Source organism: Butyrivibrio sp. AE2032 (genome assembly GCF_000702965.1).
In genome coordinates, this window is record NZ_JNLF01000003.1 from 1 (window position 1) to 57,671 (window position 57,671).

Sequence of the window (57,671 nt, forward strand, 5' to 3'; positions counted from 1 at the left end):
ATTCTTATCAACAGTGGCTACCTGTGAGTATTTCTGCTTCTCTTTATCCTTGCCAAGTTCGTACTGAGGTCTGTTAAACTGTCCGTTATCTTTTCTGGTGACGGTGCTTACGCCCTTTTCCTCCTTGACCGTGTAGGTTGCGTCGGCTTTATCAGGAGCTGCCTGGGATGCCCACTGGGTCTTGTATTTCTTACTGCCATCCCACATAGGCTTGTTGATGTCTTCCTTGTCAATCCTCTTTGTATGCGGTTTTCCGTCTTTTCCCGGAACCTGATCATAGATCTTTCCGCCGGCATTCTGATCGATAGTGGCAACCTTTGAATACTTCTGCTTTTCTTTATCAGTCTTAATATCATACTGAGGCTTGTTGAAATCTGAGGTATCCTTTCGTTTCATGGCAGGCTTACCTTCAATTTCCCCCATCTCGTAGGTAGCATTCGCTTTATCAGGAGCAGCTTCTTTTGCATACTTAGGCTTCGCTTCATGGCCGTCCCACATAGGCTTGTTCACCGGAGTGGTCATGCTGGCCTTCATCTTCATGCTGCCATTGTTGTCCCACTCATACTGATAGGTGCTGGCTGATGTGTCATCATTAGGATTCCTTGCAGCATATTTATATTTAAGTCTGCCCTTGGAATCCTTCTCTGCCGTCCACTCATCAAGCTCTGAGGTTGACTGGAAGGGATTGGTGATGGCTATAAGCTCTCTGTAGGCTATTGTGGTGGTTTCAGTAAGAAGTCCGCTTCTCTCAGCGTTCAATTCTCCGTACTCCTTACTCATTACCGTACAGCCTGTGAAGGTGTAGATTCTGGCAGGTCCTGCCGGTGGTCCGGATGTAAAGCCCTGAATTGATTTATGTCTGAATACATACAAAATAAGCGGAAGTATAAGCTCTGTTCCATTTGCCAAAGGATCAAGGAATCTCTCTGTTCCCACATACCTTTCAATCTGGAAGGTAAAGGGCTTGGAAATAGGCTTACGCTTTAAGTGGATATAGTCGTTTACTCCGCCTTCTCTTATATACTCGTATTCATTTTCCTTGGTAAATGCTCTTACCGACTTAAGTGGCAGGAAGTATACAGCCTCAACCTCCAGAACGAAGTTAAAGGCCGGCGCCGGATTATAAATAGCGTCAAAGTCAGTATTTCCAAGTACTAGAGATTCGCCACTATCAAAGGCGCCACCGGCGTCCTTAAATTCAACTGAACCATTTTTCGTTGTAATATACTTTCTAGCCATCTACTTGCCTTTCTTAGAAGCCTTTTAACTACCTGCTTGGCTTCATGTCCAAAATGCTCTTTTCCTTCTTTTTGTCAGAGGGATTAAGGCTCTTGTTAATGGAGGATATCTCACTGCACCACCTTCGCCTTGTGGCATGGTCCATATTTAGGACTTCATCCTGAGGCCAGTGGAAGTAGTAGGAAATAAAGCTCATCTCCCTGTAGAGATCATCCTTGGGATAAAGCCTTAGCCCTCCTGTGTAAAATTTAGAGGCACCTCGAAGGTTCTTCCGCAATCGGGACATATGCACTGCATTACAGGAGCTTCAACATCATTTATCCTCTGATACATATCCTGAAGGAAGGCCAGGTCAGCTGTGAAGAGCTGCTCTATTGTGGTTGCTGTAACAGATTCAAGACCTTCAAGCTCTGTTACTACCTTGCTCAGGATAACTATTGTCAGATAAGAGGGATTTGATAAAACTCTGGGGTCCCTGGTAGCTGATATCTCATCTCCGGCAGTTGCAAGTCTCATTCTGCCTCTTCTGTGTAATTCCCCCTGTGAATCCATATAGCCCTTAGGTAATGTGAACTCATAAATTGTTTCCATACACGCCTCCTAAATGTTCATTTTTCTTTATTAGCTTTATTGGTCACAGGAGCCGCAGCTCCTGTGACCGTAAAGCTAGTAAAGTGCAGAAATTTGCACTCTGCTGCAAATTTCGTGCCAAAGTGACACGAGAGGGACAACCCATTTGCGTAGCAAATTCTCATGTTGTCCCGGCACCAAATTAAAGCCGCAGGGTTTAATTTGGAATAACAAGCTCCTCGTATGCAATCTCTACTGTTTCAATTGCGATATCACTGTTCTTAGCGTCCAGATCAGGAGCTGTATACTTGGTTACCCATGCGTTTGTCAGTGTCCACTGTCTTGCTCCAACAGAGGATGTAACTGCTGCATTAGGCGCACCGGAGTTGATGTCGATGAGCTCGATTGTTACGTTCTGACGAGGGATCTGTCCACGCATCTCGCTGACACACTCCATTACCCATGTCTTGAATGGGCTTGATACAATGTAACCCATCTTCAGAGTAACGTTTCCGTGCTTTACAAGTCCGGGAACCTTTACAGGTGCAAGGGATCCTGAATTGCCCTGACGGAATTCAATAACATCAACTGTAGACTCGATGCCTGTAACCTCTGAGAATGCTGCCGTTCCTGCGATAGAATCAACTGTCACCAGGAAGTTCATTTTGGTTAAGGGGTATGATGACCCTTTACCGTTATCATATGCTCCAGTAGCCATATTCTATGACTCCTTTCTTTTAGTTTAGTCCCGTATTATTCCTCTCCTCCGCCGCCGGCTTCAGAAGTATGCTGAGTTACTCTGAAGATTACGAATTCAGCAGGACGGGATGGTGCTATACCGATATTACAGATAAGTCTGCCGTTCATGATGTCGTCCCTTGTCATTGTGGAAGGTCCGATCTCTACGAAGTAGCTGTCAGCTGCAGATTCGCCTGCCAGCATACCGTTTCTCCAAAGTCCATCAAGGAAGTTAGATATTGTAAGATTAACTCTCTGCCACAATGTAGGATCGTTAGGCTCAAATACAACCCAGTTGGTATTTGCCTTGATACTCTCCTCAACGAAGATGAAGAGTCTTCTAACGTTGACATACTTGAATGCGGAGTTGCTGGAAGCGGTTCTTGCGCCCCAGATCCTGATACCCTGTCCCGGAAGGGTCCTGATAAGGTTGATTCCTTCAGGGTTAAGGATATCCTGCTCATCCTTGGTATAGTTAACTGAAAGACCTGTACAGAATACAACTTCGTTAGCAGGTGCCTTATGAACACCTCTGTCGATATCTGTTCTTGAATATACGCCCATTACAGCGCCTGAAGGCGGGATGTAATCTGACTTATTGGAAGATCTGTCGAATACCTGGATCCATGGATGATACATAGCACAGTATGTAGAATCAACCATCTGTCTGTATCCGATAAGATCAGCTGTCTTGTACATCTCTCTAGGCATATCCAGAACTGCGAAGCGGCTTCTAAGTCTCTCGCAGTGGCCTACAAGACCAACTACTACTTCAGGCATTGTGATGCCGGGAATTGCCAGCATGCTGACAACGTTGTTCTCAACAAATGCCTCAAGACCTGTACGCTTGCCAGGGCCGTTGTCCTCACCAAGGTATGTGGAAGGATCAACCTTAGCAACTGATCCGTCTGATCCACCATCAAGGAAGAACACACCATCTGTTACGTCCTCTCCGATGATGTCTGCAACAGGATTTCCCGGAGTCTTCTGAGGATTGAAGTCAACCTTGATGATATCGCTGCTTGCAAGTCTTGATCCGATGAATCTTGGAGACTGTGTATTAACAGAAAGCTCTGAGTAGTTCTCAACATCATCGCCATAGCGAACTGACATATCCATTGTTACAAGATATACAACTGCCTTTGGAACGATGTCTGTATCTACTGCTGAATCTGGAAGATCATCTGCAAAAGAAATCTCTCTGTCAAAGATTGTCTTGATTGTTGTAAAGGTTCCTTCGAACTCTACAAGATCGCCCTCTCTGAAGCCTTCTGTACTCTTTGCAATGAATCCGGCATCTGTCTTCTCAATAAGCTGAAGTTTTCTCTTCTTATTGGTTGAAAGCATTACCTGGATCTTATTTCCCCATGCTCCGGGGCTTGATGCGGTTACGTTAATGAGGCCCTTCTTGGCTGAAGCAGGCTTTGCGTCTCTGGGAGCAACACGCATTACATAGCATCTTGTTCCGCCGTTATCAAAGAACTGCTCTACGCTGTTAGCCAGGAACCTGTACTCGCCGTAGCCAAACTCTGAAAGGAAGCCGCCAAACTGCTGCTTAAAGCTCTTCATGCTGGTTACGAGAAGTGGTGCTCCTTCAATGGGGCCTTTCTCCGCAAGTCCGATAAAGCCAGCTGTACTTGTACCAACGCCTTCGATACTTCGTGGAGAATTATCATATTCTTCAACGTATACGCCTGGTGATAAATACTCTGCCATATACTTTCTACCTCACTTTTTCATTATTTTTAAGCCGTTACCTTGACCTGACCCGGGAACGTGACTGAGATGCTGCCTGCATAGGCACACATCATCTTACAATCACTGGCAAGACAGGGTTTTCCGCCGATCAGAATCTTTGGCTTTGTTGGAATCCAGCATCCGGCGGGTACCGGAGTACAAGGCTGGGGGGTCAACACTCCCAGTGCAGCTGCCGTAGCAGAAGCAACAGCGGGATTAGCCAGAGACATACACATTCCAAAGGGGCCAACATTTGCAAATCCTTGCGCGTCCTGTATGGTTCCACAGGGTTTCCCGGATGCAAGTACTGTAGCCTGACTAGTTACTTTAAGGGGAGCCGGTGCCGTTCCCATCGTGCACAGGCACGTTCCCGTCGCCGTCACTAGTTCGCTCATCCTGTTCTTCCTCCTTTCTGGTCAAAGCGTTTGCGGAAACCGCTCCTTCCATCAGATCTGTCTCTCCGGCCAGTTCATGAAGGTCTGCCTTCCTGAAATACTCTTCATCTCCAACCTTGAAATGAATGAGATGGGGAAGATCTGCCTTATCATCTCTGACCTTCAAAACAAACCGTCCATCAGGACCGGCCCTTCCGTAGATGATACGAAAGATCTTGTCGTTTAACTTGTGCTCATTGGCAATGGGCTCCGTCAAACTGACACTTAGTGGTGCTTTCTGATCCTTTACGGTGAAGGAGTCGTAGCGCTCTTCTGCTTCATCCATTAAGGCGTACCTGATAGTATCAAGTACTACACCACCTCCTGCTGTCAGCGGAAGAAGATTGATCTTGTAATCCGTCTTCTTGCTGGCATCACTTTGGAAATAACATACCGGACGATCTAAGTTGATCGCTTCGATATACTCCAGATCCGAAAGGGTTCCGTTAATTTCAAGCACTTCCCCTCCCTGACGATTTTTCTCTGATGGCATCAGGAAAAGATCAATCATGGGAAGTCCGGGATCCAGCTTTTCATACATCACATTCACATCCGTCTGGTCGAATCCGCGAACATTAACCTGCATGAGAAAGTCTTCTCTGCCGATGTTTACGAATACGTAGACCCCTTCGCCTTTCTTCATGGGAGTTGTACTTAACCCATTGATGGCGAAACGGACATCCGGCTCCGAGATTTCTTTTCCATTAGTGGTATCAAGGAGCCTTACAGCCAGTGATAATTTCGCTGTAATCACAGTTGTCACTTAATTCTCTACCCCCTTTCTTCGCCGGTAATACCAAGTTCGAACGTCGCATCTGTTACACGTGGTGTATCAATAGTCTCACCACTTGACAGGTAAACGGGTGCCGCCTTGTAGAACAGGCTAAGCTGATAAGGCTTATTGATCGCCTGCCACACCCTTACCTTCTCCTCCAGACTTATCTTCGCCTGAGACAGTACTATGGGAGGTTCCTGCGTGTCGAGCCAGGTTTGTAGCTGATTGGGAAGGACCGAACTGTTATCGTTTACGATCTGCGCTATCTTCCCGACTATCTTTTGCATATCCGAATCCTTAAGGCCCATCTGGCCGGATCCGTTGATGAAGACCATATAGTACAGAGCATATGGTCTTGGCGGTTTGGTTATCTGTGCCTTACCCTTTTGAATGTACCTGTTGGTGGTAACCTCCACATCCTCTTTGATGTCGTAAAGGTAAAGTCCAACCAGGTAGTCAACATCCTGAGATGATGGTGATGATATCTCGATGTTGTTTGGGGAAGGGATTGGTTCAGGACACATCTTTTCCCTCAGAGTTTTTACGATATATGAACTTACATCCGAAATAATAGGATAATCAGCCATCTAAATAACCCCTTTATTCGTCCTTGAAGAATTCTGTAAGTGTTTCTGTGTACTTATCAACCTTTGTCTGCATCGGTGATGTGAGACAGATTGCATAATCGGTATTGTTGGCGTATTCTGTGATGCACTTGAAGTAATCCTTGGCATCATCCTCACCTATGAAAAGTGTTCCGCTGTAAACAATCTTCTCATCCATCTGTTCTGCATCTGAAGATGGAGTCTGTTTATGCATCTCATCACTTCCGCGCTTAAAGATATATACGTTTGAACCCTTGGTCATGGTACCGGTTGCCTTGGAATCATCATAAAAGTATCTGTAAGCCGTGCAGTCAGATAAGGTATCAAGACTGATAAATTCTTCTGTCTTACTGCCGTCGTACTGCCTGTAGTTGTACTTGTTGTTGGTGTCAACCAGCTTATTTACTACCATCTTTGTAAGTGAATCAGCAGGTGTGATACCGGACCTTGAAAGCTTGGAGAAGGTTGCTCCGGCTATTGCCAGCTCGTCGTCACTCATCTCATCAAGACTCTTTCCAAAAAGAGATTCCAGCTGGGCTAAAAGTGCATCCGCATCCTTCTCTCCGCTTCCATCACCGGAACCATCCCCATCGCCGTTAGCATCATTTATGCCAGCCAGGGTATCTGCTGAAGCTCCACTTTCCTTGGCCTTGTCAGCCAGTGCATCTACTGCATCCTTATCTCCAACCTCTGCAAGAGCTGCTGCAACACCTGCAAGATCGGCATTTGCGTTATCTGCAAGAGCACTCATTGCCTTGTTTACAAGTTTGTCTGCCATATTTCCGGCATCGCCTTTACCGCCGGTCTCCTTGTTGATGTCCTGATCCACTGCAGCAATCTTGGCATCGTAGGCCTTGGCTCCTGCCAGGTCGTTATTATCGAGGCAGGCATCTCTCTTTTTCTGGAGTTCTGCTTTCTTGGCCTTTAAGGCATCCAGCTTGGATCTCAGGTTCGCATCTGAATCTATGATCTTCTGGGCCTCTTCCTTCAGCCATGCCAGATGGGCCTGAACTGAAGATGTGGAATAGGTCTTATAATCATCTCCCGGAATTGTAGTCAGAAGGTTCTCTGTCCAGTCAATTCTCTGGTAGACATACTCAAGAGCATTTTCTGCTTCATCCCTCTGCCTCATGGCTTCTATCAGGAACTGAAGCATTGATCTGTCTGCTTCCTCTACTCCCTTCCGGTCCTCTAAGTAACTGGTCTTTGCTCCTGCTGAAGCAAGTGACCCGTAATCTCCACCGGTTCCTGCTGTTGCTGAAGCTGAGTACTTGTTACTTGCCAGATTAAGGAGACTGCTCTTTAGAAGACTAAGCTCACCGGCCTTATCACTGATATTGTTGTCCCTGATATTGGTGGCATGCTTAAGGTAATCAACAGGACCTCCAAGAGATCCACCAGTGCTCTGGTCTATTACCTGAGATGAATAGTCGTAGATCGCATGTCCTAAAATATCATCTGTATCAACTAATGCCTTTGAAAGGTACTTTGTATAACTATCTGAACAGTTGGAAATCGATGTTCCTATCGCGTCCAGAAGAGCTGAATCTGCATTAAAGGGCTTCTCCTTAGGGGTCTTATCGTACACGTAATCATCGTTATCTGAATTGGCTTCCTCAGCTCTTTTCTGCTCATCGCTGTCGTAATCATCAAGTACTGTCCACCAGCCTGATGAGGAACTTACAATTCCAAGGGAACGAAGGAAACTTAGGATAAATGGATCAGCTGTATTAAAGCCTGTAAAGTCATGCTTTAAGGAGTCCTTAAGTTCCTTGTTGTAAGGAGCTCCAATGGAAGCATTACTCTCACTGCTGGAATCCTTAAATGAACCGTATGGAGTGTAGTAGCTTCCTGAAGTTAAGGTGTACAGAGTATTCAAAAGATTATCATCCAGCTCTGCCAGCCTCTCCATGATCAGGGCTCTTCTGGTGGCATCTACCTTTTCCATAAGGTCGTAAACAAGCTTGGCTTCTTCCTCTTTTCCATCAGCCTTGTATGCTATGTAAATAGTGTTAAGACCCTGGAGCTGCTGATCGCACTTATCTGTCTGGGCATCCCTCAGATTCAGTGAAAAGAAAGTGCTAAGAAGCTGATAGGTGTATACATCGCTTCGAAGGTTTCCTGAATCCTTCGATCCCTTAGCATCCAGATAATCACTCTGTGAAATACTGGTAGCTGACTGGGACTGGGTGTACTGGGTTCTTATGGGTTCCAGTTCAGGCAGACCTGACAGGTCGTATGGGTCCGGTATATCGAAAGGATTCATGGCTGCCATGGTCTTGGCATCCCGGAGGATTCCGTCGGAACCAACGTAGTAGGTAACATACAAAGGATTGATGGTTTCAACATTCTCCGGTCTTCCATCCTCTGAAATACCCTTAACGCCGTTCTCGATATCACCAACGTTGAACCACTGTCCGTCAGAGAGCTCTGACTTATAGTAGACTTCGTTCTGACCTGATTCAGAAGCGGAGTCCTTAGCCTTTTCATAGAGCTGATCCGTAAGGGCATCCTTATGGATAACATAGGTTCCTATGAAAAGAACTGAGTCCTCAACGGAAACCTTAGCTGCAAAATTTTGGTAGGTTATGGCTTTATCCGGGTCAAATATCGCCTCGGAATCAAAGCTCCTTCCAAATACCACAGCCAGCAGCACTGCTACCAGAACTATGGAAACAGCTCTTTTTATTAACTTGTCCGGTAATCTGAAACTGCTTTTCATTCACTATCATCCTCTTTCAAAACAGCACCATTTGCCGTATCAAACCTTGCCTTGTATAAAACTGATTCCCCGGAATCGTAGAACTCTATCTTTAGATCATCCAGAGACTGTTTTACTATTGAGATATACTTGAGGGACTTGTCGATCTCTATGACCTTATCTCCTCCAAGAGCCTTGCCTTCCTGTGTGAGAACTTTGAAGGACTTGATGTCTTCCTTGTCCTCATCCATCTTGAACTTGATCTCCACAAGGCCGGTGGTTTCATTCACTGTAATCTCATAGGTTCCAATCTGGTTTGGATCCCTTCGCTTGATGTCATAACCGGTTGTGATAGTCAGTGGTCCGGATTCTACAGTCGGATCAATGATACAGTCATCTATGAATTCCTCTCCGTTGTAGATTCTTATCTTTGCCTCACTGACGGTGTCGAAGGATAGCATCAGATGCCTTAGCTTCTTGTCTACCGGAAGCCTGTCTCCAACCTGAACGTTGTTGACCCAAAGCTCGTAATCCGATATCTCGATCTCAAAATCATCAGGAATGATTATGGTAAGTTCAAATTCCTGGTTCTGAATAATAGGCTTTAATGTGTACTGCGCATCTGCGGTGTTTTTCTCAACATAGCTCTCACCAACAACTGCTGTCTGCATATCTGCATCTGTTCCAGCTAAAATGGCGCTTATTCCGCCGCAGGTAAGTCTGTCAAAGGTGTAAAGTGTTGTGGTATAGAGCTTCATTGCATCCAGCATGCTGTTTTGAAGTTCTTCAAAGCTGTCCATCTCTGAGTCATATTCATCAAAGGAAAGCTGTCCCAATCTGTTCCTGAGCTCATCCTTTTTCAGATTCGCTTCTGCCTCATCAACATCCTTCTGATATTGTTTATACGAATTACGAACAGAAATGTAATTATTGAAGGCTTCCTCTACACTGCTGTCTATATCTTTTTTTGCTGCAACCTTATCTTTATAGGCACTTGCATAGTCCAGAACGTTCTGGTAAAGAACATATGGATCATCATCTATATATCTGGTACCATCCATGTTTCCCTTGAACCATAATCTTGGGATCTTTATGAAAAGAATTCTCTTCTTTCCATTCCAGTAACTGTCGATCTTATCAAGGAAAGACTTGTAGTCCTTTTTAAATGCTTTCTTGTTGATTGAGTCTCCATTAAGTGCTGTATTAACGTAGGAGGCAATCCTGTTATAATCTCCGCCGTACTTATTTCTCATAAGCTTGGCATTTGTGTTGAGCTCTGCCCTGGCTGATGATTCAGCTGTGCAGGCCTCGTAGTAACCCTCGTCCCTATCCTCCGTGTACTTCATGAGAGCATCTAAGCTGTCTCTGTCAATAGTTGCTTCAACAAAGGGCTTCTGGAAATTATAGCCTGTAGTGACGTCGATCTTAATCATATCCGTCATCTTCTTAAGGTCTGCCTCGAGAGTTCTTCTGTCAGAAGCCACCTTGTTTTTGGTGGATTCAACCTTCTTTTCCAGCTTATCAACATCTGCCTGATTGGCCTGACCAAGATGGAGCTTTGCCTGATTCTTTGCAAGTCCTTCCTCGTAGGTGGTAAGTCTGGATTCATTAAAAGCTATCTGCTTTTGAAGAACTACTATCTCAACGAAGAGATTGTTGACCTTTTCTGATATCTCAAAGGTCTTATCCTGCAGCTTGTGCTCAGCTACACTTATCTCATACTGCAGAGCTACAGGCTTATACTGGAATTCCGAAGCCTCTGAAAAATCAGGAGTTTCCGGAAATTTAAAGCTTAGAAGCGGCGACCATCTGAACTGCTTCATGGATTTTTCTTTAAGATTGATGGCCTTTACTGCTGATTCATAATTAGCTTTTTTGGATTCTACTGCTGTCTCAGCACTGTCATAGGCGTCTGAGTTTTCTATTGCCAGGCTTCTGGCGCCCTTCATGGTAAGGGTCTTTTGGACCGGAAGTGCTCCGGCTGCCTGAGCCTGAGATCCCGGGATTATCGGCATTAAAAGCGAGGCTGTCCAGATTACAGTCATGGTCAGCGCCAAAGCTCTTTTCGCCCGATTCAGTTTCCCGAAAGAATTAAGCACTCTCATCCTCAGCACCTGTTACATAGTAAAACTCAAATGTATTGTCATCCTCTTCCTCACTTACGAAGGAATAGATGATGTCTCCTCTTCTGTAGGAGTGGATGTAAACCACATAATCTCTGCTGTAGCTCTTTACCTCAGCTACATCTGTAAAGGTCTGCTCAAGGTCCATTGAGATATATCCCTTTTTGCTTGGCCTTTTCTCATTGAGCTTATTTATAGCTATAGCTTCCGGAAGGATAACTCCTGAATTACCCTGATATACAGGATCTCCAAAGATCTCTGAAAGTCCTTCCAGTGTGTCTACTGCTTCATTACCGATCTTAAAGGCATCTGTAAGAACATATACGGAATCTACCTTCTCGTCGTCATCAAGGGCGTCCGTATCGCTCTGGGCATGATACAGAGCTCCTATACCATCCATGATGATCACTGATTCGCGATTTGCTGTGTAGAGTTCTGAATGGCCCTTGTAGTGGTCAGCCACCTCAGTAACGCTCTTTCCAAGAAGCTCACTATAAACAATCGAGTCGCTGGCAAAACTTCCAGAATACAGCTCGTTCTCACCGCTGTCATAAAGAACTCCCTGACCGTTCTTCTTGCCCTTGGAGAAATCTCCTATGTACTCCCTTGTGCCATCTTCTCTGTAAAGAGTTCCCTGGCCCTCAAAGAGATTCTCGTGGAAGGTTCCCTTATAGAGGGTGTTTCCCTCAGGGAAGTTCTGCTCTCCATTTCCTTCGTACATGTTCCGATCAAAGGTTCCGGTGTAGACCACATTTCCAGCCGGGTTATAAAGGGTTCCCATTCCTGTTACATACCCTTGTTCAACCTGGCCATCATAGGCAAGATATCCGCTCTTTCCGGTGATCTTAACGTGGCCCTTGGCTGTTCGAAGTCTCAAGGAATTATACTTATAAGTAGGAATTCCTTCCTGTGAAAAGCGCTTGAAGATGGTGGTCTCAGTGGTGATGTACCAGATACTTACAACACCTACGATGATAACGATGGCATACATAAGCCTCTTCGAGATCATCCACCTTCCGACAGTAAAGTAATCCTCTTTACTTCTAGGCTTAACTCCAAGTAGTCCGGCAAAGAAATCACGGATCCTTGCTACTATCTTGGTCTTTATGAAGTTCCAGTTGGTGTAGAGCTTAAACTTGGTAACAAGTCCGGTCATTTTGGACTTGATAGTCTGAATCAGAATACCAAGAAGGCCATTTCCACTACCCATCTATATTTCCTCTCACAAATCAAAGGTGAAGAATCTTGTAGCTGTCATCCTCTACAAACTCATTGAGGAATCTGTCACTTTCAAATACGTACCACTTGATCAGGTTGTCATCAGGTGTATCCTTAAGCAGCTCTGAGAACTTGGTCCTTGCGATGTAGAAGTCCTTCTCATAGAAGGCATCCAAAGCCTCGTTGTACCTCTGCAGAGTCTGGAGTCTTTCACTTCTTGTTCTTGCAGGATATGCGTCAAGTACTTCGTAAAGCTTTACATTCTCACCTGTAACAGCCTGTCCTGCGTAGCCGATGAATCTCAAAGGTCCCTGAACGTTTTCGCTCTCTCTTACCCTGCCTGTGATAATAAGTCCAAGCTTCTTATCTGTTACAAACTTGCTTATGCGCTGGATAAGATCCTGGTCATTGGAGTGAAGATAAGTTGTAGCCTCATCCTCATTTCCCATTACTCCGAAGTCACATTCATCCTGATAAAGAACTGTGGTGATAATGCTCTTATCAGTAGTCTTAATATTTCTGTTGAAGAGATCCGTAAAGAATCTGACTGTATCTTTTTCCTGATCTCCAAAGAGCATCTGGAATCCGGACAGATCCGGAACCTTTCCAACAACGATACACTGGTGATCCTTTTGGAATTCTCCTATGCTTTCGATAACTGTATCCACTCTCTTGAGCTTCTGACCAAAGGCAAGGTCAAGTGAAACAACTGCTACTGTTCCATAGAGATGAGTCTGGACGCTGCCCTCAACCTCCATGATGGAGTTAAGGCCCAGGAGTCTTTCCACATTCTTAGGAGCAAATCTGTAATAAACTTCCAGGGTTCGCAGCTTAATGTACTCTATCTCATCTATTCTCTTGTGGATCTCCGTAATGGAATCCCACATGTCTTTTACATCTCTTCCAAGAGTTACCGGTCTGTTCGGAAGTTCACCTCCAAGGGCTGTGATTGAAAGGGCATCCTCAAGTACTGCAAGGTCTGCCATATGGAATCTCCAAACAATGACAACAAGCGCGCTTGCCAGTGCAAACACTAATACGAACAAAAGAAATACTGCCCTGTTATCAACAAATACCGAACCATCTGTAGTTGTGGAATTGATGATACCAACCAGTGCATATTCCGGAACCGTAACCCCTTCAGTAATGGCAACTGCTCTGTAATCCTGCCCCTCAATTGTCAGGTCCTGGGCTGTGTACTTCTGACCCTTAAAGATCTTGGTAGGGATATTTGTAATATCCTGACCGTAAACATCAGGTCCGCTCTGACGGTTTCTTCCGCTGCTGCTCATGCAGATCAAATTATCTCTAAGTCTATATACGAATACGTCATAGAAAATGTCATTATTTCCTTCACGACGTGCAAATTCGCACATAACGTTCTTTGCTTCCATATATGTTTCAGAATCGTAGAATGACGAATCTGAATAATCAGTGTTTCCACTTAACCCTGCTTCATCAGCAAGTCCAATAAGGGAAATGGATGCAAATCTTGAGTGCTCCGTAGCTCTTGAATTAAAGTAGTGCTCAGCTATTGTAACGACTCCACCAATAGTGATAACAAGTAGCAGTCCCTCAGCAATGAGCAGGTAGTAAAAAGATCTGTCCCTGTTCTCAAATACCCTGATGATCCAGTAAAGAAGGATGAACCAGATAAGAAGGCAGGCAATGTACCAGATAATGTATGTGGAGTACAGTGTAAAGAGCTGTCCCACTGTGAGCTTCATATCTGTAACCAGAGACTTGATATAGGAATCCACCTTGAAAACTCCGGTGGGTTCATCTGCATCGGAACGAAGGTAAAGCTGGCCTTCCTTATAAAGAGCATCTGAGTAGAATCTTCCGTTGCTGGCTGTCTTTGAACGAACCATCTCAGCCTTAACGTTGTCATCATTGGTTGCATCCGGGTCTCTCAGCTCATCATAGGCTATACAGTTAACCTTCACATAGCTTCCATCCTTAGCAAGAAGGGTCATGAAAAGACCAGTTCCCTCTGCTGAAAAGCCTCCAAGTACTTCTTCTTCCTGACTGGCGAACTTATTGGTGGTGGAAAGAAGGTTCAGCTTTGTATCCAGCTTTATGATCCTGTAAGTAGGAACGCTTACTATGGCATCTTCATCATTGCTCTTTGCGTTTTTCACCTCAGCAAAACCTGAGAGAACTGCATATACATTTCCTTCATACACGGATAGTCCGATGATTCTTGTATCCCCAAGGCTCTTGGAGGTAAACATGCGTGACACATTTCCCTTGCTGTTCATCTTAAACAGGATTCCCTGGCCCTTAATATTCTGACCGTAATAGATATCGCTGCCATCTACTACGTACTGAGAATAGCTGGTGCACTCAATATTTATGGATACCCTGTTCATCAGAACAGAAAAAATAAACAGAGAAATGGTAAAACTAAGTATGTATAGAATAATGGTTATTCTTCTTTGTAAACTCATCTGAGCCATCTTCTAAAGCCCCCTGCTCTACTTCTACTGCAACAAACTTTCCGTTCCAATCTGCTTAAAGGTGTTAAATAAGAGTCTGAACCAGGAATTACCTCCAAATAAGAATCTTGATAATATGATACTTAGTGCAAACACTGCCAGTATCAGGCTTATCCAGAAAAGAACACCTATGATTGCGTCTGCATTTCTTTTGATCCACAGCTTGATCAAAAACCATGGTGTGATCTTTTTCTTGGTAACCGCGGCAATTGTGATGTCCCTGTAAAGGTCTGTGAATCTGTGATAACTGCCATTTGCGATCTTCTTATCAAGAAGATAAAAGCTGGTAGCTTTCTGTCCTGACTTTGGTCTAAGGAGCTCTAATAGGATCTTTGCACAGATATCTGTACACTCAGCCTCGCTGATATTTGGATCCAGATCCTTAAGGTCCATTTCATACCCCAAAAAGACCGAACCATCATTAGACAGATTCAGCATTCCCCTGTTAAGGAGCAAATATAAAATTGGATATGGGAGGTCTGACGTTATGCATGAAAGAATTACATTTATGCATATATCTTCACACTGAGAAAGTGTCAGAGACTCCCCCTCATAAAAATCGGCTAAAGGTCTTTCCTTGTGATAAGGGAAAACCAAAACATGCTTGTCGGCTACTGCAAAATCATCAACAAGGCTCTCTTCCCCGCGCCTGTTCGAAAGCTTAAAAAGCTCTAAGACCTTTCGAACCACCTCGTGCTGATGAACTACTATTACCGTGTATAATATTCCCCCTGAAGAAGCCAGGTCTCTGCAGATATAGCAGTCATTGACCTCTCCTATACTTTTGGTAGCAACCGGCAGAAGCTGCATTTTGTCGGATTCGTAGATCATTTACTAATCCTCTCAAAGGTTGATTTCCGGCATCTTAACGATAGGTTCCTTTTCCTGTTCTTCTATGCTTCCTGCATCTTCTGATGTTGCAGTAGACTTAACGATTGCATAAGCATAAGTGCAAACCATAGGCATATCTGAGCAGTAAATACGGATCTCATATACACCTTCCTTGGAAGGAGCTGTGTAAACACCATCCGTGGTGACTTCGCCACTTCCGGGAGCTGTAAGCTCGTAGGTTATGCTGCAGGCATCCATGTTGTTAAACTGCACACCGAAGTAGTAGTTCTCTCTCGGTCTCATAACAACGGTAGGAGTCTTGGCTGTAATTGACTTGCCGTAGTAATCTGCTGCTTCCAGTTCCTCTCCTGAAGGGAACTTGATAGCTACCCATCTGTAGGTAAGTACCAGGAAGTCAACGTCACGAAGAAGTCTTGCTGCTACAACAAAGCTTCCCTTGTCGTTCAAAACTCTAACTGCTGTCTCTGCATCAACCAGCTGCTGTGCCTGTCTTGAGAACAGCTCAGGATTACCGTAAACAGTACTCTTTGCACTTGCTCCAAGGGCCTGGTCCTGTGAAAGATACTCATAGCCGATGGATACATATACATTTCCGGAACCAAGACCATGGGTGATCTCACCTGAATATCTGATATCACCGGTTCTTGCATCTCTTCCAAGAGGGATTTCAAGAACGCCTGTTGCTACATTCTTAAGTTCTGCGTAGGTAGGCTCAACAATTGGAGCTGCATCAGCTCTCACTGCTGCGTCACCCTTCTTATCCTCAATATCAGCTTCCTTGTGGAAGAATTCCATATATTCATTCTTGATGCCATTCTGGCCGGGAAGCTCAATGTAAGGGTTCTTCTTAACTTCTTTTACATTCTCAATAACGTAGGCGCTGTCTGTTCTCATCAGGTCGATGTCGGCAAGCTTAATGGACTGCTCGTTAACTGCCTGTCTCATCTCCAGTGAGAGTTTTCCTGTCTCACGTCTGATAAGTGATGTAGGAGATTCTTCTGATAAGCGCACCTTAAGAGCAAAGCTGCTTTCAACTGAAATAGCCTTGTCATCCTCAAATCCTGAAGCTGATCCACTTCTAAGGATAATATTAGACTCTATTCCGGCCTGATTCTGGACCTTCATCCACAGGTCTTTTTCATAAATTCCATCTGTATCCAGCTGGATATCATCAATTGCGATCTCAATCTGCTGAGAACCGTCAGGAGCTGAGAATCCGGGTATATCAAGGATGCCCTGATAGGAAAGCTTAACGTCTTCAGTTCCGATCTTTCTGATCTCAACCTTAGCCTTTACATTTCTTCCCTTGCAGACAGTTGTAGGCATTACAAGAGTTCCTTCAAAGTTTGCGCCTCTAAAGAGTGTCTCCCTCTGAATGAATTCAGTTTCCAGCTCGAAGCCTTCATCATATTCTTCTTTGTCTACCAGGAACACCTCAAAGCCTTCGCTTATACGGTTAAACTCATATTCCTGGTCGGATTCCTTGTGACTTACGGCATATACAGAATGTATATCCGTCTCCTTGAAACGGACGCAAAGACAGACTTTGTCGCTTGTAAGCTGATCAAAGCCCTCAATTGCAGAAAGCTTTTTAACTAAGGAAGAATCAATTATGATCTCCCTTCCGCTTCCATCAATCGCTACACCACTTTCAATGAGGATTGACAGATCATCCAGATTGACAACTCCACATCCGCACACAATACCAGCTCCATACATGAGTGAATTCATGAAGCGCAACTTGTTGATGTGGTAGCTCTGCTCTGCTTGGAAATCTGCTGTAGTAAGCATTTTCCCTGGATAGTAGCGATTTCTCTCGAATGGATAAACCTGACTGCTGGCCATTTTGATACCCCCTGTAAAGTATGAAAATAAAATATGAAATTATATTTATTCCAATTTTATCAGAATAGCGTCTATAATAAGTATAAGGGTGAATGTGTACCTAGTGGGTGACGTTGTGTAACATTTTATAAAAATTTTATAAAAAGGGTAAAAGTTTTGGAAAAATCGTTTACAGAAAATCTAAAATATTACAGGCAAATGCAGGGAATATCCCAAAGAGAGCTGGCTGAAAGAATGAATGTAGATCGTTCTACCATAGCTCACTGGGAAAACGGAGACAGAACACCTTCCTATTCGGATCTTGGACTTCTTGCGGAAATCTTAGAGACTGAGGTGTCAGCTCTTTTAACCGCTTCTCCGAATACCGGAAGGGATATCATCATAGTGGTTGATGATGAGGAGATAGCGTTAAAGGGTGCAATGTCCGTTCTTCTAACGGTAGCCCCCAACTCAGAGATAAGAGGCTTTAGCAGGATATCTGACGCTATCGCCTTTGTAAAACAGAATGCCGAATCTGTTTCTGTGGCCTTTCTTGACATCGAGATAGGAACCAACAGCGGACTTAAGCTAAGCGAGACCCTACACGAAATAAGTCCCAAAACTAAGCTTATCTTTCTGACCAGTTTCCCGGACTATGCTTTAAGCGCCTGGGACACAGAGGCAGTATCCTTTATTCTTAAGCCACTTAAAGTTGATTCAGCCAAGAAAGTTTTGGAGAAGGTATCAGTACAATGACAATTTTTATGGCAATCTTTGGAATAGCAATATCAGTATGCGGAATAGTTATGGGTATAACAGGGCTGACCTTTTCCCTGTTCATGCACAGAACCTCTGCAAGGTTCAAAAGATTTTTCAAATACTACTATATAGCTCTTATTTTATACGGAGCGTTCGGGCTTACAACCGGGATTCTTTTGGGATTACCGCCTGAGGGCTTAAGGCTCTTTTCCATGGGGGCATTGTTTTTGGAATATCTCCTGTCCTCCGTTACACCTTTGCTGTTTACACTATTTCTTGTGACTCACTTCAAGAACGAAGAAAAATCTGAGCTGTATCTTCCTATATCAATAGGTCTGTGGTCTGCTTATGTGCTTCTGCTTGCAATGGCCCAGTTTACGATACTTTTCTATTCAGTAGACTCAAATAATCACTTTGATAGGGGTGCGCTCTACCCTGCCCTTCTTGTTCCGATCCTGCTCATATCTTTGGTGAACTTCATTGCCGTTATTAATAAGAAAAAGCTCCTTTCCGGAAAAGAGCTATGGATCTTTGCATGCAGCTCTCTGATTCCCATTGCATGCGCAGGGCTTCAGATGATCTATGAGCATATTCCTGTGATCCTTTTGGGAAGCGCACTTTGCGGCTATTTAATGCTGCTCTATCAGATTCAGGATCAGAAAGAGAAATTTGAAAAAGAGACTGAAAAAGTTGCAAGACAGCAGATCTCAATAATGACTTTGCAGATGAGGCCACATTTCATTTTCAATACCCTGACCAGTATCTACTACATCATCGGATCAGATCCTGCCAAAGCCCAGGACACCATCGAGAATTTCACTTCATACCTGAGGCAGAATTTCACTCTTGTTGCCCAGGAGGGTCTCATAGATTTTGATCAGGAGCTCGAGCATACAAAGGCATATCTTGCAGTAGAAAAAGTCAGATATGAGAAGCTCCTGTTTGTGGACTACGACATAACCTGTCATAGCTTTGCTCTTCCACCTCTGACTCTTCAGCCAATAGTGGAAAATGCTGTTAAGCACGGAGTGGATCCTGAGCTTAATCCCATGCATCTTCTCATAAAGACCTTCAAGAATCCGAGAGGTTATTATATTGTTGTTGAGGATAATGGTCCGGGCTACGATGAATCCGCGCCTTCAACTGACCAGAAAGGCCATATTGGCCTTAAGAACGTAAGATACCGCCTAGGGTCCATCTGCAACGGAACACTTACCATTGCCAAAGGTGATCAGGGCGGCACAAAGGCTACTATATTTATTCCGGCTAATATCGATAAGGCAAACTAAAAAAAGACAAACAATTAGGGCAGAAGCTTCATCCACATTACCTGCTTCTGCCCTTATGCCGAGTACTCATCAAATTCTATTACTATTCCGTCCAAGGGACCTACCTCCAATTCTCAGCCTCATCTTTCCATTCACCTTTTGCATTCAGATGCTGTGGTTGCAAGTTGTTGATATTGTCATAACCACTTTGATCATGTACCGGAAGTGCTGTCGTTCTGTTTCGTAATTCTTTCTAACTTCGTAATATTCAGATCTTCGTTATTCGATCTGTATTTCTTTTCTTTCTCTTTCTTTTGAACTTAGAACTTAATTACTTCTTTTAATACTTTTCTTTATAAATCTAAAAATTTAGTATGCTGGTGGTCCGTACCATCCTTTCCCTGAATATTTTAATTACCTATCCCTTTGGAGTGTACCTGCCTTTCTTTCTCCCCGGCTCTGTTTGTTCTATATACCGACTGGAGAAGTAATTGGATATCTTATAAGTATCTCTTGATGTTTTCATTATATTCATGGCCATATAATTTGTCAATACATTTTTAAAAAAATAATTAATTATTTTGATTATAGTGTCATAATTGTATTATTTTCTGTTATTTATTCTAATTGTATATTCATTTCACACAATTACGGCAATTATTTTTCCAGTAAAATAGGGGCTGTCACAGTTAGGACAGCCCCATAATAATTCCCAATTTATTAAATTGTTTCAAAAAATCAATCAAGTGGATACTTATCTGTAAGCTCTTTTATGATGGCGCGAGCTTCGTCGTTCTTCTCACCCTTGTTCTTGATAACGATGGCGATAGCCTCAGCGATCTTGTCCATATCCTCAGTGTTCATGCCTCTTGTAGTAACAGCAGGTGTTCCAAGACGGATTCCACTGGTTACGAATGGAGACTGCTGCTCGTTAGGAATGGTGTTCTTGTTGGCTGTGATGTGAGCATCGTCAAGCCATGCCTCTACTTCTTTTCCTGTAAGACCGAAGTTTGTAAGGTCGATCAGCATCAGGTGGTTGTCTGTTCCGCCGGATACGATCTTGATGCCACGGTTCATAAGTCCTTCGCAAAGAGCCTTTGCATTGTCAACGATGTTCTGGGCATATACCTTGAAGTCAGGAGAAAGAGCTTCCTTAAAGCAGATAGCCTTAGCTGCAACAACGTGCTCCAAAGGGCCACCCTGTATTCCAGGGAATACTGCCTTATTGAACTTGTACTTATCCTGAGCTGCCTGATTCCAGAGGATAAGTCCTCCTCTTGGTCCGCGAAGGGTCTTGTGAGTTGTTGTGGTTACAACATCTGCATATGGGAATGGGCTTGGGTGAAGGCCTGCTGCTACAAGACCTGCGATATGAGCCATATCTACCATAAGAACTGCGCCACATGCATCAGCTGCTTCTCTGAACTTCGCAAAGTCGATGGTTCTGCAGTAAGCAGATGCTCCGGCAATGATGAGCTTAGGCTTATGCTCCTTTGCCAGCTTTAACATATTGTCATAATCAAGGATTCCGTTCTCATCTACACCGTAAGGAACGATGTTGTAGTATGTACCTGAGATGTTGGCTGAACTGCCGTGTGTTAAATGTCCGCCCTGCTCAAGATCCATACCCATGATAGTATCTCCGGGCTGAAGAAGTGCAAACTGTACTGCAAGATTTGCCTGAGCGCCTGAATGTGGCTGAACGTTAGCGTAGTCGCAGTGGAAAAGCTCTTTTGCCCTGTCTCTTGCAATGTTCTCTACCTTGTCTACTACGTAGCAACCGCCGTAATATCTTTTACCCGGAAGGCCCTCTGCATACTTGTTGGTGAGTGGACTTCCCATTGCAGACATAACTGCCTTGCTGGTCCAGTTCTCTGATGCAATGAGCTCGATGTGGTCGTTCTGACGAGCTACCTCTTCCTCAATAAGGGAAGCAATTTCCGGGTCAACTTTCCTGACTTCTTCTAAAGAATACATTTCCCATCCTCCTGATCAACAAACCTTTTTCGCATTTCACAATTTAATGTGTTAAAGCAACATTGGGGTTATAGTATCATACTCTCCTTTAAATTTCTACCCCGTTTTTTACAAATTTTATATGTCATTTGTGCTATACTGTTCCATGTGAACTACAGGCGCTTTGTCGTCTATTATGGGGAGGTTCAGAATGTACTACTGCATCGTTAACCCCTCTGCCCGTTCAGGCAAGGGAAAAGAAATATGGATGAAACTGGAGGAGAAATTCAAGGAGTCAGGTCTTGAATTCAGGGCGGTTTTCACAAAAGGCCCCGGACATGCTACTGAGCTTGCCAGATCCATCACCACAAAAGAAGTAAATAAGGAAGAACTTCCTTTTAAAATTGTTGTGCTGGGTGGCGATGGCACTTTAAATGAAGTAATGAACGGAATCGCCGATTTTGATAATGCACTGGTAGGTTATGTGCCCATCGGATCCTCTAATGATTTTGCCAGAGATCTTTCCTATCCAAAAAAGGTTGATGACATCCTTCACAAGATTATAGAGGGCAAGGAAGTTCGCGCTCTGGACCTTGGGAAGCTTACTTATAATAATATGACAAAGCCTATGTCCAGGCTTCATGATGAAACCATTTCAAATACCAGGATATTTGATGTAAGTTCCGGAATTGGTTTTGACGCAGCTGTCTGCGAAGAGGCCCTTTCTTCAGGCACTAAGAATTTCTTTAATAAGATCGGTCTAGGAAAGCTCACCTACGGTTCTATTGCCATAAGACAGCTTCTTGGAGCAGAAAGAGTTCCCTGCGATATTACAGTAGATGATGGGGAGCCCATTCACTTTAATCGTTTCATCTTCATCGCTGCCATGATCCATCATTTCGAAGGCGGCGGCTTTAAGTTTGCACCTAAAGCCGACCTTACCGATGGTATGTTTGATCTGGTCTATGCAGGAGATATGCCTTCAGCAAGAATGCTCCTTGCTCTCCCCTGCTCCTTTATTGGTCACTACTTCTGGATCAAGGGAATCGGACATCACGTGGCTAAAAAGATCAACATCAAGACCGACGTTCCCATGTGGGTACACACTGATGGTGAAGTTTCCGTCAAGTCAGACGATATTACATGGGAGTGCTTGCAGGGAAAATTAAGACTCATGACCTGACAAATCAGATCCAGCTTATTGTCAGGATCTTTGAAAAACCAGTGACATTAAATATATCCTTAATCTCTGTAGAAGCCCCTTTAATAACCACCGCGTTATCCTTTTTCATTATCTTTTGTGCAGCCAAAAGCACTCGTAGGCCGGCTGATGAGATATACTCCAGCTCACTGAAATCAAAGGTCAGCTTGTTTACTCCGTCTAATGACTTTAAAAGCTTTTCCTCCAGCTCAGGAGCCGCATTTCTGTCAAGGCGTCCCTGGAGAATTACTGTCAGATGATCACCGATATGTTTCTTAGTTATATGCAGCATAATCTACCTCCGTGCGATGCTCTGCCCTTAACAGATTAATTGTATAATTTTAAACGTTAAACCGCAATATACAAACCTAAAGCTCTTTTCTCTATCTCTTCAATCAGATCATTACCAAGTTTTCCAAGAGCATCAAAATCCATGGCACGGATGTAGTGCCGTTCTAGGTCATCGTGTTTTTCTTTTGCACGAAGTAGCATCTGTCTGGATTCTTCATAGAGCTCTTCTATACGAGAGACATTAGCGCGAAGTAGCTGCTCGTATGCTTGTTTCTCCATCCCGTTATAAAAGTCTTCGCATCTGATAGACGAGACATTTTCGTATTTTGAATGGGTCAGAGGATTATATGAGATAATGGCCGTGCTGATCTCTTCAATAAGCAGATGCTCTCTGACCGTGTCTCCAAACAAAAGACATGGAGACATTTTTACATCCATTCCATTTCTGGTGGCTTCTTTTACGACAATACTGATAAAAAGATCTGCAGCTGCGAAGTACGGATCCTCCAATAGGAAGACTTTGGAATAGAGGCCAATGGTATCATACATGGTCATGTAGCCATTTCTTGTCATGGCTGAAAGTTGTCTTATGCTCTCTTTACCCTCTTTGGGTGTTCCGGCAGAAAAGACCTTTTCGCAAAACGCCCTGGCGCTATCTTCAACCTTTTCCTTATCCAGAAAGCGCTTTGCGCAGCTATACACCTCTGCACATAGTTCCCCAAGGGCATTGTTCCTTATCCTGACGTTCTCAGCACAGGACTTGTATAGGTCCGTGGCAGCAATAATCTTCTCCCGGTCCTTCGCCATCACAGATTCATCCCAGAACTGCCCCAGGTTTATTATCTTTTGGCAGGCTCCCGGATATTTAGGCTCAAAAACATGGGGCGCAGTGCCATCCACAATTATTATCTTAGATTCGCAAAGCTGAACTGCATCAAAAGAATCCGGATCTGAAGAACAGTAATACTCTATTACCTTCTCCCTCTTGGAAAAGTGCTCTGCCACCTTTCTCATAAGAGAAGATTTCCCCGTTCCCGGTCCGCCTTTTAGTATATATGTAAAGTATTTAGGGTCATCCACCACCTTACGAAGCGCTGTAGTAAAGCCTGAAGGTGTCATGCCACCTAGAAAGAACTTCTGATTCATCTTTCCCTCTCTGCTATTATTGAAAGCGGTACCTCAAACCAACTGTTCATAGAAGTTAGCAAGTCCGGCTTTCTCAACACGGTTCTGAATTTCTGCAACATCTGTGGTATACAGATTTCTTTCCTTCATCATCTCAAAGAAAGCGCCTCCGGCAAAAGTAAATCTGTCCTTATATTCCTTTTTATTGACGAACTGATTGTGAGAATGTGCTATGATAAGGCCCACTGCCAGGCTCTCAGGCAGGGTAACAAGTTCAAGTCCTTTAGCACATCTGACTGCATTGTGTCCAGCAAGTGCTCCCGTAACAACAGCCTCAGTATGTCCAATAAGGGGTGCTCCCTTTTCGCCTCCGCAAAAGAGATTTCTCGCTCCCTGGGCAAGCATTGTATCATCGCAGGGTGCAACAGCAAGATACCTTATGGAATTACCACGACCTGCTGAGTAAGGATCAATATATTCTGCCTTCTCCATGCCCGGGATCTTCCTTAGTTTCTCCAAAGGATAATAGCTAGTCATGAGCTTTGCGCTGCCAGTATCAAGCAAAATTATATTTTCGCTGTATTCCTTAAGGGCATACTGTTTACATGCCTTCTGCCCCAGCTTGTCGTAGTTAATATCTTCTGATGGAACCTTTACTATAGCAACACCGGTGCTATCTAATTGCTTCCGGATGTCTTCACTTAGTGAACTTTTGTGTATCTTACAGGCACCTGAAAAAACTCCCGGAGTGCCGTCAGCTCTTTTGCCAACAAGGTCCTTAATGCCTGCCTTGGCTGTGATGCTGACTCTTGGGCCAAAGGTGGGACATCTCTGGATGCACATTGAGCAACCATTTCCGTACTTAAGGCAGTTGCCCATTGGACCTGATGAACCTGTGGCATCTACAAATGCATCGCCGTCTATTCTGGTCCCATCATGAAGAGTAACAGACAGAAGCACACCATCTTTGCACTGGGCATCATCCACATGAGACTCTGTCATAAGCTCTATTTCAAAATCCTGGACAACCTTCCTGACACAGGGCTCAATCTTATTTACGTTGTACAGGGAAGCATGTGAATGACCGGGAAACTCCACGTTTGTGTGCTGAGCACATTTATCCATGGCATCAAAAAGCTCCCCTGCTCCTAAGGCTTTCATTTCCTCTAAAGCAGTGTATCTTCCGTTATTCCTGAAAATCCCGCCTGCATTTCCTGCCCCCAGGATCAGATCTGTTTTCTCGATTAGAGTAACCTCTGCCCCGGCTTTTTTCGCGCAAACAGCTGCTGATACTCCGGCCCATCCGGCACCTATAACAACGACTTTGCTCATATCCGCCATGACTCCTTTTTTCTTGATCAAACAAGTATCTTACTGTATTCATATACGTCCATCTGCTCTTTGCACAAATGAACAATTCGCTTTGCATCTGCATTTCTGGTGCAGGCTCCGCAGATTCCTTCACCGCAGCACATATGGGTGTTGTTTATGCAGGAAAGGGCCACTTTTCTCTCGCTGGAAGTTTCTATGTGGCCTATAATTTTTTTCAACAGATAGTCCGAGACTCCCAAATGGATCAGGCCCACATCATCCTTGATTGCATCATCTATGACCCGGCAAAGTTTCGGAGAAATGTTCCCTTCAGGATCCAAAAAGGATATCTCATTGGCATCCAGCTCATACAGATCCTTTGCCACCCGAATAAGATTCCTGCTAAATGATCCTCCGTCGAGATAAATTTCCACCTGGTTGTTATTCTTTTTAAGCTCAAAAATAGCGTGAAGTGACGGGAATAATCCGATTCCACGGCATATGACAAGAGCCTTGCCATCCCGTAGGCGGGATATCGGTCCAAGCCCCTGAATGCCGTTTAGATATGGCCCTCGAAGAAATATGGTATCCCCTGCTTTCAGGTCCCTGAAGCACTTTGTCTTAACTCCCTGAAGCTGTATCATCAGCTCAATGGAATCGTGATATATATCCTCATACAAAACTGATATAGGGACATCATAAAATGTATTTTCATAAACCCTGACAAACACGAAAGAGCCCAGATTTACGAAGTCTTTAACATGTCCGTCGGGAATACTGACCCTTATGAGTTTGGTTACATCATCATAAATCGTCTCATATGTTACGGTACACTTCATGATGTGGTGCTGATCTTTTGCTCTGCCACCATTATTCTTAAGTTCCTGAAGGACGCAAAAACTTACTGTATCCGAGCAGTTACAAAAGTCCTCTCCACTGCACATGGAGCACACAATGCAATGTCCGCTTTCTGCCAGGACACAGGGACAGGTTTCAGATGCATAATTAGAACACTTGGTATAAACCTTCACTATGAGCTTACTCCTTCTTATTTGCAGACTTCCATTTTCATTATACAATTAAAAGAGGTATTGATTAATCGATAATTATGTTTCAATATTAAGGATTACTTTCTTTTGTGACAGGACAAACTCTGTTCTCTTTTCAACCACATCCCTGCAGTAATCCAGGGTCTTTTGCATCTTACCAACCATTTCTTTAAGTCCCTCTCTAACCTCTTCTTCCTCAGTTACAGCGGACAAAACAAATGCTTTAGAGGTGGTCTTCATGGATTTTACAGCATAGAGCTTTTTGTTCTCCCTGAAGTCTTTTTCCGTTACAGACATATCCAAGTCATAAAGAATAACCGGATTTCGACTTGCTACAACATCTATCTCATCAGCGATTCGTAAGAGAGCCGCAAGATACGGAAGACATACTGTATTGCCGTTAGGAAGCTTATAAGCTGCAGGGTATTCTTTTTCATCGTACAGGTCTGTCTTGCGATGTCCTCTGGCAATCTGTTTGATGGCAAAGGCATACTCCGGAGAGGGAAGATCATAAAGCTCGGCATATTTGTCTATATACAAACCGCTTAGCTCATTATGGAAATCTCTTATAAAATCACTCTTTTCCGCCTTCGGATGCTTTTTAAAATATTCATCGGAATCAAGTTGGTCCTTAAACACTTCATAATCTTCATCTCTGATGGACATACCAACATCATGCAGATAGGCGGCCATAAGAAGGATGTATATCTCATCCCTGTTAAGTTTCTCCAGCTGTTTCGTTCCTATAAGGCGGTTGCAACTATCAAGTAACGTCATGCTGTGAAGAACCGTATGGTCGGTAAAGCCCGGATATAACTCCTGATACCTGGGCAAAATCCTCTGAAGAAGATAGACTGCGTCTCGAAAACTTTTATGGAGCACCGTATCCTGCTGCGCCAGAGTCTTTTCAAGAATAAAATCCGTCTCTTCAAGCTGGCCCAGGTTGCTTTCCAGAATAGTTATGGTAAGGACATTAAGCCCAAGAATGTACTGGTAGTTCACGTCATCTGCAACATTGTAAACTGTCCGGATCTCTATATTGTCGAAGGGGTCTTCACTTTCCCCCGCTATCTGAGCAAGCTCTTTGGGATCTAAAGGCCTGCTATCAGCTTTAATCCTAAGCACTATCCCTTCGTCAGTACACAGTATAAGGGCACTGATGGTATGCTTCTTTTTATCTTCCTCAAATCCGCATTCCATGATCTTTCCTGCAATTTCCTCAAGACACAGGGCAGAATAGTATGAAGCTCTTCTCTCAATATTATGGCCGTCACAAAACTCCTGAACCATTGATGAAGCAATTGCCAGTTCTTCATTATCATGGACAGGAATCCATAGCGAATCCTCCGGTGATACTCCAAAGTCAGGATCAAAGAACAGGAAATCGTCCATTGATCCCGGAAGGCGCTTTAATTGCATCAAACGATATATCGGCACAAGAAAGATTGTAATTATCGTCCCTATAGGGATAGAAATCCATACCCCAAGAGCTCCCATTAGCGGAGCCAGTATCAAAGCAGGGACCACAACGCCGATAAGCCCATAAGAGACAGACAGGACGTTGACGATCATGTTATGCCCCATGGCCTGAAGATAGTTGGATTCAACCTTACATATAAGTATGAATGGAATACACAGCGAGTAGATCACAAAGAGCTGACAAGCCATATGATAAACTCCCGCATTCCTGTCAGGGAAGAAAAGAGCTGCAAGAAACGGCGAAATAATCAGTATGACAAGAGTGATGATAACTGAAAGTGCCATGACCTTAGTGGCCAGGATACGAAAGAGCTGTCGTATGGAATCCCTGTCCTCTTCTCCTGCAAATACACTGACAAGCATACGGACCACTGCGCCATTGCCAATACAAAAAGCCAGAAGAACACCACTGATAATGTTATAGGCTGACATTGCAGAAAGCGCATCACTTCCTGAATAATGAAGTAATATCCTGTTTATCACAAGCCCACGGACAGCGATACAAAATATTACCAGTGCTCCGGGAAAACCAATTTTCAGAAGATTTCCTGTAAGATTCCATAGGATCTTCTTTATCCCAAAATGAAGCTGTGCCTTCCTGGTGCAATAGAAAGGCGCGAGTATAAGGAAATATATGATGTTACTCAATGATGTGGCAAGGGCAAGTCCGAAAATCCCATAATTGAGTATCCCCACCAGCAGAATATCCAGAAGGATATTCGAAAGTATCATTCCGACAATACCTGCATAGCCTCGTCTGTCCTGTCTCTCGAGCTGCAAAAACATGGCAATCTGCTGGGCAAAGAGCATAGGAAGGATACCAAAAGCATACCCGAAAATATAAGTAGTAAGGTCATGTTGTAACAGATCAGTTGCTCCAAGAAGCGAAGCAACCTGTCCCGGAAAGATAAGGCTAACAAGAGCAAGAAATGCACCTGCTATAAAAGTCAGCGCCATATCCAACGAAAAAACGCCTTCTGTCTTTCCGATGTCACCCCTGCCCATAAATTTTCCACAAAGTACCGCAGACCCACCAAGAAGAACTGATCCGGATGCATCAATGATATTAACAATAGGATAATACAGTCCCACAACTCCTACTGCTGACGCACCGATAAAACGGCCGGCCATTACTCCGTCCACAATGGTATTAACAGCTCCCATTGCAATGATCATGATCTGAACAGGCAGAATATTAAAATACAGCTTTGATATCATTTGATTTGTCTGCACATGTTGTCTGCTGGCCATCGTTATCACCCTCCGAATCAGACTACTCAGATGTATAGGCTATAATTACTGCTGAATATTTAAGAGGTCGGTAAATCGGGTCTCATTAAATATTTCCATTACTGTTTCATTAGCATTCCTGATCACCATGGTTCCCTGTTTATCCATGATCTGCTGCGCAGCCAGAAACTGCCTGAGTCCCGCAGAGGATGTATACTCCAGGTCCTTAAGATCAAAAATTAGTTCTGTTATACCAGAAAGCTCACTGTCTACAACTATTTCCAAATCCCTGGCAGTTACAGCATTTATCTTCCCTTCGACTGCAATGGTAAGCTTAGAACCTTCTTTTTCTCGTCTTATTTCCATGAACACCCCTCCTGGAATATTTTTGTCTTTATCACTGTATCCCGTTGAACTTAAGGCAAAGCATTGTAGTATCATCAAACTGCTCTGCTCCCTTTACAAACTCTGAAATGCCATCCTTTACATTTTCAATTACTTCCTTAGGAGCAGCATCAGGTTCGCGATTCAAAATCTCTATCATCCTATCTGCACCAAGCAGCTCTTCTTTTTCGTTATTAGCCTCCGGAACGCCGTCTGTATAGAGAAACAGCGTATCTCCCCGGCCAACTGTAAATTCTCCTGATACGAATTCAACATCCTCTCTGGCTGCAAGTGGCACTGAATGTTCATCCTTATAAAGCTCAAATAGACCTCCGGCTCTTCTGATGACCGGATATTCATGACCGGCATTGACATAAACAAGTCTTCCGGACTCCAGGTCAAGAATTCCAAGCCACGCAGTAACAAACATGTAGGCCCGGTTCACCTCCATCAGTTTTCTGTTCACCACATCAAAAATCACTGCAGGATCCTGAAGCCCCTGCTCTGTCTGGCTCCTGATCATGGTCTTGGTGACCACCATAAAGAGCGCTGCAGAAACTCCTTTGTCTGAAACATCGGCGATCACCATAGCCAGGTGAGTATCATCTACCATAAAGAAATCATAAAGGTCTCCGCCTACCTCAAGTGCTGGTTCCATGGAAGCATACAGGTCATATTCCGTCCTATCTGGAAATTCATCCGGAAGCATGCCCATCTGTATTCTGGTAGCAATGGAAAGCTCTGCATCCATCCGCTCCTGTACAGCAGTGATCTCCCTCATCTTTATGATGGAATCCTTTATATCTGCCTCCATCACCGTCATGCTCTTCCACAGATCTTCTATCTCATCAGCAGTTTCGATTCTGAGAGGCTCATACACAGAAGGTGTCTCTTTTGCCAGATTCACTTTATCCATCTGTGTATATTCCCTTGCAGCCGTAGACAATGAAATAAGATGGGTGATGATATCCTTCTTAAGCATCTTTGCAAACAAGACAGCGAACAGCACTACCAACAAAACCGCAAGTGGTATCAGGATCAAAAGAAAACTTAGCATCGTCTGAAGAAAATCATTCATATCCAGGTCCACCACCGCATATCCAAGAAATTCTCCATTCTGACCGTAGATTGCCTCTGCATCTGACCCAATCCACCCGTAAACATCATCATGGGTGATTGCAAGACGCCATTGGGAATTCACTATTATTTCAGTCTCATGAACATCAACGTCTGTCCACTGTCCCGGCAAATATGCCCATTCATCCTCGTCTCCATCTACAACATATACCACACGGCTATTTTCTATATCCTGGAACATCAAAAACACATTTCGCCGTTTCGAATTCTCACGGAATTTAACCAGTATATCCCTGGCAGCATCGAAATCATCATCCACCAGAGGTCTGAAAGCATTGTCAAATTCATCAGAGCTTTGGTCTTCAAGGACTTTCTCAGGAAGGCTATAATATATTCTTTGAGTCTCCCGAAAGATCTTCTCTATATACGCGCTGTCCTGAAGCGCCATCATACTGTCAAGGAGATGATCAGCCTCTTCCTTATAATGGCGCAGTGAGGAATAAGTGTGCAATAAAATCCCAACTGTACTTCCAACCAGTATAATGATCAGTGACCAGACCAGAATGATCCTAAAGGCCTTTGTTTGGAGCGAAACATATCTCTCTTCTTGGTCTTTTTTATATCCCATTCTATTCCTCGTAAAAATATTATCTTCAATACGTAAACTATCTCACCTTCAATTATACCTGTTTAATGGTACAAAGACATCCTTTTGGGCAAAAAAAGACTCCGTATCTAACGATACGGAGTTGGTTATTTATTTCTTAAGCTTTCCCGTCTCTCTTTTCTTATGAGGCATCTCTAAAGCTTCCTTAATGGTCATTTTCTGGCTCATAATGTCTTCCATATATTTCTGCATGGCTTCCATGTCAAAGGGCTCTCTTCTTCCACCTGCGACCTCATCAAGTTCCTCTGGGCTAAGTATTTCTTTTTCAATCTTAGGATCTTTGTTCATTGCTTCAGCTCCTTTCATTTTACTTATCGTAACTATTTATACGAAAGAAACATCACTTATGGCAATTATTTTTATCAGTTGTAACGAACTGCCACTCTCGCTTCCTGGCGAACACAAAAGCCCTCCAGAATAGTTGTGTGATAGAAAACAATGTAGAAGATAATAGCCATTATGAAGGCCGTAATAACGTCGTATACTGAGTGCTGCTTAATGAACAGTGTTGAAAGGATAATGGAGATCCCAATGAAATCACTTATCACCTTGCCAACACGATTAAATCTCTTACTGCGATGGATAGCGATCATGGTTCCGATAGAGTTGTAAACATGAATGCTTGGCCAAAGGTTCGTAGAAGTATCGCGGCTGTAAATAATACCTACAAGACTTGTAAAAACGTTATCTCTCGGGAAAACTGCAGGCCTTAAAAGGTGCATGTTCGGAAACAGTGTTGAAACCACAAGGAAAACTGTCATTCCTGCAGCCAGGAAGAAGAAGTTCTTGTAATAGTCCTCCACATCAAAAGAAAACAGAAGGAACAACAATGTGACCGAAACATATAAAAACCACATGTAGTACGGGATAACAAATATCTCATTGAATGGGATAAGGTCATCAACCCTGGTATGGATTATTGAGTAATGAGAAAAGGTATGCTTCTCAAGAGCAATAAACCATATAAAATAAATAGGTGCGTAAATCATGATCGGTGTAGCCAGGGTCAGAAGATCTCTGAACAGGTCACGGTTTACTTCTCTTCCCGTCCATTTTTCATAAATCTTTTTCATAACAAATCCTCATAACTTATGCCAAAACAAGTTGTCTAGTCTAACAATCAAAACTTATTCTAGCACTTCAAAAACACATGTAAATATTCAACATTTACATATTCTGACACTTTTATGAGGATTATTTGTGATAATACACGGATTTGATGGCATTTTACACTGATTTATTAAAAAAACATAAAAAAATTATCAATTAAAGTGGAAAATCTTCTGAAGCAGCTTGTAGCCTGCAAGAGTGATCTTCCTGCCACCTTTTCCGGGAAGGTAAATATATGTTCCCTCAATACTGTATCTGATCTTGATATACAGCAGATAGTTCTTTTCCTTAATGTAGTTGAGAAGGGCCTTTCTCTTCTCCAGATTCTCCTTGGTGTCCTCAGTGATAAGGAGAACAGAGGAAATAGCTGTGATGATCTCCAGGTAGTTGAACATATACTTATGGCGCTCGCGCTGTGAGCGGATCATACCATAGTTCTCTACATAGTAGTCTACCATCAGCTTGTTGACCTTCAGCTGCTGATCAATGCGGGAAAGCATGATCTTCTGGTTAACTGACTGGTCTTCTCTTCCAATGTAATAATAGTAAAAGTTAACATCCAGATAATACATGTTCTTAACAAAAGGAAGTGGGTTAAAAACATAGATATTATCAACGTAGAAGGTGTGCTCAGGTAGCTTAAGTCCGCACTGTCTAAGGAGTTTGGTCCTGTAGATGGCAGAATGCATAAGAAGATAGTGTCCCTTAGGAGTTCTCTTTACATCCTTCCAGGTGAAAAGCTGCTCAATTGGGAACATGGTGTTGTAGCGCATAACCTTGTGACGCTTCTCGCCAACCTTGTTGTAAACGAAGTTGCTGATAAGAAGATCCAGCTGTTTTTCTCCGCCAGCCAGCTCACTCAGCGTGCTGAGGATCTTTCTGTAGGCGATTTCCTTTACCCAGTCGTCAGAGTCAACGACCTTGAAGAAAAGACCTGTTGCATTCTCTATACCTGCATTGACAGCTGAACCGTGGCCTCCGTTGGGCTTATGGATTGCTTTGCATATAGTTGGGTACTTCTGAGCGTACTCATCAGCAATCTTTGCAGTATTATCCTTTGAACCATCATCTACGATGAGGATCTCGACCTCTTCACCACCCACAAGCAGTGAATCGATACATTTTGACATATAATCCTGGGAATTGTAGCATGGTACGGCAATTGACAGTAATTTCATTACACTTAACTCCTTAACTTCTTTTAATTATCTTAATCTGGTACTCTCGTACTTTTCCATAGTGGTGAGGCAATTGCGAAGGTCGTTGAATCTGTCGTAAACATCCCCTTCGTTTATAACAACCCCAAGGTCCATGGCCATAATATCAATCATATCATTTGTTATCACAGGACGGAGCTTGGATAAAATGTCATTCTTATCCACAGCAAGATCCGCATCCATAAACTCAATAACAAGTGGATTTAAATTAAGCTCCTGTGCTTCCTCATCCACAGTCTTGCTCATGACAGCTGACTGTTTTGGAGGTGTCTTATCAAGTTTAAAGCCTGCAAGGATTGAAGAGGTCTTCTCAGATTTCACCTGGTTATCATTTGCTGGGCGCTTCTCAGGTCTTACAATCCTGGAGTCGTCTGCCTTCTGGGGCATCACAGTTCTGGAATCATCTGCTCTTTCCTGCGGATCAAATTTCTTTGCTTCTCCGACAGCATTTCCTGCCTCCAGGCCACTCTCTACCTTCTCGAATCTCATCTTCTGTGGGGCATCAGGATACTTGGTCCTGTCCACCTCAGACATAAACATGTCTAATGGCCTTACGTAAGTCTTGTAATCTCCGTAAAGTGCCTGATAAACTACCTTTTCTTCCCTGGTCTCGGAATCGATGGCGGTTGTAATGATCTGGTACAGATTCCCCTTAAAATGTCTGTACAGTTCCTGTGGTCTTGGTTTTTCTCTCATAGATTATTCCCCTCTTTTTATGACCGATGGTCAGGTCACACATTTCTATAGTATATGCTAACGCACCAATGTTTTCAATTCTGTATTACCGGCTCTCATCCTGCCTTGCCAACGCTGGTACAACCGATTATTACCATCTCTACACTGATGATATAGTCAAGCTTGCCCTTCTTAACAGCTTCATCGTTGGAGGCACACAGCTCTAAAGCTCCCCTTAGCTGTTCAAAGGAATACTTTCTTGCCCAGCCCTGGTACTTTCCCACAAGGAATGGTGCTATCTTCAGGGCACTTGCTATCTCTGCACTGCTGCGGCGATTATCAGTCATCTCTTTTATCTGGAGCATGATGTTAAACTGCCTTGTGATCAGCGCCAGTATCTTGGCAGGAGGTTCCTTAAGTGCCAGAAGATCATAATACAGCTCCATGGCCTTTGTCTGGTCCTGGGAAGAAATAGCATCTGTCATGGCAAATATCCTACCGGTAAGGTAATTGGCGCAGACAGCATCAATATCCTCCTCGGTTATGGCATTTCTGGCTATGCAATAGCAAATAAGCTTTTCAATTTCAGTTGCTATGTTTGACATATCGGTGCCTACACGGTCTATGAGAACAGCCTGTGCTCTCGGCGAAATGTCTTTTCCCTCGGATGCCACCCTGGACCTGATCCACTTCTTTAGAAGTTCCTCGTCCTGAGCAGAACACTCCATCTCGAAACCGATCTTTAAAAGAGCCTTGTAGATGTCTTTTCTCTTATCAACCTCTTTCTCCACAAAGATAAAAAGCGTAGTCTCGGAAGGCGCTTTAAGATAATCCGCCAGTTCCGGACATCCGGCCTTGAAAAAGCCGCTGTTCTCCACAAGGATCACCCTTCTATCCGACAAAAATGGCATGGTCTCCGCCATATCTATCACTTCAGTGGGAGAAATATTGTCTCCCTCATACTTATTAAAATTCATTGAATTAGCGCTTCCGCCAAGGGCCTTAACGAGCTTGTCCCTGTTCTGGAGCCTAAGATACGCCTCATCTCCGTATATCAGGTAGCAGGGCTTAAAATTACCTGATGCCACATCCTCATTAAGTTGCCTTTGTTTAGCGGGAAAATCGCTGGTCTTAGCTGCCATTTATAACTCACCTCGCCTTCTATGTTAACATATCTTTAAGTTTTTTTGATATACTAAATGAGCTTCAATTATTAACTTTCAGATGGGGAGAAACACAAAATGTTGATTCATGGACTTCAGAAAATGACGCTTTTGGACTATCCGGAGCATGTGGCCTGTACCGTATTCCTTTCAGGCTGCGATTTCAGATGCCCCTACTGCCATAATTTTGAACTGGTAGATGGCAGTGCAAGTCCCATTATGAGCGAAGATGAATTCTTTGGTTTCCTTGATAAGCGCCACGGCCTCTTAGACGGAGTTGCCATCACCGGCGGAGAGCCTCTGATGCGCCCTGATCTTGCTTCATTTATCAAGAAGATACGGGAAATGGGCTACCTCATAAAGCTTGACACCAACGGCTATCATCCCGACCGGTTAAAAGAGCTTTTGGAAGAAAACCTGCTGGATTACATCGCCATGGATATAAAGAACTCTTTAGAGAAATATCCGACAACTATCGGTTTATCGGATATCAACATTTCTCTTATAAAAGATAGCATTTCTCTCATTATGGGCAGTGGCGTGGATTACGAATTCAGAACAACTGTAATTAAAGAGTTTCACGAAAAAGATGATTTCGAAAAGATAGGGGCCACAATTTGTGGTGCCAAAAGATACTTTCTGCAACAATTTGTAGAAAGAGATACAGTACCTGATTGTTCCTTAAGCGCTCCAAGTGCCGAAGATATGGAGCTTTTCCTTCAGGCTGCCAGGATCCATGTTAAAAATGCCCAGATCCGGGGATTGTAATTTAGCTGTGAAACCACTACATATTGTGTTTTTGTTTTTTCGTTTATCTATATATTGACATTTAGCTTTTGCTATGCTATTCTTTATTTACACCGAACAAAACCTTTTTGAGCTGCCAAGCGCAGCTCTTGTTTTAACTTATAAAGTATTTTGAAGGGGGATTACATATGTATCAGGTAGTAAAACGTGACGGAACTGTTGCTGAGTTCAACATTTCCAAGATTTCTTCTGCGATCACTAAGGCGTTCGTAGCTTTAGAGAAGGATTACCATTCTAGTGTTATTGATCTTATCGCTCTGAGGGTAGCTTCAGATTTCGAGAGTAAGGTAAAGGATGGCAAGATCACTGTAGAAGAGATTCAGGACAGTGTTGAGAAGGTACTTTCCGAAGCTGGATACACAGATGTCTCCAAGGCATATATTCTTTATCGTAAGCAGCGTGAGAAGGTTCGTAACGTAAACTCTGCTCTCCTTAATTATAAGGATATCGTTGACGACTATCTTAAGATCAACGACTGGAGAGTTAAGGAGAATTCAACAGTAACCTACTCCGTTGGCGGACTTATCCTTTCCAATTCAGGAGCTATCACAGCTAATTACTGGCTTTCAGAGGTTTATGACGACGAGATTGCAAACGCTCACAGAAGCGCTGCTATCCACATCCATGACCTTTCAATGCTGACAGGTTACTGCGCTGGATGGAGTCTTAAACAGCTTATCCAGGAGGGTCTTGGTGGAATCCCAGGCAAGATCACATCATCTCCTGCAAGCCACCTCTCTACTCTCTGCAACCAGATGGTAAACTTCCTTGGAATCATGCAGAACGAGTGGGCAGGCGCTCAGGCTTTCTCATCCTTTGACACATATCTTGCTCCTTTCGTAAGAGTAGATAATCTTTCCTATAAGGAAGTTAAGCAGTGCATTCAGTCCTTTGTTTATGGCGTAAATACTCCTAGCCGTTGGGGTACACAGGCTCCATTCTCAAACATCACTTTAGACTGGACTGTACCAAACGACCTTAAGAACCTTAACTGTATTGTAGGCGGAAAAGAGCTCGACTTCACTTATGGTGATTGTCAGCACGAGATGGATATGGTCAACAAGGCATTCATCGAGATCATGATCGAGGGTGATGCCAATGGACGTGGCTTCCAGTATCCTATCCCTACATATTCAATAACAAACGATTTTGATTGGAGCGAGACAGAGAACAACAAGCTCCTGTTCGAAATGACAGCTAAGTATGGTACTCCATACTTCTCAAATTACATCAACTCAGATATGGAACCTTCAGATGTTCGTTCCATGTGCTGCAGACTTCGTCTTGACCTTAGAGAACTTAGAAAGAAATCCGGCGGATTCTTCGGTTCCGGCGAGTCAACAGGATCAATCGGTGTTGTTACCATTGATATGCCTCGTATCGCATATCTTTCAAAGGATGCTGATGACTTCTACAAGAGACTTGATCACCTTATGGATATCGCTGCAAGAAGTCTTCATACAAAGAGACAGGTTATCACCAAGCTCCTTGATCAGGGTCTTTACCCTTACACCAAGAGATACCTTGGTTCCTTCTCAAACCACTTCTCAACTATCGGCCTTATCGGCATGAACGAAGTGGGACTTAATGCAAACTGGATCCAGGCAGACATGACAGACAAGAGAACTCAGGAATTCTCCAAGGACGTTCTTAACCACATGAGAGAGCGTCTTGGTGAGTATCAGGTTATGTATGATGGAGAGCTGTTCAACCTTGAGGCTACTCCTGCTGAGTCCACAACCTACAGATTTGCTAAGCATGATAAAGAACTTTACCCTGATATCATCACAGCTAACATGAACGGAACTCCTTACTACACCAACTCATCTCACCTTCCTGTTGGTTACACTGAGGATATCTTCTCCGCTCTTGATATTCAGGACGAGCTTCAGACTCTTTATACATCAGGAACTGTATTCCATGCATTCCTTGGTGAGAAGCTTCCTGACTGGAAGGCTGCAGCTACTTTAGTTAGAAAGATTGCTGAAAACTACAAGCTTCCATACTACACAATCTCTCCTACTTACTCAGTATGTAAGGAGCACGGATACCTTACAGGCGAGCAGGCTGTTTGCCCTCACTGCGGAGCTAAGACTGAGGTTTACAGCCGTATCACAGGCTACTACCGCCCTGTTGCTAACTGGAATGATGGAAAGGCTCAGGAGTACAAGGATAGAAAGGTTTACAACATCGGTACTTCCAAGCTCACACATGAAGGTCCAAAGGAAGTAAGCTTTGTAGAAGCAGCTGTTAAGAAGTCCAACACAGATGCTAAAAACAGCATTGATAACATCAACGATAACACAGTAATGCTCTTCAAGACCCAGACCTGCCCTAACTGCAAGATCGCAGGAAACCTTCTTGATAAGGCTGGTGTTGAGTACAAGATACTTGATGCAAATGAGAATCCTGATCTTGTTGAGAAGTTCGGAATCATGCAGGCTCCAACACTGGTTATCGCTTCCGGTGATAAATTTGAAAAGGTTCTCGGAGTTTCGGACATTAAGTCCTGGATCCAGAACTCACAGGTATCATAACTATCGGTTCATAACGCGTGAATAGCTAGCCATCACGTCGTCTCCTAAATAAAATGACTCCCAGCCTCATTTAGGCTGGGAGTCATTTTATATGCACTAATCAATCTATTCCGTTGTACTTAAATACTACTGTAGTAATATCATCATACTGTTCCTGACCTTTTGAATACTCGGCTAACTTGCGTCTTACCAGATCATCCAGTTCATCAGGCGGCAGTCCCTTGCCCTCATTTAAAGCACTCGCAAGCCTCTCATCTCCGAACAGCTCACAATTGATGTTATGAGCTTCTGTAACGCCGTCTGTGTAGAGATAGATCACATCTCCCTTGCTCAGAGTAACAGTATTAAGACTAAATTCTGCAAAGTCCAGAGCTCCCATCAGCAGGCTGTGGTTATCTTCCACAATTTCAAAGTCGCCATTAGCTTTTTTAACTGCTGCATAAACATGACCGGCATTGATAAAATTCAATTCTCCGGTGGAAAGAGTAATTATCCCGATCCACACAGTAACGAACATTGAATCGGCACTTTCCTCACAAAGCCTTACGTTTGCTTCCTTAATTGCATTCACCAGGTCACCTCCGTAAAAGAGAACCTGAGATTTTATCATCTGCTTACACAGAACCATGAAAAGAGCTGCTGTGATACCCTTACCTGATACATCTCCTATCATGAAAGCAAGGCGATCTTCATCCAGATAGAAGAAATCATACAGGTCACCTCCAACGTTCTTGGCTGGAACCATCTTTGCATAGATTTCATATCCCGGTTTATCGTAGAAGTCAGGATAAATTCTGGGAAGCATCTTTTCCTGAATCTGAGTGGCTGCCTTCATCTCCGTCTGGAGTTTCTCTTTTTCCGCGGCGTTTTCTACAATCTCATTAACATATTCCTTCATCCTCCGGGACATGGTCTCAAAGGATACTGCCAGTTCTTCTATCTCGTCACCGGTCTTGTAGAGATCCTCCATCTCAAAGGCCATATCCTCACCTACAAAGCCTGTAACAGCCTTGGTCATGTGATTGATAGGTTCAACACTTCTCTTGGCTAAAAAAGAAACCATTATAATAGTAATCTGCATAAATACTAACAGTATCAGAACCAGTAATAACCGGTGTCTGCTGAATTCATTGCCAATCCTATCCAGCATATCATCTTTAAGGCTCTCCATTTGCTGGACCAGCTTGTTGGTGGGCTCCATTATCTCATCTTCCGATACAAATGCTATCTGAGTCCATCCAATTGTTGCAAGCGGTGCGTGGGCTGCATAGTACTTCTCTCCATCAACCGTTACTATATCTGTGCCGGTTTTTCCGGATAGAGCACACTCAACAAGTTCAATCAGCTCAGGATTAACTGATGTTCTTATATCTGCGTCAGGATCATCACTCACCTTCAGCTCACCCTCTTTTCTTGGGGAGCATATAAGCTGTCCAGAATCACTTATCAGTATAGAAAAGCCCTCTTTTCCGATATTACGCTCTGTTATTTTTTTTTGAAGTATTTCCAGCTCTGTAGCGCCTTCAATAACTGCCACCAGTTCTCCATCTACATAGACCGGAACGCCAAAGACAATTACCTTAAAGTCATAGAATGCGCTTGCTACAGCATTTGAAAAGAAAACATCACCTTTCTTTACTGCACCCACATACCAGGGCCTTACTCTGGGATCGTAATCATTAACTTTACCATTCTCATCAAACTTTCTGTCAGACAGATCATCCATGGCTATTGTTGAACCATCAGGCAGAGCAACGTAACAATCGAAAGTGTAACCAACATTTCCTTTTACGATCTCTTTCATGGTGGGTGCCAGATTGGCAAGCCGCTCCAGCATCTCCATGCTCTTAGGATCAATATTTTCTACTCCGTTAGGGCAAAGAAGCTGCAAGGTGTATACTCCGGCATTTTCCTTACGTGGCGGAAGCACCTCTTTTCTTGCATAATTCTCAGGATGCCTGAAAACATCTTCAACCTGGTCTCTCATGATGCGCATATCATGATCCAAAATCCAGAATTCATCGTCTGTCTTATCTGCAGCCCAGGCTATCAGCTGCAGCAGAGAATCCTCTGTGAGAGATGACATGGAGCTCATATATTCACTTTGGACCAGATCCGTCTGATTCTCTCCTTCGGTCTGAACCACATTTTTCAGAATGGCAACCTGAACTCGGCTCATTGTCATGAAAACAAAGCCGAGAATAGCGACAAATATGACAGCGAACCTTATGAGTTTACCTGCAAGGCCCTTGGGCCACAGTTCCTTCAGATTATTCATAATATCACCCTGATTCATGCCTTTGTTATCTCAAGAAAATCTGTAAAACCACTTAGTTTAAGAATGTCATAAAATGTCTCATTTACATTCTCTATGACCATTCTGCCATCTTTCTTATCAAGTATCTGGAAGGTCCGAAGGAACACACGAAGGCCTGCAGATGAGGTGTAGTCTGTCTTTGCAAGATCGAAATGCACCTCATTCACATCATTCAGCTCACCTTCAAGAGCATCGGTCAGTTGTGGAGCTGTGTTTATGTCCAGAGTTCCTTCAATGGATACAACAAGTACTTCTCCCTCTTTTTCTTTTTTTATGGTCATGTTATTGATTCTCCTTCCTGCTTCCCATGTAAACAGCTACTCCAAAGCTCCTGGGGAAAAGTTTTTCCGAAAGAGCCAGTGTCGGATAGTTGTGGCGATCGATCCAGACCTCAGTTTCCGGTTCATAGTTTTCTAAAGCATTCTTAAGTGCATATCGCATCAGCCTTGTGAGCACCTTTCCGTAATCGCTCCCGATTGCCGCCATGATAACTACTCTTAAGGCTCCTGAAGGTACCAGATGAAAAAGAAGCATTCCATTGACCTTTCCATCGCTTTGGGAAAAACATGATACTTCATTTTCGAAGTATAACCTGGGAAGTTCGGATAAATCCTCATATACGCCGTGAAATCCCAGCATCACAAACTGTTTTATCCCAGCATTAAACCCTCTCTGAGTCATATTTGCAAGAGGCTGTATATTCTCGTCCATCTTAGCGTTGTTCATAAAAGGCAATCTTTCTATCTCTGAAAGTCTGGTCTTTATCAGGTCACCTTCCATGAGTCCCACCGTAAATCCCTGGTCCTTCAGTGCAGCTTTTTCTCTGATCATGTTCCTTGCAGAAAGAGAATAAGTAGACGTGACCACCTCATCCTCAGCCAGCAATTCTTTATATTTATCGAAAAGCAGAGAAGCTGCATCATCGTGATCAATCTTGAGCCATATTATGTTGGCTTCATTGTCTTCATCGGTATCAATATGCCTGACCTCCCAGACAATGCCGGCTAGTGGCTCTTCATCATCATCCGCAGCAATCAGGCCACGAAAATAGGTTCTTCCTATATTCTCAGCCACATCCGGGGTAATGTATCCCCTGTACTGTTCAGCAGTGTCTGTATCAAGTTCAACAATATCAATATTTATACTTTCGGCGTCTTCATACATGCATAGTTCCCCCATTTTTATAGGTCCACCATAATTGTACCAATAAATCGGCTATATAATGTATAAAATTACGATAAATTTTGGTTTAGTGGGTACTAACAGTTACCTGTGAAGACGTGATCAAGCATTTCTCTTGCAACGTCTCGCAGGTGGTAAATGCTCTCAACCTCTGTTGCAGGAATATTCATTTTAAATCTTGGAAAATAACGACTGATATGGAGCGGAACGCTGTGTCTGCCCTCTCCATCATTAAGATCGGATATCCATTTGGAAAGCTTTCTCATCTCCTCATCGCTGTCATTATAACCGGGAATAATAAGGGTTGTAACTTCAACGTGGGAGGAAGAGACAGCTCTTTTAATAAAGTCCATTACAAGGCCCCTGTCGCCACCAAGAACGTCCCTGTAATAGCTGTCCGTAAAGCCCTTAAGGTCTATGTTCATGGCATCGATGTGGGGGATGACCTGACTGGCAATTGTTTCCGTGACACAGCCATTGGATACAAGGACAGTCTTCATGCCCCTCTTGTGTACCTCTTTTGCTGCGTCAATGACGTACTCATAGCCTATAAGGGGCTCATTGTAGGTAAATGCCACACCAATATTGCCCTGAGGCTTGTAGCTTTCAGCAATCTCTGCCAATTCATCCGGGGCTATGTGTTTTACACCATATTCATATTCTTTGTCAAAACCATAGGAAATCTCATGATTCTGGCAAAATGGGCAGCGAAGATTACAGCCAAAGCTCCCCACCGAGATAATGTTTGAGTCCGGGTAAAAGAGATTTAGAGGCTTCTTCTCGATTGGATCAAGGGCTATGGAAGTGACAAGACCAAAGCTTTTGCTGATTATGGTGTTTCCTTTACAGATTCGCGCTTTACATAGGCCCGTGGCCCCTTCAGTTAAATTACAGTGGTTATGGCAAACATCGCATATTGGCATAGTTTTTCGCTTCCTTACTCATGGCGGATGACTTCAAAACGCTCCAGGCTGTAATCTTCAAACTCTGATATTCCAGCCTTCTGACGGGCTATATCTATCTGCTGCTCTATGCTGTCTACCCCGTCAAGGTTTGGAAGAAGAAGTCCCCTCTTTCCTCCGTGGGTAACTATTACGCCATATCTCTTTACATCCAGCTCCTCTGGAGAACTGATCGGTTCCGGCTTATCAAGAACATCCACGCTCATCTCAAGGAATTCCAGCTCATCCTCACGGATCATTGGGAATCTTGGATCACTGGTGCCAGCGCTTATGGCATTCTGAAGTATCTCATCTGCAATGCAGCTGCAGGTGGGAAGAATGGTTCCGATACAGCCTCTAAGTGCCCCATCCTTATGTATTGAAACAAAGGCTCCGGCCCTCTGGTCAAAAATTTCTTTCGGAAGGTCATCCCAGGCAGGGGTGTCTATATCTTTTCTTGTTATTCTCTTACCTGTGGTGATAAAGCTCTCCAGAGAGTATCTGGCAAGTCTTACATATGGGTCTTCTTTTTTGCGTTTTTCATTTAGCTCAGATAGTCTTTTTGTGCGCCATTTTTCAAGGAAGTGCCTGTTTTCATCAGGATTTCCAATCTCAAAGGTACAGATTCCGTAACCAACACCAAAGGTAGCTTCGTGGGATAGCTCTTTTGCCCTGACGGATAGTCCGTCCAGGACTCCTGCCATGATGACAAAGGACCTGTGTCCACACTCAGCAGCCTTATCACAGAAGTCCTCGCTGAATTCAAAGAGCTTTATGAAGTCTCCGCTTCCGCAAACCTCCATTATCTTTTCATCATATTCAGGGCCTTCCTTAACAAAACCGTAAGGGCCGTCGTCTTTTTGCTTGTGGGAAAGGTCTCCGCTGGCAACGAAAACCACTCTTCTTCCGGTGTTTTCGATCGCCTTTTGGATGATCTGTCCCATCTCGTAGTGCATAGGAAGAGACAGGCCTGAAAGCCCGATCCTTACGAGCTTAAAGTCCTGATATTTCTTTCTGATAAAGTAAAGAGGTATCATGGTGCCGTGGTCCAGGGATGCATCTCTTTCTCCCATGGTTCCTGCAGGAAATTCCTGGATTTCAGATATGGCCGAGTCAGTAGCGATGTGACATATCTCTTTTACCAGATCTGTATCGTAGGTTTCGTCAAAGGTTACGCTTCCTGCACCGAACCTTCCCATATCTCCTCTAGCTCTGCTGCCCGGAGAAATGTGGAAATAATCAGAGTACATTATGCTGTGGGGGCTGGAGATTATGATGGTCTCCGGCTTAAGGGCAGCTATCTGAACAGCAACTTCCTCGTAAGCTCTGGTGGTTTCGATAATTTTCTTTTCCTCTCCCTTTCCAACCTCCGGAAGGATGATAGGTGGATGAGGAACCATAAATGCACCAACAACTGGCATAGTTTGTCACCTCTTTTTATATGCATACTTAGTGGGTTTACTACATATTATGTTATCACATCGGGGAATTAACTGAAATAATGTTCAGACTTTATTTAGTAGATATGTAATCATTTTTCAGACACAATATTTTCACAAAGTAATCACAAGTCTATCAAAATATCATTATATACTTGCTAGCATGAGGATAAATTCGATTACTCCGGGAACAAAATTGAATATTCATCTGACTTACAGAGATATGTCTTTTGATACCAGCTCTTTTGTTATCAGCAGCTATGGCGACGGAGCTCTCATAACTCCCGTTTATTTTGCCGGGAAGATCATTGAGTACTGCTCAGATGCTACTTTTGAGATAGTGAATCCTATTACTGGAATCAAACGCAGATTCTACATCGAGGACATGAGCAGGGTTGATTTCGCCGGTTCCGATTTCCATGTGATACGTGGAAGAGAGATCACTCTTTCTGTAGACAACAGAAAGGCTGAGAGGTTCAAGATACAGCGCGAAGCCACCGTCACTATTAAGGGCAAGAAATCCGTAAGGCTTATAATCAACGATCTTTCCGTAAGAGGAATCTCACTTCTTGTTGGTAAGTATTCAGATAATTTTAATATCGGCGACGAGATTGAGATCGATCTTGTCAACGAAGAGACTTTGAAACATATCACCTTCGTTTCCAAGATCATCAGGAAATTCAAGGTTGGAGATCTGGACGCTGTCGGATGCGAAGTAAAAAATGTTTCCACAGGTCTTTTAATGTATCTCCAGTTTAAGAAAATGCAGAAGCATTCACACAACGATCAAAGAATGTTTGAAGAGGCCATCTGACCAAGGGTTGGATGGTCTTTTTGTAGCACAAGACCGGCAAGCGAATGGATGCTTGCATACAAATTCATTTGCCGGTCGTAAGAACATGGAGCATGAAATGCGGAATGTTCGTGTGCGAAATCGAGTAGGAGTCAGCCTACTCGATTGTTCAGAATCTCAAGTTGTCTCCCAGTACCGGGACCTTGCTTGCAAAAAATGAGAACTCTCCACTGTCTAATAAATTCCCTTCATCATCAGTAACTCTGATATCAAAGACCAGGATGTGCTTACCTGTCTTAAGTTTCATGCACTCGCAGTAAATGTACTCTGTGTTCACTGCCGGTAGAAGGAAATTCAGATTGGCGGATACCGTCGTAACATAATATCCACTCATACTACCTGTAGCCCCAGCCATTGCATCCACAAAAGACAGCAGCGCCCCACCATGAATGCTTCCATAGGTATTATGAAGTCTTGAATCACATTTTATCCTGGACTTACTGTAAGTAGGACTCAGTTCCAGAATCTCAAATCCGATAAACTTGTTGTACTCATTTGAATATAATTCAGCGATCATCTTCTCCCTGATCGCATTCTCTTTTTCTGTACGTGCTTTTCTCATTTGTAATCATCCTGTCCGTTTCCCCGATGGAAATGTCTCCCCATCAGCCATTCTCACTTTACTTCAACTTCTCTAATGCCAGCCGCCCAGTCAAGTATGGGTCTTGCATCAGGTGTGAAGAGGTCTTTTGGAATTTCATTTCTGTCAAAGAACCTGTGTTCAAGAACCTCCGAGTCTGAATCAGATATTTCTCCAGAATAGCTCTTGGTAATGAAGATTACGGATAAAGAGTAGACCACATCTCCATTGGGATAGTGTATTTCCCTGTCAGTTCCTGAGTATAGGCCAAAGAGCTTTAGGTCCGATACTCTTATGCCGACTTCCTCATAAAGCTCTCTCGTTGCCGCTTCAACGAATGTCTCCCCAGGCTCCATTGCACCACCTGGAACGCACCACTCTCCGGTATCACTTCTTTTCTGCAAAAGAACCTGTCCCTTGTCATTTTCTATTAGCACTCCGCATCCAACAGTCATGACCAGGTCATGGCCCACAGACTTTCTCATATCAGCAATATAATTCATCAGTTTTCTCCTACATTACATTTTTATTATATTCGCCGTCATCACCGACTGAAAGTGTCAGATCTGCACCGGTACTCTTTTTTAGGCACAGTCTCACATTTGCCATGTCACTGTAATCCACAAACTTCTCAGCTTTCTCTTTTGAATTGCCACTTTTTATCTTCCTGTCTATGAGGCGGTGCCTTAACATCTCCTCCTCAGCTCTTATGAAAATGGTATAATCCGCATAGGTTCTGAGGTCTCGCCAGCCATCTTCATCAAGAAGCAAGTAGTTGCCTTCAAGGATCACAATGTCTTTTTCTACAGTTATAGCATCCTCCACCGGATTGTGAAGATGCCTGTCGTATGATGGCCACCCAACCACCGACTTTATGAGGACTTCCTCTATCCTCTTTTTAAATAGGTTAAGGTCAAACGTAATAGGAGCCCCCTTAATATCTACCATCCGCACTTCTTCCCCGTCTCTGAATGCTGTATGGGTAAGAAGATACTCCTGCCGCCTGTGGAAGCCATCCATCCCTATGGCCTGGACATCAGTCAGATCCTCATTTTCTTCTGATAACTTCTGCAGAAAGCTTGCCAGCGTACTCTTTCCCGACCCCGGAGGCGCCGCCAAAAGCACCAACAGCCTGCTGCCCTTTTCTTTCTGCATATCCGTTAGTCTGTAAAGCAGTGGCAAAAAGATCTCATCCACCGATTTTCTACTATAACGGGCATTAACCTCAATCCCATTCATATTCACATTGTAATCCATAGGTGTTACGCTCCTTCATGCAAGAGGCTTAGTACATTCTCATATACAATCTCTGTAAAGCATACCTCTTATCATGACATTAGCACGTTATAATATAATTATCAAAGTCTTATATTCCATTACCATTGAAGCTGATGAATGTGTTCTCCTTGGGATACGATTTCCCTATGGAACGAAGCAAGTCATCAGCTTTTTCTTTCCTTGCACAGCAATGCTGATGCATCCCCCTTTATCAGTTCTGTAGACTGTTGTTCCAACCTCATAAAGTCTTTCAAGGAGTGCTTCGTGAGGATGGCCGTAGGAGTTGTCTCGGCCGCAGCTTATGATTGCAAATAAGGGCTTCGTAAGGTCCAGGAACTCTTCATCGGTAGTGTACTGGGAGCCATGGTGAGCTACCTTGAGCAGGGATAAATTGGCGTATTTCTCAGGGTCACTTCTTATCACACTCTTAAGGTAATCCTGCCCTGCGCCTTCAACGTCCCCAGTGAAAAGAGCTGTGAATCGCTGTGAATTCTTCCCACCTCCAGAAAATGCATCAGCATGGGTGCAATTTGACCATTTCCTATCTCCAACCATATACTCCATAAAAAGAACTGTGGAATAGGCGTTAGCTCCATCCGATGTCATTCCAAGTTCAGGGTTCAGGCAGGTAAATTGCACCTTTCCCAGGCCAAAGGATTCTCCCTCGTTAATGTAAGCTATAGAAATCCCCAGGTTCCTAGCCCTTTGCTCAAGTTCATGATAGTTGTCTCCTCTGGAACTATCTGCCACTTCAGGAAGGATGAGCTGCTTTATCCTGATTCCGCCCTTTTCCATGTCATCCATAATCTCGAAGATTCCGCTGATGTGATCCTCATCTTCATGAGTCACTACTACAGCATCAAGCTTTTCTATTCCCTTGTATTTCAGAAATGGAATGATCTGATACTTGCCCACATTCTTCTTAGAGGTGCTTCCCCCATCAATCAAAATGTTATTGCCTGCTGAGGATATAACTATCCCATCCCCCTGTCCTACATCGATCATGCTAATCTCTAGGTCAGGTACGCGATGATATGTAAGCACAACTAGCGCTATCACCAGAACAACTCCCCGTATAACATCCGCTAAAAACATATTGTTGATGTGTTCTCTTACGACCTCCCACTGAAGACTCTTGGATACCAGAATGAAGATAACGATCAGCGTCACGTATAGAGCCACCTGCCACTTGTCAGAATGCCCCATGTACCAGGTGAAAGTGCTTCGCACGGAGCTTCCAGAGCACAGCCATCTGTAAATCGCCAGAATCCCATGCACCACACCTCCAGGAAGTTTTATCAGTAAGGGCATAGAAAAATCCGCACCTGGCACCCTCGAGCTCAGTATTGTACCAGCGCCTACATCGGAAGTGTTTGCCAACAATGGCAATCCAACACCAGGGCTTATAGCAACTCCTAGCAAAAGAAATCCTGCCCCAAGTAGCATGCACACGAGGCCTGCCAGCATGAGAATGCCCATCACCGGGATAACCACAAGGTTCAGCACCATAGAATGAAGTGGAAACGCATAGTAAAAACACGCGTATACGGGCAGCGTAACGATTGTGACAGCAAGGCAGGAAACTGCGCCGTCTAGAAGACCAAGCACTCTACCATGAATATCAAACACATCAACAACGGTCCTGTAGACGTCACTTTCCACGAAGCGACCAAGAACCTCGAGCCACCATTTCCCTCCGCTATTGTCAGTACTGTTAGCACTCGTTGCCCTTCTCTCCTTCAGCCACGCCCATAGCACCCCCTTGCAATCCTCATCCTCAACGAACTTCATCTGCATGTCCTCGCAACCTGCCAACCTCCTGGAGGGAACAAACAAAGGCTTTATGACTGTGATTCCAAGTACTGCTCCGAAGGAAAAAAGAAATCCGCTGTTATAAAGGTACAAGGGCTGATCCAGCAAAAGCAGTATTTCCGCCAGGGAAAGTGCGCTTAAGATATCATAGGTCCTGCCAACCACAGGCGCCATGAGTCGGATGGTGAACATGCATATAGCACGGAAGGAAGACGTTCCCATTCCGCACATAATTCCGTAGGAGTACATGAAGGCAATTGCAACCACCGTCGGAACTATGTTCGTACATACATCTGCTGTATTTCGGGCAGCTTTAGGCTTACGGATAACTGTATGCGTCCTAGCCACAGTACGGCGCCAAGCCGCTCTCTCCACCCGCGAAGCTGCCCACAGGCTGAACCTTCTTAGCAGTTCATAGATACCCATACCAATTATGGAAATGTGGAGGCCACTGACAGCCAGGATATGGATGATCCCACTGTCCTTGTACATATCCTTGATCTCGGAATCCATGTAAGCTTTGTCACCAAGGAGCATAGCCTTCATGATGGCGGAATCCTCGGAAGAAAGACACTCATCAAGGACATGCTCAAAAAACATCCTAATCCTGAAAAGAGATTCCCTGTAATTGTCCGGATCTCCTCCGCAGGCAAGAACCTTGCTCCCACTTAATCTGTATGAAATTTTTAAAGTTGAATAATACAAACGACTGTCGAATTCCCCTGGATTTGTAGGGGCCTGAAAGGCCTTTACCTTTCCGCTAACACGGACATACTGCCCGATAGAAGGCAAAGAATCTGCAGAATCCAGATAGCACTGGATCAGATGATCATCCGAAATATTCTGTTCCTTTGGAAATAGGTAGATCACAGGAAGGATCTCGCCGGAAAAGCTCTTTCGAAACTCTTTTCCTTGAACCTGCCCGACTATAGTGATCAAATCACCATCGCCGCAACCAGGCTCCCTTCCCGTAATATCAGATAAACAAAACTGTAGATAGATCAAGACAGCCGTCGTAAGAATTAAAGCCAGAAGGCTTAACGGCCGTTTCATATATTACTCCTAAACCAAAAACTTCCGGCGCTTTGGCGCGCCATATTACTTACTCAATAATATCAAGATTCCTCTCATAGGGCCCTGAAATCTCAAAGTCCATGAAGGTAAAGGTCGCCTCTCCGTTTACGGAAAATGCCACCTTGTTAACATCGGAAAACTCCGCAATGGTGTTCACGATGGAATACAGCGCAACCTCTGCGCTCACTTTATAAGGCTCAGTCAGAAATGCCTGGTCAAAGTCCACGTAGCAGACACCGTCCCTTACATTAACGCTGTTGATCTTAGCATCCTTGGAAATTGTTGGATAACAGATATCCGTGTTAGGCCCCTTTATGATCTGCTCAACAGCAAGTCTCTCCATGGAAATATTACTGTTGTAAACAACGGACCTGTAGACAGGCACAAGCTTGTCTCCCGCCTCATTTGCAAAGTACAGCTTAAGCTCAATCTTCTCGTAGGTGTTGATCTCGTTACCAACGTTGAAAATAAAGGTATCTGCAGACATGTTACCAATAATATTCCCGTAGTGATCCGCAAGAGGCGTCCCCTCCACCTGGAAGGTCACATAATCAACCGCTGGAAGCTGGGTAAAGGTCCTGACAATTGCTGCTCTGTCCAGAATCTCCACAGTCCTTCCGATATCCATATACTCAATTCCAAAATTCAAAGTCAAAAGATTGTCCGAAAGCGAATGACCAATAAGCTTTACATCTCCCGTCAAAGGAGCCTCGTACTGAAGCCTTTCAGGCATCTTCCCTAGCTGCTCGATAAGCTCAGAAATAACAGCGTCCACATCAGACAGTTCATTTTCCGGCTCATATTCCACCGCCACAATTCCTGTCTCATTGTTGTTCACGTAAAAGAGCTTGAAAGCCTCCGGATCAACAGCCTTAGGAGAACATCCAACCGTCATCAGGCCAAGAGCCATCACCAGGAAAAGAGCTATTCTGTTTTTCAACCTTTTTCCAATTCCAAACATTTATCCAATCCCCAAACGGCCTACTTTGTAGCTGTACCGGTACTGTTGATCAGCGGTATCTTTAAAGTGAAAGTAGTTCCCTCACCAAGCGTACTCTCCACGTCAATGGTTCCCCTGTGCATAAGAACTGCATTTCTGGCAATAGAAAGGCCAAGTCCTGTTCCACCAATCTCTCTGGACCTGGACTTATCCACCCTGTAGAACCTCTCGTAAATATGATCAATAGCATCCGCAGGAATTCCCATACCGGAATCAATGACCTTCACATAGAAATACTGATGATCCGCGTCAAGCTCAACCTTAACCCAGCCCTCATCCTTGTTGTACTTGATGGCATTCTCCACCAGATTCATGATTACAAGTGAAATCTTGACCTCATCGATCTCCGCAGTAATAGCTCTTTTGCTCTCAAGGGTAAGTTCAATATTGTGCTTCCTTGCAATGGGGCGGAGCCTTTTAAGGACAACCTCTGTAAGAGCCACCACATCTACTGAAGAGATGGAAAGTCCTGAAGCCTTCTTGTCCATCCTGACAAGCGCCAAGAGATCGTTTATGATCTTGTCCTCTCGATCAACCTCCGCTCCAATGTCCACCATAAACTCTCTGTAGACTTCATTTGGAACATCCTCCTGAGCCAAAAGAGAATCTGCCAAAACCTTCATGGAAGTAATCGGCGTCTTAAGCTCATGAGACACGTTAGAAACAAACTCCTGACGGGAATCGTCCAGAACCTTCATTCGCTTAAGAAGCGCGTTGAAGGCGTTAATGATCTGCTCTGTCTCGATATAATTAGGTCCAACGATAGGCTCATCAGTGTAGCCCGCCTTAACGTCATTGATAGCAGCTGTTATTCTGTCAAAAGGCTTCAGCAGCAGGATTGAAACCAATGCTGCAAACATCAGGATAATCAGGATGATCACAACCTCAAGAAGATTTGCTCTTCTGCTGAGGATCTCAAGGGTTGTGGCAATAGTGTCCGTAGATACACTGGTTAAAAGAACTCCTCGCACCACTTCACTTGTTTTGCCGGATACAGATACATCCTCCTCTTCAATGACTTCACTTTCAATGATAGGCGTAACAACCTCAATATATCCGTTGGCGCTATCGTACTTTGACACAGTTCCCTTGGAACCGGTCTTCAAGCAATTGACCACTTCCTCAGAAATGATGGTCTTTCCCTGAGAAATATTGTAGGTATCTTTTACCACCTTCAGGTCATCATTGATAACGATAACACGGCCATCGTAAAGATTAGCCAGCATATCGATCTCAGCATTTATGACCTCAGAAGAGGTATCCTGTAAATAGTTTAAAACAATAAGGTGATTAGCCAGAATTCGCAGCTGCCTCTGGACCTCCGTGGACTTCACGTTCACAGCGCGGTCCTCATAGCTGGAAAGAATGACAGAATGCATCACCAGGCATGACACAAGCCCGGTGATAAAGACAATTATAAAGAATCTTACTCGTAAACTTTTTAGTATATCACTGATCCTAAAGTTCTTATCCATATTTATGCCTGGAAGTAATATCCAGCGCCCCATTTAGTCCTTACGTATTTTGGCTCGCTTGGATTGCTCTCAAGCTTCTCGCGAAGCCTTCTGATGTGAACATCAACAGTTCTTTCATCTCCGGGATAATCACTGCCCCAGATGGTCTCAAGAAGCTCTTCCCTGGTATAAGTCTTACCGGGAGTTGAAGCAAGAAGCTCCAAAAGCTCATATTCCCTGCTGGTCACATTGATCTCTCTATCCTTAACAAAGACTCTTCTATATTCCTCATTAAGCTTAAGGTCGCCAAAAGTCATTACCTTATCAGGCTCAGCGCCTCTGCCTGTCCTTCTGATGATGGCCTTGATCCTTGCCTTAACCTCAAGAATGTTGAAAGGCTTGGTGATGTAGTCATCTGCGCCATACTCAAGGCCCAGGATCTTATCCATGTCATCGCCCTTGGCAGTGAGCATAATGATAGGCACATTTGAAAACTCCCTGATCTGCTGACAAACCTCGAACCCAGTGAGACCCGGAAGCATAACGTCAAGAAGGATTATGTCGTAGTCATTTGCCCTTGCCATATCAAGAGCTTCCTGGCCATCGTATGCACAATCCACAACAATGTCGTCCTGTTCAAGACTAAACTTTATTCCCTTTACGATTGCTTTCTCGTCGTCAACAACAAGCGCTTTCTTGCTCATTCCTTCACCATTTCCAAATTTTTAAACCGTTATACTGTCCTTTATCTTGGAAAAGAGCTTTTCCTTGATCCCAGATACCTTCATGATATCCTCTTTAGTCTTAAAAGCTCCGTTTTCCTCGCGATATTTTATGATCTTGCCTGCTATCCCATCCCCAATTCCGGGAAGGTTCTTAAGCTGCTCTGCAGAAGCCGTGTTTATATTCACAAGGCCGTTGCTGTCCGCATTCCCTGCACTGGCGCCATTTGGATCAGATTCAGCACTGATATCTATAGATGTTATTCCCAAAGACACATATTCAGATGAATCTATCGAGTCATTTCCAGTGTCAGTTCCATGGCCAGCCAATCCTTCACAAACACTCTCAGCTCTTGTCGTAAGTTCCTCAACTTCCGACTTCGTTGGAACCTTAAGCTTCATCCCATCCGTAAGTTTCGCTGCCAGATTAATAAAGCTATCGTCAGCTTCTTCAGAAAAACCACCGGCTGCTTCCACTGCATCGATAATGCGGCTTTCCTCGGCAAGTTCATAGACACCGGGCTTTCTCACAGCGCCGCAGATAAATACGGCAATCTGCTGCTCAGGCACCGGCATTTCTTTTCCTGAATTTCCAACATCTGCGCTAGTTCCGGATCCGTCCAAAACAATTTGTTCATCCGTACCTGCCAAATCAGTTGTTGCGGCGTTTCCACCTGCACCAGCTTCTTCCGTGGTTCCTTCCGAAGCGGTCCCAGAAGCCACACCTTCCAGTACAATCTCACTGTTTTTTGAGGCGCAGCCTGTAAGCAAAGCCATAAGGCACGCCATAATTATTATCTTTTTTCGCATGTTTCCTCCAAAACAGAGGACCCCATCCATGCTTTACTATTCTATTCGATTAAGCTAATTAATTCAATCATTATCTTCCGTTAGCCCGGCGGTGATAGTGTCGTCATCCGGGTCAGGAAGCGTCTCCTCAGTATAAGGAGAACCGGTTACCTGAGTCATAATGCTCTCAGAAACCTGCTTAAGAGTTGAGTTACAATCCTCACCGTTCCAGATCTTGGTAAAGGCGATCTCAAGCTCCATCCAAAGGTTGCTGGTCTCAATAGTTTTTGGCATTGGCACTGAATCTGCATATACAGCAACAAAGGTTGCCAGGTTGCTGTCGTCATAGGAAACGCCGTAGTGGGCAGCCACCTTGTTACTGAGCTTGTAAATATCTCCAGAATTGTCACTGCAGAGGAACTTTGCCACTTCATTGGCCTCAGTTGCGTGCTCTGAAAGTCCGTTTACCACAAGACAGTTGGTAACAGACATAGTTCTTGACCCAAAATCATCAGTAAGTCCAGGCATATCAGCAACTGCAAAATCAAAGTCGCACTCGCCCTGAGCCTTGGCATCATTGATCTTCTTAATAATATCCGTTGTAGCAATGGTAAATACTACCTTGCCATCTACGAAATCCTGAACCACGTTATCGTAGTTTATGGAATCCGCATCGATAGCGAAGAACTGGTTCAGCTGCTGATAAATCTTCATGCAGCTGATAGTATCAGTGTTATAGATGTCGATCTGGTTGACGTCATCTCCCGCCTGACCACCAACATTCATATAGTTTCCAACAAAGAAATAATTGTAGAAGATATCAGTAACATCCCACTCAAAGACAGCTTCTACCTGCTCAGGAGCATTGTAACTCTCAGCAAACTTAAGGATATCAGAGATGTTAAGAGGAAGATTCTCAGCTACAACCTCATCAATCATACCCTGGGTGATCTCAGAACCGGCGTCCTCAGAAGCCTCAGCGTCCATCTCATCCTGGGAGCCTTCGGAATCTGTATCCTCCGAATTCCCTGCAGATGCCCCATCAGCCTCAGCCTGGGCAGCTTCGCCCTCAGCCTGGTCAATCTCTGACTGCATAGTCTCAACTGCCATGTTCTCAAGATAAGTCTTGTTGTAGATCAGAGAGCTGGTCTCAAAATAAAAAGGATAAGCAATCTTCTTCCCCTTATAGGTTATGGAATCAATTGCAGCAGCAGGAAAAACGCTGTCCTTAAGGTAAGCATCTCCATCCTCGATCTCCATGGCAAGCCCAGCAAGATAGGCCTTCTCAAGAGAATCATTTGTTATTATATACAGATCCGGATAATTATCTTCATCGATAGAAGCTTTATTGACAGCCTCAAGATACTCAAGGCCAGAAACCAGCACAGGCTCTACACGAACCTTGCCATTAGACTCAGAGTAGGCAACAGCCTTGCTCTGCAGATATGGGGTCAGGGAATCATCTGTATACCACAGCCTGACTGTAGTCTTATTCCTGGTAAAGATAGAATAATCCTCAAAAATGCTCCTGTCTGAGCGGGCATAAACAATAGTGCCCGCCAGCGCACAAGCTACCAGTATTAAAGAAATGATCCTGATTCTTAAATTCATATAGACTCCAGACATGAATCAAGTATATTGATCATGTCATCAACATTCTCCTTAGTAATCACCAGCGGCGGAACAAATCTGATAATCTCAGCTCCGGCATTGATAAGGATAAGCCCCTTGGAAAGAGCCATGTTTATCACCTCAGCAACAGGTCTGTTAAACACCAGCCCCTGCATAAGTCCTGCGCCTCGCCTGTCAATAATGAAGTCATATTTGTCCTTCAGCTCGTCCAGGCGCTTCTCAAGATATGGAGCCACCGCATTCACATTCTCTATTATATTGTCCTGCTTGAATAAATCAAGGACTTTGTTAATTGCCGCACAGGCGAAAGGATTGCCCCCGTAGGTTGTCCCGTGATCCCCGGCAACCAGTGAATTTGCGCCTACTTTTTCTGTCAAAAGAAATGCTCCCACAGGAACTCCGCATCCAAGAGCCTTGGCTGTTGTCATAATGTCAGGTTTAACGCCGTACTTCTGCCATGCGAACATATAGCCTGTTCTTCCCATTCCGCACTGGATCTCGTCCAGGATCAGCAAGATGTCTTTTTCATCGCAGAGCTTCCTGACATTCTCAAGGAACTCCTTAGTAGCAGGGAAAATTCCGCCCTCGCCCTGCACTGTCTCCATTATGATCGCACAGGTCTTGTCGTTCACGCAGGCAAGGACACTGTCAAAATCATTCATATCTGCAAACTTGATATTGCCGATCATAGGCTCAAAAGCCTCTCGGTAATGAGGATTTCCAGTAACTGAAAGCGCTCCAAAGGTCCTTCCGTGGAAGGAGTGGTTCATGGCAATGATCTCGTGATCATTCTTGCCGTCCTTTAGGAAAGCATACTTCCTTGCAGCCTTAAGCGCACCCTCCACAGCCTCTGCTCCGCTGTTGGTAAAGAACACCCTGTCCATTCCGGACACTTCTTTTATCTTCTTTGCTGCCTCAACCGCCGGAACATTGTAGTAGTAATTGGATGTGTGAAGAAGCTTGTCAATCTGGGCTTTCAGTGCATCATCATAGTCCTTGTAGTGATAACCCAGCGCAAATACTGCGATACCGGACACAAAATCCAGATATTTCTTGCCCTCCAGATCATAGAGGTAAACTCCCTCGCCTCTGTCCAGCACGATCTGATAACGATTATATGTATGCAAAAGAGCTTTCTCAGCCTCGTCAATGTACTGCTTCATCAATTCACTCATCACAATTCTCCTATCTATGTCTAAGAATCAGGCCCTAAGATCAAAGTTCACATCAACCAGCCAGCTCATCACCGTCAGGCATGAACATGGTTCCGATACCCTTATTAGTAAAGATCTCAAGAAGCAGGCAGTGTGGGATTCTACCATCCAGGATGTGGACTCTGTTTACACCGCCTTTTACTGCATCCGTACAGTTGCCAAGCTTAGGAAGCATGCCTCCGCCTATGTTTCCACTGGCGATCAGGGCATCTGCCTCAGAGCAGGTAAGCCTTGAAATAAAGGTAGAAGGGTCTTTTATATCCTTGTAAACGCCCTCGATATCTGTAAGGAATGCCAGCTTGTCAGCACCAACTGCCTTGGCTATAGCGCAGGCTGCATCGTCAGCGTTGATATTGAAGGTATCAAAGTTGTCGTCAAGGCCGATAGGAGCAATGATCGGAAGGTAGTCATTATCAAGAAGGTCATATAAAACCTTTGGATCCACCTTGTCAATTTCCCCAACAAAGCCTATGTCCTGTCCGCCGGAAAACTTCTTGGTAACATGCAAAAGTCCTGAGTCCTTACCGCTTATACCGATGGCCTTAACTCCCAGCTCCTGAACCATGGTCACTAGCTGCTTGTTGACTCTTGAAAGAACCATCTCTGCAATCTCCATGGTCTCAGAGTCTGTGACACGAAGGCCGTTGACGAACTCCGCCTCCTTGCCAACCTTGTTAACCCAGGAACTGATAGCCTTTCCGCCACCATGTACGATGATAGGCTTAAAGCCAACCAGTTTCAAAAGAGTCACATCCGTAATGACA

At 44.0% G+C, this 57,671-nt stretch carries 49 protein-coding genes (1 of these 49 running past the window's edge); 6 read left to right on the forward strand and 43 right to left on the reverse strand.

The annotated features are described in order from the left end of the window. The 14 genes from BO18_RS01810 to BO18_RS01870 all read right to left on the reverse strand — a co-directional run. Positions 1-1,239, reverse strand: a 1,239-nt coding sequence (locus BO18_RS01810; protein WP_034443076.1) for a hypothetical protein, incomplete at its 3' end; no start/stop codon positions are given. A 28-nt stretch (positions 1,240-1,267) separates the two neighbouring features. Continuing rightward, positions 1,268-1,525: a DUF6760 family protein gene (locus tag BO18_RS34660; protein ID WP_330379371.1), complete on the reverse strand. Its 258-nt coding sequence runs from the start codon at positions 1,523-1,525 to the stop codon at positions 1,268-1,270. After that, the gene (locus tag BO18_RS01815; RefSeq protein WP_034443077.1) at positions 1,468-1,830 is read right to left on the reverse strand and encodes a hypothetical protein; all 363 of its coding nucleotides are present in this window, start codon (positions 1,828-1,830) and stop codon (positions 1,468-1,470) included. The genes BO18_RS34660 and BO18_RS01815 overlap by 58 nt, the downstream gene beginning before the upstream one ends. 196 nt (positions 1,831-2,026) lie before the next feature. Next, the gene (locus BO18_RS01820) at positions 2,027-2,527 is read right to left on the reverse strand and encodes a phage tail protein (protein WP_034443079.1); all 501 of its coding nucleotides are present in this window, start codon (positions 2,525-2,527) and stop codon (positions 2,027-2,029) included. A gap of 35 nt (positions 2,528-2,562) precedes the next feature. Further along, positions 2,563-4,263 carry a phage tail sheath family protein gene (locus BO18_RS01825; protein WP_034443082.1) on the reverse strand — a complete coding sequence of 567 codons (1,701 nt, stop codon included), beginning with the start codon at positions 4,261-4,263 and terminating at the stop codon, positions 2,563-2,565. Positions 4,264-4,292: 29 nt separating this feature from the next. Then, a complete protein-coding gene (locus tag BO18_RS01830; RefSeq protein ID WP_051688434.1) occupies positions 4,293-4,679 on the reverse strand; it encodes a DUF4280 domain-containing protein in 387 nt (128 codons plus the stop codon). Next, on the reverse strand, positions 4,612-5,481 hold the full coding sequence (locus tag BO18_RS01835; protein WP_034443085.1) for a hypothetical protein: 870 nt from the start codon (positions 5,479-5,481) through the stop codon (positions 4,612-4,614). The genes BO18_RS01830 and BO18_RS01835 overlap by 68 nt, the downstream gene beginning before the upstream one ends. A gap of 8 nt (positions 5,482-5,489) precedes the next feature. After that, positions 5,490-6,080, reverse strand: a complete 591-nt coding sequence (locus tag BO18_RS01840; RefSeq protein ID WP_034443087.1) for a DUF4255 domain-containing protein — start codon at positions 6,078-6,080, stop codon at positions 5,490-5,492. Between the two features lie 13 nt (positions 6,081-6,093). Further along, positions 6,094-8,820, reverse strand: coding sequence for a hypothetical protein (locus BO18_RS01845; RefSeq protein ID WP_034443089.1), 2,727 nt, complete (start codon positions 8,818-8,820; stop codon positions 6,094-6,096). Then, a complete protein-coding gene (locus BO18_RS01850; RefSeq protein WP_034443092.1) occupies positions 8,817-10,904 on the reverse strand; it encodes a TolC family protein in 2,088 nt (695 codons plus the stop codon). Before BO18_RS01850 ends, BO18_RS01845 begins: the two co-directional genes overlap by 4 nt. Beyond that, positions 10,891-12,132, reverse strand: coding sequence for a hypothetical protein (locus BO18_RS32290; RefSeq protein ID WP_051688435.1), 1,242 nt, complete (start codon positions 12,130-12,132; stop codon positions 10,891-10,893). The genes BO18_RS01850 and BO18_RS32290 overlap by 14 nt, the downstream gene beginning before the upstream one ends. Positions 12,133-12,151: 19 nt before the next feature. After that, positions 12,152-14,599: a hypothetical protein gene (locus tag BO18_RS01860; RefSeq protein WP_034443095.1), complete on the reverse strand. Its 2,448-nt coding sequence runs from the start codon at positions 14,597-14,599 to the stop codon at positions 12,152-12,154. A 24-nt stretch (positions 14,600-14,623) separates the two neighbouring features. Then, on the reverse strand, positions 14,624-15,469 hold the full coding sequence (locus tag BO18_RS01865; RefSeq protein WP_034443097.1) for a hypothetical protein: 846 nt from the start codon (positions 15,467-15,469) through the stop codon (positions 14,624-14,626). A gap of 12 nt (positions 15,470-15,481) precedes the next feature. Beyond that, positions 15,482-17,335, reverse strand: coding sequence for a hypothetical protein (locus tag BO18_RS01870; RefSeq protein ID WP_034443100.1), 1,854 nt, complete (start codon positions 17,333-17,335; stop codon positions 15,482-15,484). A gap of 156 nt (positions 17,336-17,491) precedes the next feature. On the opposite strand from BO18_RS01870, the gene BO18_RS32295 reads away from it, so the two are divergent. Further along, positions 17,492-18,070: a helix-turn-helix domain-containing protein gene (locus BO18_RS32295; RefSeq protein ID WP_185752319.1), complete on the forward strand. Its 579-nt coding sequence runs from the start codon at positions 17,492-17,494 to the stop codon at positions 18,068-18,070. Further along, positions 18,067-19,362 (forward strand): sensor histidine kinase, encoded by a 1,296-nt coding sequence (locus tag BO18_RS01880; protein ID WP_034443103.1) that lies wholly within the window; start codon positions 18,067-18,069, stop codon positions 19,360-19,362. The genes BO18_RS32295 and BO18_RS01880 overlap by 4 nt, the downstream gene beginning before the upstream one ends. Positions 19,363-20,079: 717 nt before the next feature. Here the strand turns inward: BO18_RS01880 and glyA are convergent. Next, entirely contained in the window at positions 20,080-21,318 is a 1,239-nt protein-coding gene (glyA, locus tag BO18_RS01885; protein WP_034443106.1) for a serine hydroxymethyltransferase, read from the reverse strand. A gap of 190 nt (positions 21,319-21,508) precedes the next feature. On the opposite strand from glyA, the gene BO18_RS01890 reads away from it, so the two are divergent. Beyond that, positions 21,509-22,480, forward strand: coding sequence for a diacylglycerol/lipid kinase family protein (locus BO18_RS01890; protein ID WP_034443109.1), 972 nt, complete (start codon positions 21,509-21,511; stop codon positions 22,478-22,480). 4 nt (positions 22,481-22,484) lie between these two features. On the opposite strand, the gene BO18_RS01895 is transcribed toward BO18_RS01890, so the two are convergent. The 12 genes from BO18_RS01895 to holA all read right to left on the reverse strand — a co-directional run bounded on the left by BO18_RS01895 (position 22,485) and on the right by holA (position 35,255). Beyond that, positions 22,485-22,790 (reverse strand): STAS domain-containing protein, encoded by a 306-nt coding sequence (locus BO18_RS01895; RefSeq protein ID WP_051688437.1) that lies wholly within the window; start codon positions 22,788-22,790, stop codon positions 22,485-22,487. 56 nt (positions 22,791-22,846) lie between these two features. Continuing rightward, entirely contained in the window at positions 22,847-23,935 is a 1,089-nt protein-coding gene (locus tag BO18_RS01900) for a hypothetical protein (RefSeq protein ID WP_034443112.1), read from the reverse strand. Positions 23,936-23,968: 33 nt separating this feature from the next. After that, positions 23,969-25,246 carry an FAD-dependent oxidoreductase gene (locus BO18_RS01905; RefSeq protein WP_034443113.1) on the reverse strand — a complete coding sequence of 426 codons (1,278 nt, stop codon included), beginning with the start codon at positions 25,244-25,246 and terminating at the stop codon, positions 23,969-23,971. A gap of 26 nt (positions 25,247-25,272) precedes the next feature. Beyond that, on the reverse strand, positions 25,273-26,256 hold the full coding sequence (locus tag BO18_RS01910) for a hypothetical protein (protein WP_034443116.1): 984 nt from the start codon (positions 26,254-26,256) through the stop codon (positions 25,273-25,275). Between the two features lie 75 nt (positions 26,257-26,331). Continuing rightward, complete coding sequence (locus BO18_RS01915; RefSeq protein ID WP_034443120.1) at positions 26,332-29,004, reverse strand: HD domain-containing protein; 2,673 nt, start codon at positions 29,002-29,004, stop codon at positions 26,332-26,334. A gap of 45 nt (positions 29,005-29,049) precedes the next feature. Beyond that, positions 29,050-29,349, reverse strand: a complete 300-nt coding sequence (locus BO18_RS01920; protein ID WP_034443123.1) for an STAS domain-containing protein — start codon at positions 29,347-29,349, stop codon at positions 29,050-29,052. 31 nt (positions 29,350-29,380) lie between these two features. After that, positions 29,381-31,072, reverse strand: a complete 1,692-nt coding sequence (locus BO18_RS01925; RefSeq protein WP_051688438.1) for a PP2C family protein-serine/threonine phosphatase — start codon at positions 31,070-31,072, stop codon at positions 29,381-29,383. 129 nt (positions 31,073-31,201) lie between these two features. After that, positions 31,202-31,399 (reverse strand): hypothetical protein, encoded by a 198-nt coding sequence (locus BO18_RS01930; RefSeq protein ID WP_034443126.1) that lies wholly within the window; start codon positions 31,397-31,399, stop codon positions 31,202-31,204. A 74-nt stretch (positions 31,400-31,473) separates the two neighbouring features. Then, positions 31,474-32,184 (reverse strand): serine/threonine protein phosphatase, encoded by a 711-nt coding sequence (locus tag BO18_RS01935; protein WP_051688439.1) that lies wholly within the window; start codon positions 32,182-32,184, stop codon positions 31,474-31,476. Positions 32,185-32,373: 189 nt separating this feature from the next. After that, complete coding sequence (locus BO18_RS01940; RefSeq protein ID WP_034443130.1) at positions 32,374-33,399, reverse strand: glycosyltransferase family 2 protein; 1,026 nt, start codon at positions 33,397-33,399, stop codon at positions 32,374-32,376. Positions 33,400-33,426: 27 nt separating this feature from the next. After that, positions 33,427-34,134 carry a DUF1653 domain-containing protein gene (locus tag BO18_RS01945; protein ID WP_034443132.1) on the reverse strand — a complete coding sequence of 236 codons (708 nt, stop codon included), beginning with the start codon at positions 34,132-34,134 and terminating at the stop codon, positions 33,427-33,429. 95 nt (positions 34,135-34,229) lie between these two features. Further along, on the reverse strand, positions 34,230-35,255 hold the full coding sequence (gene holA / locus BO18_RS01950) for a DNA polymerase III subunit delta (RefSeq protein ID WP_051688440.1): 1,026 nt from the start codon (positions 35,253-35,255) through the stop codon (positions 34,230-34,232). Between the two features lie 99 nt (positions 35,256-35,354). Here holA and BO18_RS01955 point away from each other — a divergent pair, with 99 nt between their 5' ends. Together BO18_RS01955 and BO18_RS01960 are read left to right on the forward strand one after the other, a co-directional pair. Further along, positions 35,355-36,044 carry an anaerobic ribonucleoside-triphosphate reductase activating protein gene (locus tag BO18_RS01955; RefSeq protein WP_034443135.1) on the forward strand — a complete coding sequence of 230 codons (690 nt, stop codon included), beginning with the start codon at positions 35,355-35,357 and terminating at the stop codon, positions 36,042-36,044. Between the two features lie 167 nt (positions 36,045-36,211). Beyond that, positions 36,212-38,620, forward strand: coding sequence for a ribonucleoside triphosphate reductase (locus BO18_RS01960; RefSeq protein ID WP_034443138.1), 2,409 nt, complete (start codon positions 36,212-36,214; stop codon positions 38,618-38,620). A 100-nt stretch (positions 38,621-38,720) separates the two neighbouring features. On the opposite strand, the gene BO18_RS01965 is transcribed toward BO18_RS01960, so the two are convergent. The 5 genes from BO18_RS01965 to amrA form a co-directional block, all read right to left on the reverse strand. Continuing rightward, positions 38,721-40,898 carry a SpoIIE family protein phosphatase gene (locus tag BO18_RS01965; RefSeq protein WP_185752320.1) on the reverse strand — a complete coding sequence of 726 codons (2,178 nt, stop codon included), beginning with the start codon at positions 40,896-40,898 and terminating at the stop codon, positions 38,721-38,723. A gap of 14 nt (positions 40,899-40,912) precedes the next feature. Next, positions 40,913-41,218, reverse strand: coding sequence for an STAS domain-containing protein (locus BO18_RS01970; protein WP_034443143.1), 306 nt, complete (start codon positions 41,216-41,218; stop codon positions 40,913-40,915). Position 41,219: 1 nt separating this feature from the next. After that, positions 41,220-42,101, reverse strand: coding sequence for a hypothetical protein (locus BO18_RS01975; RefSeq protein WP_034443145.1), 882 nt, complete (start codon positions 42,099-42,101; stop codon positions 41,220-41,222). Between the two features lie 95 nt (positions 42,102-42,196). Next, a complete protein-coding gene (amrS, locus tag BO18_RS01980; protein WP_034443148.1) occupies positions 42,197-43,042 on the reverse strand; it encodes an AmmeMemoRadiSam system radical SAM enzyme in 846 nt (281 codons plus the stop codon). A gap of 14 nt (positions 43,043-43,056) precedes the next feature. Next, positions 43,057-44,481 carry an AmmeMemoRadiSam system protein A gene (gene amrA / locus BO18_RS01985; protein WP_034443150.1) on the reverse strand — a complete coding sequence of 475 codons (1,425 nt, stop codon included), beginning with the start codon at positions 44,479-44,481 and terminating at the stop codon, positions 43,057-43,059. Between the two features lie 214 nt (positions 44,482-44,695). Between amrA and BO18_RS01990 the strand changes: the two genes are divergently transcribed. Then, a complete protein-coding gene (locus tag BO18_RS01990) occupies positions 44,696-45,313 on the forward strand; it encodes a PilZ domain-containing protein (RefSeq protein WP_185752321.1) in 618 nt (205 codons plus the stop codon). 148 nt (positions 45,314-45,461) lie between these two features. Here the strand turns inward: BO18_RS01990 and BO18_RS01995 are convergent, their stop codons facing one another. From BO18_RS01995 to argB, 11 genes are all read right to left on the reverse strand, one after another. Further along, on the reverse strand, positions 45,462-45,914 hold the full coding sequence (locus BO18_RS01995; protein ID WP_034443154.1) for a PaaI family thioesterase: 453 nt from the start codon (positions 45,912-45,914) through the stop codon (positions 45,462-45,464). 53 nt (positions 45,915-45,967) lie between these two features. Then, positions 45,968-46,435, reverse strand: a complete 468-nt coding sequence (locus BO18_RS02000) for an NUDIX hydrolase (protein WP_051688441.1) — start codon at positions 46,433-46,435, stop codon at positions 45,968-45,970. A 10-nt stretch (positions 46,436-46,445) separates the two neighbouring features. Next, positions 46,446-47,189 (reverse strand): nucleoside/nucleotide kinase family protein, encoded by a 744-nt coding sequence (locus BO18_RS02005; RefSeq protein WP_034443158.1) that lies wholly within the window; start codon positions 47,187-47,189, stop codon positions 46,446-46,448. Between the two features lie 165 nt (positions 47,190-47,354). After that, positions 47,355-50,075, reverse strand: a complete 2,721-nt coding sequence (locus BO18_RS02010; protein ID WP_034443160.1) for a ComEC/Rec2 family competence protein — start codon at positions 50,073-50,075, stop codon at positions 47,355-47,357. A 49-nt stretch (positions 50,076-50,124) separates the two neighbouring features. After that, a complete protein-coding gene (locus tag BO18_RS02015; RefSeq protein ID WP_034443161.1) occupies positions 50,125-51,057 on the reverse strand; it encodes a GerMN domain-containing protein in 933 nt (310 codons plus the stop codon). A gap of 20 nt (positions 51,058-51,077) precedes the next feature. Then, on the reverse strand, positions 51,078-52,571 hold the full coding sequence (locus tag BO18_RS02020) for a sensor histidine kinase (RefSeq protein WP_034443163.1): 1,494 nt from the start codon (positions 52,569-52,571) through the stop codon (positions 51,078-51,080). Positions 52,572-52,573: 2 nt separating this feature from the next. Further along, positions 52,574-53,254 carry a response regulator transcription factor gene (locus BO18_RS02025; protein WP_034443166.1) on the reverse strand — a complete coding sequence of 227 codons (681 nt, stop codon included), beginning with the start codon at positions 53,252-53,254 and terminating at the stop codon, positions 52,574-52,576. Between the two features lie 21 nt (positions 53,255-53,275). After that, the gene (locus BO18_RS36135) at positions 53,276-54,082 is read right to left on the reverse strand and encodes a helix-hairpin-helix domain-containing protein (RefSeq protein WP_051688442.1); all 807 of its coding nucleotides are present in this window, start codon (positions 54,080-54,082) and stop codon (positions 53,276-53,278) included. A gap of 63 nt (positions 54,083-54,145) precedes the next feature. Continuing rightward, complete coding sequence (locus BO18_RS02035) at positions 54,146-55,672, reverse strand: sugar ABC transporter substrate-binding protein (RefSeq protein WP_034446948.1); 1,527 nt, start codon at positions 55,670-55,672, stop codon at positions 54,146-54,148. Continuing rightward, on the reverse strand, positions 55,669-56,868 hold the full coding sequence (locus BO18_RS02040; protein WP_242856503.1) for an aspartate aminotransferase family protein: 1,200 nt from the start codon (positions 56,866-56,868) through the stop codon (positions 55,669-55,671). The genes BO18_RS02035 and BO18_RS02040 overlap by 4 nt, the downstream gene beginning before the upstream one ends. 52 nt (positions 56,869-56,920) lie before the next feature. Further along, positions 56,921-57,671, reverse strand: partial view of an acetylglutamate kinase gene (argB, locus tag BO18_RS02045; RefSeq protein ID WP_034443167.1) — the 3' portion only. It continues 140 nt past the right edge of the window; 751 of the gene's 891 nt are visible here — the last part of the coding sequence; its start codon lies off the right edge, out of view; its stop codon occupies positions 56,921-56,923.

Bases quoted from the DNA above. Each gene is read 5' to 3' on its own strand.
- BO18_RS01905 (WP_034443113.1), bottom strand. From the start codon at position 25,246: ATGAGCAAAGTCGTTGTTATAGGTGCCGGATGGGCCGGAGTATCAGCA.
- BO18_RS01900 (WP_034443112.1), bottom strand. From the start codon at position 23,935: ATGAATCAGAAGTTCTTTCTAGGTGGCATGACACCTTCAGGCTTTACT.
- BO18_RS02040 (WP_242856503.1), bottom strand. From the start codon at position 56,868: ATGAGTGAATTGATGAAGCAGTACATTGACGAGGCTGAGAAAGCTCTT.
- BO18_RS01935 (WP_051688439.1), bottom strand. From the start codon at position 32,184: ATGAAAAAGATTTATGAAAAATGGACGGGAAGAGAAGTAAACCGTGAC.
- holA (WP_051688440.1), bottom strand. From the start codon at position 35,255: ATGGCAGCTAAGACCAGCGATTTTCCCGCTAAACAAAGGCAACTTAAT.
- amrA (WP_034443150.1), bottom strand. From the start codon at position 44,481: ATGCCAGTTGTTGGTGCATTTATGGTTCCTCATCCACCTATCATCCTT.
- BO18_RS01850 (WP_034443092.1), bottom strand. From the start codon at position 10,904: ATGAGAGTGCTTAATTCTTTCGGGAAACTGAATCGGGCGAAAAGAGCT.
- BO18_RS01870 (WP_034443100.1), bottom strand. From the start codon at position 17,335: ATGGCCAGCAGTCAGGTTTATCCATTCGAGAGAAATCGCTACTATCCA.
- BO18_RS01895 (WP_051688437.1), bottom strand. From the start codon at position 22,790: ATGCTGCATATAACTAAGAAACATATCGGTGATCATCTGACAGTAATT.
- BO18_RS01890 (WP_034443109.1), top strand. From the start codon at position 21,509: ATGTACTACTGCATCGTTAACCCCTCTGCCCGTTCAGGCAAGGGAAAA.
- BO18_RS01860 (WP_034443095.1), bottom strand. From the start codon at position 14,599: ATGGCTCAGATGAGTTTACAAAGAAGAATAACCATTATTCTATACATA.
- BO18_RS01825 (WP_034443082.1), bottom strand. From the start codon at position 4,263: ATGGCAGAGTATTTATCACCAGGCGTATACGTTGAAGAATATGATAAT.
- BO18_RS32290 (WP_051688435.1), bottom strand. From the start codon at position 12,132: ATGGGTAGTGGAAATGGCCTTCTTGGTATTCTGATTCAGACTATCAAG.
- BO18_RS02020 (WP_034443163.1), bottom strand. From the start codon at position 52,571: ATGGATAAGAACTTTAGGATCAGTGATATACTAAAAAGTTTACGAGTA.
- amrS (WP_034443148.1), bottom strand. From the start codon at position 43,042: ATGCCAATATGCGATGTTTGCCATAACCACTGTAATTTAACTGAAGGG.
- BO18_RS01880 (WP_034443103.1), top strand. From the start codon at position 18,067: ATGACAATTTTTATGGCAATCTTTGGAATAGCAATATCAGTATGCGGA.
- BO18_RS01965 (WP_185752320.1), bottom strand. From the start codon at position 40,898: ATGAATAATCTGAAGGAACTGTGGCCCAAGGGCCTTGCAGGTAAACTC.
- BO18_RS02025 (WP_034443166.1), bottom strand. From the start codon at position 53,254: ATGAGCAAGAAAGCGCTTGTTGTTGACGACGAGAAAGCAATCGTAAAG.
- BO18_RS01820 (WP_034443079.1), bottom strand. From the start codon at position 2,527: ATGGCTACTGGAGCATATGATAACGGTAAAGGGTCATCATACCCCTTA.
- BO18_RS01840 (WP_034443087.1), bottom strand. From the start codon at position 6,080: ATGGCTGATTATCCTATTATTTCGGATGTAAGTTCATATATCGTAAAA.
- BO18_RS01925 (WP_051688438.1), bottom strand. From the start codon at position 31,072: ATGGGATATAAAAAAGACCAAGAAGAGAGATATGTTTCGCTCCAAACA.
- BO18_RS36135 (WP_051688442.1), bottom strand. From the start codon at position 54,082: ATGCGAAAAAAGATAATAATTATGGCGTGCCTTATGGCTTTGCTTACA.
- BO18_RS01915 (WP_034443120.1), bottom strand. From the start codon at position 29,004: ATGGCCAGCAGACAACATGTGCAGACAAATCAAATGATATCAAAGCTG.
- BO18_RS01930 (WP_034443126.1), bottom strand. From the start codon at position 31,399: ATGAACAAAGATCCTAAGATTGAAAAAGAAATACTTAGCCCAGAGGAA.
- BO18_RS01955 (WP_034443135.1), top strand. From the start codon at position 35,355: ATGTTGATTCATGGACTTCAGAAAATGACGCTTTTGGACTATCCGGAG.
- BO18_RS01845 (WP_034443089.1), bottom strand. From the start codon at position 8,820: ATGAAAAGCAGTTTCAGATTACCGGACAAGTTAATAAAAAGAGCTGTT.
- BO18_RS01830 (WP_051688434.1), bottom strand. From the start codon at position 4,679: ATGAGCGAACTAGTGACGGCGACGGGAACGTGCCTGTGCACGATGGGA.
- BO18_RS01995 (WP_034443154.1), bottom strand. From the start codon at position 45,914: ATGAGAAAAGCACGTACAGAAAAAGAGAATGCGATCAGGGAGAAGATG.
- BO18_RS02015 (WP_034443161.1), bottom strand. From the start codon at position 51,057: ATGTTTGGAATTGGAAAAAGGTTGAAAAACAGAATAGCTCTTTTCCTG.
- BO18_RS02010 (WP_034443160.1), bottom strand. From the start codon at position 50,075: ATGAAACGGCCGTTAAGCCTTCTGGCTTTAATTCTTACGACGGCTGTC.
- BO18_RS01960 (WP_034443138.1), top strand. From the start codon at position 36,212: ATGTATCAGGTAGTAAAACGTGACGGAACTGTTGCTGAGTTCAACATT.
- BO18_RS34660 (WP_330379371.1), bottom strand. From the start codon at position 1,525: ATGTCCCGATTGCGGAAGAACCTTCGAGGTGCCTCTAAATTTTACACA.
- BO18_RS01920 (WP_034443123.1), bottom strand. From the start codon at position 29,349: ATGGAAATAAGACGAGAAAAAGAAGGTTCTAAGCTTACCATTGCAGTC.
- BO18_RS02005 (WP_034443158.1), bottom strand. From the start codon at position 47,189: ATGGATTACAATGTGAATATGAATGGGATTGAGGTTAATGCCCGTTAT.
- BO18_RS02035 (WP_034446948.1), bottom strand. From the start codon at position 55,672: ATGAATTTAAGAATCAGGATCATTTCTTTAATACTGGTAGCTTGTGCG.
- BO18_RS01940 (WP_034443130.1), bottom strand. From the start codon at position 33,399: ATGAAATTACTGTCAATTGCCGTACCATGCTACAATTCCCAGGATTAT.
- glyA (WP_034443106.1), bottom strand. From the start codon at position 21,318: ATGTATTCTTTAGAAGAAGTCAGGAAAGTTGACCCGGAAATTGCTTCC.
- BO18_RS01970 (WP_034443143.1), bottom strand. From the start codon at position 41,218: ATGACCATAAAAAAAGAAAAAGAGGGAGAAGTACTTGTTGTATCCATT.
- BO18_RS01945 (WP_034443132.1), bottom strand. From the start codon at position 34,134: ATGAGAGAAAAACCAAGACCACAGGAACTGTACAGACATTTTAAGGGG.
- BO18_RS02000 (WP_051688441.1), bottom strand. From the start codon at position 46,435: ATGAATTATATTGCTGATATGAGAAAGTCTGTGGGCCATGACCTGGTC.
- BO18_RS01975 (WP_034443145.1), bottom strand. From the start codon at position 42,101: ATGTATGAAGACGCCGAAAGTATAAATATTGATATTGTTGAACTTGAT.
- BO18_RS01815 (WP_034443077.1), bottom strand. From the start codon at position 1,830: ATGGAAACAATTTATGAGTTCACATTACCTAAGGGCTATATGGATTCA.
- BO18_RS01865 (WP_034443097.1), bottom strand. From the start codon at position 15,469: ATGATCTACGAATCCGACAAAATGCAGCTTCTGCCGGTTGCTACCAAA.